A 56,659-nucleotide genomic window follows, 5' to 3' on the forward strand; every position below is an offset into this window, starting at 1 on the left:
GGCCGCCCGCAGAACCGCACAGTTCAACCCGGCCGCTTCATCTGGCAGCTGGTGGGGGTGCTGGACACGTAGGACTCGAAGGTCTGCACCGGTGCCAGCGTCATGCCGGTGTTCTCGGGGCTGTAGGGGAACTTGGCGTCGGCCTTCTGCCAGACGCTGAGGTACAGCGGCTGCTGCAGCTGGTGGTCGGCCTTGCGGATCTCCACGTCGCCGTTGAAGCTCTTGAACTTCAGACCCTCCATCGCCGCCGCCACCTTGACCGGGTCGGTGGACTTGGCCTTGGCCATGGCTGCACCCAGCGCGTTGTAGATGTGGATCACCGAGCCCGTGTAGAAGTCGTCCTTGAACTTGGTCTGGAACTCCGTCATCCACTGGCCCATCTGGCCGCCCATGTTGTAGTGGTTGTAGGCGACCTGGTAGACGCGGCCCGCGCCGCCCTGGCCCAGGGCCGTGGGCGTGCCGGTGACGCCGGCGTAGTAGGTATAGAACTTGCCGTTGTAGCCGCCCTCGTTGGCGGCCTTGATCAGCAGCGCGAGGTCGGAGCCCCAGTTGCCCGTGATCACGGTGTCGGCGCCCGAGGCCTTGATCTTGGCGATGTAGGGCGCGAAGTCGCGCACCTGGGCCAGCGGGTGCAGGTCCTCGCCCACGAACTGCACGTCGGGCCGCTTGCGCGCCATGATCTCCTTGGCGAACTTGGCGACCTGGTGGCCGTGCGAGTAGTTCTGGTTGAGCAGGTAGACCTTCTTGACGTCGGGCTGTTCCTTCATGTAGCTCGTCAGCGCCTCCAGCTTCATGGAGGTGTCGGCGTCGAAGCGGAAGTGCCAGTAGTTGCACTTGCTGTTCGTGAAGTCCGGGTCCACGGCCGAATGGTTGAGGTAGATCACCTCCTTGCCCGGGTTGCGCGCGTTGTGCTTGTCGATCGCGTCGATCAGCGCGGCGGCGACAGAGGAGCCGTTGCCCTGGGTGACATAGCGCACGCCCTGGTCGAGCGCGGCCTTCAGCGCGTTGAGGCTCTCGGCCGGGCTCAGCTTGTTGTCGAAGGGCACGACTTCGAACTTCACGCCGGCCGGGTTGTTCTGGTTGAACTTCTCGGCGAAGAACTGGAAGCTCTTGACCTGGTTGTTGCCCACCGGGCCCATCAGGCCGGACAGCGGGTCGATCCAGGCAATCTTGACCGTCTCGCCCTTCTGGGCGAAGGCGCCCACGGCACAGGCCATCAGCACGGAGGCTGCAACGAGTCGTACAACTGGCTTCATTCGGTCGTCTCCTGGTGGTCTCTAAAAAAAGTGGGGGCAGGTTACAAGTCTTCGTTTCGCGCCCCGTGAGGGATTGCCCTAGGCGCTGTCGTGCGCGGCTCACCCCGCATCACAGGCCGGGCAGGCGGTAGTCCTTGAGCTGCTCGCGCAGGCGGGTCTTGAGCATCTTGCCGGTGGCGCCGAGCGGGATCGCATCGACGAAGACCACGTCGTCCGGGATCTGCCACTTGGCCGTCTTGCCTTCGTAGAACTTGAGCAGTTCGTCGCGGCCGACCTCGGCACCGGGCTTCTTCACGACGACCACGATGGGCCGTTCGTCCCACTTGGGATGGAACACGCCGATGCAGGCCGCCATGGCCACGGCCGGGTGCGCCACCGCGATGTTCTCGATGTCGATGGAGCTGATCCACTCGCCGCCCGACTTGATCACGTCCTTGCTGCGGTCGGTGATTTGCATGAAGCCGTCGGCGTCGATGGTGGCCACGTCGCCGGTGGGAAACCAGGCCCGGCCCTGGGCGTCGCGCACGAGCGGGTCGCCGCCCTCGCCCTTGAAGTACTCGGCCACGATCCAGGGGCCGCGCACGAGCAGGTCGCCGGCGGCCTTGCCGTCGAAGGGCAGGTCCGTGCCGTCGGCGCCGACGATCTTCATGTCCACACCGTAGATGGCCCGGCCCTGCTTGAGCAGGATCTTCATCTGCTCCTCTTTGGGCAGCACCAGGTGCTTGTTCTTGAGCGTGCACAGCGTTCCGAGCGGCGACATCTCGGTCATGCCCCAGGCGTGCAACACCTCCACGCCGTAGTCTTCGCGGAAGGCGTCGATCATGGCCGGCGGGCAGGCCGAGCCACCGATGACGGTGCGCTTGAGCGTGGAGAACTTCAGGCCCGCCGGCTTCATGTGCTGCAGCAGCATCTGCCAGACCGTGGGCACGCCGGCGGCGTAGGTGACCTTCTCGGCCTCCAGCAGCTCGTAGACCGACTTGCCATCCAGTGCCGGGCCGGGGAACACGAGCTTGCAGCCGGTCAGCGCGGCCGAGTACGGAATGCCCCAGGCGTTGACGTGGAACATGGGCACGACGGGCAGCACCGAGTCGCGCGCGCTCAGGCCCATCACGTCGGGCAGCGCCGCGGCGTAGGCGTGCAGCACGGTGGAGCGGTGGCTGTACAGCGCGCCCTTGGGGTTGCCCGTGGTGCCGCTCGTGTAGCACATGCTGGAGGCGCTGTTCTCGTCGAACTGCGGCCAGATGTAGTCGGCAGACTGCGCGTCGACCCAGGCGTCGTAGCTCAACAGGCCGGGGATGCCGGTGTCGGCCGGCAGCCTGTCGGCCGCGCAGAGCATGACCCAGCGCTTGACCGTCGGGCACTTGGCGTGCACGGCCTGCACCAGTGGCAGGAAGCTGCTCTCGAAGCACAGCACCTGGTCTTCGGCGTGGTTGACGATCCAGGCGATCTGCTCGGGATGCAGGCGCGGGTTGATGGTGTGCAGCACGCGGCCCGAGCCGCTCACGCCGAAGTACAGCTCCAGATGGCGGTAGCCGTTCCAGGCCAGCGTGGCGACGCGGTCGCTGAACGCCAGGCCCCAGCCGTCCAGGCCATTGGCGACCTGGCGCGCGCGGCGTGCGACGTCGCGCCAGGTGTAGCGGTGGAGGTCACCCTCGACGCGGCGCGAGACGATCTCGCCGTCGCCATGGTGGCGCTCGGCGAAGTCGATCAGCGAGGAGATCAAGAGGGGTTGGTTTTGCATCAGACCCAGCATGGCCATGGCTCCCGGTAACGCTTGTTTTGAACGGCGAGCATCGTAATCGCACGACCGTTCGGTATTTACCCCTACGCCTTGCTGCGCGGATGGTCACTGTGCCCTGGTGTTGAGCGCGGTCGGCGTGGCGTCCAGCAGCAGCTTGGATGGCCAGGGCGACCAGGTGGCGCCGAGCGCCGCAGTGTTCGGATTGCCCGTGCGCATGAAGGCGCCCAGGCTGGCCATCATGGAGTTGGACAGCGCGAGCCGGCCCGCGCGGTTGGCGTTGCCGCCGATCACCTGGCCGACCACCGAAGGACCGAAGTTGCCGAACAGGAAGGCCAGGTCGAAGGCATGGGCGGCGCCGTAGACCTCGTTCCAGGGATAGGCCTCCTGCGCCCAGTCGAAGCGGTACTGCCACAGCTGGGGCTGCTGCGTGGCCAGCGTGGACAGCAGGTTCTGGCTGTTGGCCTCGAACAGCAGTTTGGTGATGAGGCCGGTCCGCGCGTCGTAGCCCGTCGTCGGTGTGGCCACGGGCAGGTAGGCGGCGTGGACGATGTCGGCGGTGGTGAGCGTGGTGGCGGCGTCGGGGTCGAAGCGCGCCATCATGAGGAAGCGCGTCGCGTCGTCGACGATGTAGCCCGCGGGCAGCCCGAACAGCGGCAGCAGGCCGCCGAACAGCTTGCCCTCGTCGCGCGTGTTGCCGATCAGCGCGGGCACGTTGACATGCTGGCCGGCCGCGATGGTGGCGATTGGGTCGGTCGGCACCACCGTGCCGTCGGGGATGGGGTTGCCGGTGTTCAGGCCCTTGGCCAGCGCGGTGGTCAGCACGGTCGCGCCGTCCTTGGCGCGCAGGTAGTCGGCGATCTGCGCGGCCGTGCGCGTGGCCACGTAGGCACGCGCGGCGGCCAGGTCGGCAGCCGTGCCGTCGGCCACCAGCAGGTTCAGCAGCACGGCCTCGCCCTGCGCCTGCCAGCTCGCCAGCGGGCTCAGCGCGGGCGATGTGCCGGACGGCAGATTGCCGGCCAGCGAGATGCCGCCGCTCAGCGCCACGATCTTGTGGAACAGGCCGCGGGCCATGGGCGAGGTCATGACGGCCAGCACGTTGTTGGCGCCAGCGGATTCGCCCGAGACCGTGATGTTGTCGGCGTCGCCACCGAAGGCCGCAACGTTGGTGCGCAACCAGCGCAGCGCCGCCATGTTGTCCAGCAGCGCGAAGTTGCCCGAATCGTCGCCGGCGCTGCCGCCCACATGGAGTTGCGCGAGGTTCAGGAAGCCCAACACGCCGAGCCGGTAGTTGGCCGTGACCACCACGGCGTTGGCGGCCTTGGCCAGCGCGGCGCCGTCGTAGAGCGGGTCGGCCGTGTAGCCCGAGATGTTGCTGCCGCCGTGGATGAACAGCAGCACGGGCAGCTTGCTGTCGCTGGTGGCCGGGCGCCAGATGTTCAGCGTGAGGCAGTCCTCGCTGCCCAGCGGCTGCCCCATGGTGGTGGCGATGGTCTCGTCGAAGCGGTTGTTGGCGCCGGGGCCGAACATGCGGCCGATCTGCAGGCAGGCCGGGCCGAAGCTGTCGGCCGCGCGCACGCCGGTCCAGGGCGCGGGATCGAGCGGCGCACGCCAGCGCAGCGCGCCCACGGGCGGCTGGGCGTAGCGCACGCCCTTCCAGGCCCAGGTGCCGTTGCGCGCGCTGTCGTCCACGCCCTGCAGTTTGCCGGCCGCGGTGCGGCGCACGGTGGGGGCGTCGTCGTCGGAGCCGCCGCAGCCGGCCAGCGCCGCGCAGGCGCCCAGAACCAGCACCGCGGTGGTGCGTTGCACACTCGGGAATGCCGCCAAAAAGCCTGTCCGCATGCTGGTCTCCTTGTCCCGTGCTTCGGGGTTATTCGGAATGCGCGTGCAGCGGACCCTCGTCCATACTGCGCCGCCTCGGGCCGTCGCCAGCGAAAAGTCTAGGAGGGCCCTGCTCGAACACCGCTATCGCAAGCGCGCCAAACCGATGACTTCAGGAACCACGCGGACCGCTCTCCCCTACCTGCCCGTGCGCACGAGTTCGGCCGCCTGGCTGGCCGGCGTGCTGACCATGTTCGCGTCCGAAGGGCTGGACGTGCCCGCGCTGCTGCGCGACGCCGGGTTCGACGCGGCCACGCTGCACCGGCACAACGCCCGCATCCCGGTGGACCAGGTCTCGCGGCTGTGGCAGCTGGCGGTGACGCGCTCCGGCAAGCCCACGCTGGGACTGCAGCGCAGCCTGGCCGCCACGCACAGCAACACCGGCACCGTCGGCCATGTGATGAGCTGCAGCCCGGACCTGGGCCGGGCGCTGGGGCATCTGGCCCGCTACATGGCCGTGATCTCGGACGCCACGGCCTTCGCACTGCAGCCCGACGCGCGGGGCTGCTGGCTGACGACCGCCCACACGGGCGGCACGCTGCCGATCCCGCGCCAGCGCGTGGAATACGCCATGCTGGCCACGCTGATGCTGTGCCAGTGGCTCACGCGCAAGGAGTTCGATCCGCTGAGCGTGGAATTGGCCGATCCGGCGCCCGCGGACGACCGGCCGCAGCGTGCCGCCTTCGGTTGCGCGCCCCGTTTCGGTGCGCCCGCCAACCGCATGCTGATCGCGCACAGCGATCTGGCCCGGCCGATCCCGACCTACGACGCCGAGCTGGCCGGCATGCTGGAAGGCTTGCTCGACAAACAGCTGGCCCAACTCGGCCAGACGAGCACGGCCAGCCGCGTGCGTGCCGAGATCGCGCGTCTGCTGAACCAGGGCGAGCCCCGGCGTGAGGTGGTGGCCAAGGGCCTGGGCCTGGCCGAGCGCACGCTGCAGCGCCGGCTGCAGGAAGAACAGGTCTCCTACCAGGCCCTGCTGGACAGCACGCGCCACGAGCTGGCGCAGCAGTATCTGGCCGAGCAGCGCCACAGCCTGGCCGATGTGTCCGACCTGCTGGGCTATGGCGACAGCAGCAATTTCCACCGCGCCTGCAAGCGGTGGTTCGGCGTGCCACCGGCCCAGTACCGCGCGCAGATCGGCTGTTGAGCGGCTGTGGAGGCTGGCGCGGTAGCCCCTGGCATCCGGGGTTACCCGGCGTCACCGACAATCGGCCCATGCGCTCTCCTTCCGACGCCGCCCTGGCCGACCCCGCGCCCATCGCCTGGCGCGAAGGCTTTGCCGCCCTGGGCCCGGCCTTCCTCACGCGCCTGCAGCCCACGCCATTGCCCGCGCCCTACTGGGTCGGCCGCAATCCCGAGCTGGCCGCACAGCTGGGCCTGGATGCCGACTGGTTCGCCTCGGACGCCGCACTGCAGGCCTTCACGGGCAACGCGCTGCTGCCCGACAGCGCCCCCTATGCCACGGTCTACAGCGGCCACCAGTTCGGCGTCTGGGCCGGCCAGCTCGGCGATGGACGCGCCATCGTGCTCGGCGAGACCGCCGCAGGCCAGGAGCTGCAGCTCAAGGGCGCCGGACGCACGCCCTACTCGCGCATGGGCGACGGCCGCGCCGTGCTGCGCTCGTCGATCCGCGAATTCCTCTGCAGCGAGGCCATGGCCGGCCTCGGCATCGCGACCACGCGCGCGCTGTGCGTGACCGGCTCGGACGCGCCGGTGCGCCGCGAGACGCTGGAGACCGCGGCCGTGGTCACGCGCGTGGCGCCCAGTTTCATCCGCTTCGGCCATTTCGAGCATTTCGCGGCCAGCGGCGACCATGCGTCGCTGCGCGCGCTGGCCGACCATGTGATCGACCGCCACTACCCGGCGTGCCGTGACCAGGCGGCGGACTTCGACGGCAACGCCTATGCCGCGCTGCTGCGCACCGTGACGCAGCGCACCGCGGCCCTGCTCGCGCAATGGCAGGCCGTGGGTTTCTGCCACGGGGTCATGAACACCGACAACATGAGCATCCTGGGCCTGACCATCGACTACGGGCCATTCCAGTTCCTCGACGCCTTCGACCCCGGCCACATCTGCAACCACAGCGACAGCCAGGGCCGCTACGCCTACAACCGCCAGCCCAACGTGGCCTACTGGAACCTGTTCTGCCTGGGCCAGGCGCTGCTGCCCTTGATCGAAGACCAGGACCGGGCCCTGGCCGCGCTGGAGACCTACAAGACCGATTTCCCGCAGGCTCTCGAAGCGGCCATGCGCGCCAAGCTGGGGCTGGCACGGGCGTTGGACGAGGACCGCGCGCTGGTCGAATCCACATTGCAGCTGCTGGCCCGCCAGCGCGTGGACCACGCCATCTTCTGGCGCCGCCTGTCGGACGCCGTGGCCGCCGGCATGGTGCTGACACCCGTGCGCGACCTGTTCCTGGACGGCGCGGCCTTCGACGACTGGGCCGTGCTGTACCAGCGCCGCATGGCCGGCCAGGATCTGGCGCAGGCCGGCGCGCGCATGCGGGGCGTCAACCCCAAGTTCGTGCTGCGCAACCACCTGGCCGAACAGGCCATCCGGCGTGCGCAGCAGAAAGACTTCTCCGAGGTCGAACGCTTGCATCGCCTGCTGCGGACCCCATTTGACGAGCATCCCGGCTTCGATGCCGATGCCGACTTCCCGCCCGACTGGGCTTCTTCCATCGAGATCAGCTGCTCCTCATGACCCGACCCGTTGAAAAGACCGACGCCGAATGGCGTGCATTGCTGGCCGAGAAGGGCGCCGAACCGGCGGCCTACCAGGTGACCCGCCACGCGGCGACCGAGCGGCCCTACACCGGCAAGTACGAGCAGCACTGGGCCGACGGCAGCTACCACTGCGTCTGCTGCGGCGCCAAGCTGTTCGATTCCGGCACCAAGTTCGACGCCGGCTGCGGCTGGCCCAGCTTCTCGCAGGCGGTGCCCGGAGCGATCGAGGAGATCGTGGACCGCAGCCACGGCATGGTGCGCACCGAGACGGTCTGCACCAACTGCGGCGCGCATCTGGGCCATGTGTTCCCGGACGGCCCCGCCCCCACCGGCCTGCGCTACTGCATGAATTCGGCCTCGCTGCAGTTCGAGGACAAATGAGCCCATGAAGATCCTGCTCGATTTCCTGCCGATCCTGCTGTTCTTCGGCGCCTACAAGCTTTACGGCATCTACGTGGGCACGGCGGTGCTGATGGCCGCCACCGTGGTGCAGATGGGCGTCACCTACGCGCTGGAACGCAAGCTGCAGACCCTGCAGAAGGCCACGCTGGCGCTGGTGCTGGTGTTCGGCACCCTGACCTTGGTGCTGCAGGACGAACGCTTCATCAAGTGGAAGCCCACCGTGCTGTATGCGGCCATGGCGATCGCGCTGGCGGTCACGGTCTGGGCGTTCAAGAAGAACTTCCTCAAGATGGTGCTGGGCAGCCAGCTGGAACTGCCCGACGCGGTCTGGATGCGGCTGAACTGGGCCTGGGTGAGCTATTGCCTCTTCATGTCGGTCATCAACGGCTACGTGGCCTATGCCTTCAGCACCGACGCCTGGGTCGATTTCAAGCTCTGGGGCTATGTGTTCCCGCTGGCCTTCATCGTGGGCCAGGGCCTGTACGTCTCGCGCTACCTCAAGTCGGACAGCGAGGTCGTCGAGGTCCAATCCAAGGAGCGCGGCCGATGACGGTCACGGCCGCGGAGATGGCACAGGCGCTGCGCGCGGCGCTGGCGCCCACGCAGCTCGAGGTGCTGGACGAGAGCGCAGCCCATGCCGGCCATGCAGGGGCAGGCCCGCAGCCCTGGGGCACGCATTTCCGGGTGCGCATCGCCTCGCCGAAGTTCGCCGGACTGTCGCGCGTGGCGCAGCACCGCCTTGTGTATGATCCGCTGCGCCAAATGATCACCCAGGGCGTGCACGCCATAGCCATCGACATCCTCCCTTCCGTGCACCCGGCCGCGACCCCGTCGCCATCCCAGGCCCTGCCCTCGCAAAACCCTTAAGGAAGCAACATGAAGAAGTCCCTGTATTCCGCAGTTGCGGCTGCGCTCGTGCTGGGTGCCGCAAGCCTGCCCGCGCTGGCGCAGAACGTGGCCATCGTCAACGGCAAGGCCGTGCCCAAGGCGCGCGTGGACGCGCTGGCCGAGCAGATGGCCCGCGCCGGCCGCCCGGTCACGCCCGACCAGGAAGGCCAGCTGCGCGAAGAGATCATCATGCGCGAGATCTTCATGCAGGAAGCCCAGAAGCGCGGCCTGGACGCCACGCCCGACTTCCAGGCCCAGATGGAGTTCGCGCGCCAGTCGCTGCTGGTGCGTGAGCTGCTCGTGGACTACCAGAAGACCCATCCGGTGACCGATGCCGAGATCCAGGCCGAGTACGACAAGGTCAAGGCCGCCAACGCCAGCGACGGCAAGGAGTACAAGGCTCAGCACATCCTGGTCGAGAAGGAAGCCGACGCCAAGGCCATCATCGCCAGCCTCAAGAAGGGCGCGAAGTTCGAAGACATCGCCAAGAAGCAGTCCAAGGACCCCGGATCCGGCGCCAACGGCGGCGACCTGGGTTGGGCCAATCCGGCCGGCTACGTGAAGGAGTTCGGCGACGCGCTCGTGGCGCTCAAGAAGGGCCAGACCACCGAGGTGCCGGTCAAGACCCAGTTCGGCTACCACATCATCCGCCTGAACGACGAGCGCCAGCAGGAGTTCCCGCCGCTCGAGCAGGTCAAGCCGCAGATCGCCCAGCAACTGCAGCAGCAGAAGATGGCCCAGTTCCAGCAGGAGCTGCGGTCCAAGGCCAAGGTCGAGTAAACGCCCTGCCCCGCCAACGCAAACGGCCTCCCGCGGGAGGCCGTTTTGTTGGGGACTCTGCGCTCAGCCCTGGGCGGCCACGCGCTCGGCCTTGCTGTGCAGCTTGTTCAGCGCCGACAGGTAGGCCTTGGCCGAGGCCACCACGATGTCCGGGTCGGCCCCCACGCCGTTGACCACGCGGCCACTGTTCTGCAGCCGCACCGTGACCTCACCCTGGCTCTCGGTCGAGCCGCTGATCGCGTTGACCGAGTACAGCACCATCTCGGCGCCGCTCTTCACGTGCGACTCGATGGCCTTGAGGGAGGCATCGACCGGGCCGTTGCCGTCGGAGCTGCCGCGCACCTCCTTGCCCTGGGCTGTGAACACGACCTCGGCCTGCGGCCGCTCGCCGGTTTCGCTGTGCTGCTTGAGCGACACGAAGACGTATTGCTCCTGCTCGTGCGCCACGCTCTCCTCGCTGACCAGGGCCAGGATGTCCTCGTCGAAGATCTCGCTCTTGCGGTCGGCCAGGTCCTTGAAGCGCGCGAAGGCGGCGTTGATGTCGGCTTCGCTTTCCATCTGCACGCCCAGGTCCTGCAGGCGTTGCTTGAAGGCGTTGCGGCCCGACAGCTTGCCCAGCACGATCTTGTTGGCGCTCCAGCCCACGTCTTCGGCGCGCATGATTTCGTAGGTGTCGCGCGCCTTGAGCACACCGTCCTGGTGGATGCCCGAAGCATGGGCGAAGGCGTTGGCGCCGACCACGGCCTTGTTGGGCTGCACCACGAAGCCCGTGGTCTGGCTGACCATGCGGCTGGCCGGCACGATGTGCTCGGTGGCGATGTTGACGTCCAGGCCGAAGTAGTCGCGGCGCGTCTTCACGGCCATCACGATCTCTTCGAGCGAGCAGTTGCCGGCGCGCTCGCCCAGGCCGTTGATCGTGCACTCGACCTGGCGCGCGCCGCCGATCTTCACGCCAGCCAGCGAGTTGGCAACCGCCATGCCCAGGTCGTTGTGGCAGTGCACGGACCAGATGGCCTTGTCGCTGTTGGGAATGCGCTCGCGCAGGTTCTTGATGAAATTGCCGTAGAGCTCGGGAATCGCGTAGCCCACGGTGTCGGGCACGTTGATCGTGGTCGCGCCCTCCTTGATGACCTCCTCGATCACGCGGCACAGGAAGTCGGGCTCGCTGCGGTAGCCGTCCTCGGGGCTGAACTCGATGTCGCCGACCAGGTTGCGCGCGAAACGCACCGACTGGCGCGCCTGCTCGAACACCTGGTCGGGCGTCATGCGCAGCTTCTTTTCCATGTGCAGCGGCGAGGTCGCGATGAACACATGGATGCGCGCGCGGGCCGCGTCCTTGAGCGCCTCGGCCGAGCGCGCGATGTCGCGGTCGTTGGCGCGCGAGAGCGAGCAGATGGTCGACTCGCGCACCGTGCGCGCGATCGCCTGCACGCACTCGAAGTCCCCGTTGGAACTGGCCGCGAAACCGGCCTCGATCACGTCGACCTTGAGCCGCTCGAGCTGGCGCGCAATGCGCAGTTTCTCGTCGCGCGTCATCGAGGCGCCCGGCGATTGCTCGCCGTCGCGCAAGGTGGTGTCGAAAATGATCAGTTGCTCGCTCATCGTGGTCTCCTTGTCGTGCAGGCCCGGGCTCAGCGCGCCGTTGCGGCTTCGGGCTCCGCGGCCACATTGTCCGCGCCGCGCGTGCCACGCTGCAGTCCGGACAAGATGGCCTTGAGCGAGGCCGACACGATGTTCGCATCGATGCCCACGCCGAACAGGGTGCGGCCATCGTCCACGCGCAGTTCGAGGTAGGCCACGGCCTTGGCGTTGGCGCCGGCACCGATGGCGTGCTCGTGGTAGTCCATCACGCGCACGCTGCGGCCCGTGGCCTGCTGCAAGCCGTCGACGAAGGCGTCGATCGGGCCGGTGCCGCGGCCCTGGACCCGCACCGCTTTGCCGCCGTAGACCAGGTCGGCCGAGAGCTCGACCTCGGTCGCGCCGTTGGCACCGCGCTGCTCGTGGAGACGATGCTGGGGTGCGGCCACGTCGTGCAGGCCGTACTCCTTCTCGAACAGCGTCCAGAGGTCGTGCGCCGTGAGCTCCTTGCCCTCGGCGTCCATGACGCCCTGCACCACCTGGCTGAACTCGATCTGCAGGCGGCGCGGCAACTCCAGGCCGAACTCGCTCTCGAGCAGGTAGGAGATGCCGCCCTTGCCCGACTGGCTGTTCACGCGGATCACGGCCTCGTAGGTGCGGCCGAGGTCCTTGGGGTCGATCGGCAGGTAGGGCACGTTCCAGACGTCGCCTTCCTTGCGTGCGGAGAAGACCTTCTTGATCGCGTCCTGGTGCGAGCCCGAGAACGAGGTGTAGACCAGGTCACCCACATAGGGATGGCGCGGGTGCACGGGCAGCTGGTTGCAGTGCTCGACCACGCGGCGGATCTCATCGATTTCCGAGAAGTCCAGGCCCGGCGACACGCCTTGCGTGTAGAGGTTCAGCGCGACGTTGACCACGTCGAGGTTGCCGGTGCGCTCGCCATTGCCGAACAGGCAGCCTTCCAGGCGGTCGGCACCGGCCATCACGGCGAATTCGGCGGCCGCCGTGCCGGTGCCGCGGTCGTTGTGCGGGTGCACGGACAGCACGATGGCATCGCGGCGCGCGAGGTTGCGGTGCATCCACTCGATCATGTCCGCGAAGATGTTGGGCGTGGAGTGCTCCACGGTGGACGGCAGGTTGATGATGCACTTGCGCTCGGGCGTGGGCTGCCAGACTTCCGTCACGGCATCGACGACGCGCTTGGAGAACGCGAGCTCGGTGCCGGAGAACATCTCGGGCGAGTACTGGAAGGTCCACTGCGTTTCGGGCTGGCGCGCCGCCAGTTCCTGGAACAAGCGGGCCTGCGACGTGGCGAGCTCAACGATGCCGTCCTCGTCCGTGCCCAGCACCACGCGGCGCATGATGGGTGCGCAGGCGTTGTACAGGTGAACGATGGCGCGCTTGGCGCCTTTCAGTGATTCGAAGGTGCGCTCGATGAGGTGCTCGCGCGCCTGGGTCAGCACCTGGATCGTGACGTCCTCGGGGATCAGGTCTTCCTCGATGAGCTTGCGCACGAAGTCGAACTCGGTCTGCGAGGCCGAGGGGAAGCCGACCTCGATCTCCTTGAAGCCGATCTTCACGAGCGCCTGGAACATCTGCAGCTTGCGCGCACCGTCCATGGGCTCGATCAGCGCCTGGTTGCCATCGCGCAGGTCGGTGGACAGCCAGATCGGCGCCTGGGTGATGACGGCATCGGGCCAGGTGCGGTCCGTCAGACGCACCGGTTGAAAGGCGGCGTACTTGCTGGCGGGGTTCTTCAACATCATGCGGATCCTCGAGAGTGGTCAAAAGGCACCAGCAAACCCAAAAAGAAAAACGGCCCGATGCTGGTGCAAACGGGCCGTTTCGACAAAAGGTGCGCGCGCGCTACCGTCTCCGCCCGTGGGGGATGATTAGTAGGGCTAGCGCGAGCTTTTGCATGGCGCGCACTCTAGCACAGATGCGCGCGGCGCTGCGCGAGCGGCTGTCTCATTTGTGCAGGCCGCGCTCGTCGGGCTCGTCGGTCGAGGTGCTGATCACACTGGTCGGCCGGCCCTTGGCCTTGCGCCAGGCGTAAACGGCATAGCCGCTGAGCCCGTACAGCACGAACAGGCCGAACATCACGATGGGCGGGTGGATGTTGACGATGGCGATGCCCAGCGCGATCAGCACGATCACGACGAAGGGCACGCTCTTTTTCATCTGCACGTCCTTGAAGCTGTAGAACGGCACATTGGTCACCATGGTCAGGCCCGCATACAGCGCGAGCACGAACATGATCCAGGTCACGTCGGCGCGCGGGATCTCAAGTTCGGTCATGAGCCAGATGAAGCCTGTGACGAGGGCCGCCGCTGCCGGCGACGGCAGGCCCTGGAACCAGCGCTTGTCGACCACGCCGGTGTTGACGTTGAAGCGCGCCAGGCGCAGCGCGGCGCAGGCACAGTAGACGAAGGCCGCGATCCAGCCCCAGCGCCCGGCCTCGCGCAGCGTCCATTCGTAGGCGATCAGGGCCGGTGCGGCGCCGAAGGACACCATGTCGGACAGCGAGTCCATCTGCTCGCCAAAGGCGCTTTGGGTGTTGGTCATGCGCGCCACGCGGCCGTCCAGGCTGTCCAGCACCATGGCGCAGAACACGCCGACCGCTGCCAGGTCGAAGCGATTGTTCATGGCCATCACGACGGCATAGAAACCACCGAACAGGGCCGCCAGCGTGAACAGGTTCGGCAGGACGTAGATGCCCTTGCGCCGCTTGCGCGGCATGGGCTCGTCCTGAACCACCAGCGCGGATTCATTGCCATCATGCATAGGGCCGCAAGTGTAGTGGACGGCCACGCATGAAAAAGGCCACCGAAGTGGCCTTGCGAGACGCGTGCAATCGCGCTCAGTTGCGGGTCTGGTCGACCAGCTTGTTCTTCTTGATCCAGGGCATCATGGCGCGCAGTTGCTCGCCCACCACTTCGATCTGGTGCTCGGCGTTCAGGCGGCGGCGGCTGATCAGCGCGGGCTGGCCGGCAGCGGCTTCGAGCACGAAGCTCTTGGCGTATTCGCCGGTCTGGATGTCCTTCAAGACCTGCTTCATGACTTTCTTGGTCTCGTCGGTCACGATGCGCGGGCCCGTGACGTACTCGCCGTACTCGGCGTTGTTCGAGATCGAGTAGTTCATGTTGGCGATGCCGCCTTCGTAGATCAGGTCCACGATGAGCTTGAGCTCGTGCAGGCACTCGAAGTAGGCCATCTCGGGCGCGTAGCCGGCTTCCACCAGCGTTTCGAAGCCGGCCTTGATCAGCTCGACGGTGCCACCGCACAGAACGGCCTGCTCGCCGAACAGGTCGGTCTCGGTTTCTTCGCGGAAGTTGGTCTCGATGATGCCGGCGCGGCCGCCGCCGTTGGCCATGGCGTAGGACAGGGCCAGGTCACGTGCCTTGCCCGACTTGTCCTGGTGCACCGCCACGAGGTGGGGCACGCCGCCACCCTGGGTGTACGTACCGCGCACGGTGTGGCCGGGGGCCTTGGGCGCGACCATCCAGACGTCCAGGTCGGCGCGCGGCTGCACGAAGCCGTAGTGCACGTTGAAGCCGTGGGCGAACACCAGCGAGGCGCCCTGCTTGATGTGGGGGGCCACGTCGTTCTTGTAGACCTGGGCGATCTGCTCGTCGGGCAGCAGGATCATGACGACGTCGGCGGCCTTGACGGCTTCGGCGACTTCGGCGACCTGCAGGCCGGCCTTCTCGACCTTGCTCCAGGAAGCACCGCCCTTGCGCAGGCCGACCAGCACCTTGACGCCGCTGTCGTTCAGGTTCTGCGCGTGCGCATGGCCTTGGCTGCCGTAGCCGATGATGGTGACGGTCTTGCCCTTGATCAGGGAGAGGTCACAGTCCTTGTCGTAGAAAACCTTCATTGTCTTGCTCCAAATGGTTCAGGCGAATTGCCGACGGCAGCCTCGCAATGTCGCGATCCGCCCACGCCGAGCCTGCCAGCAGGCGCGCGCGGATGCGTGATGTCAGACGCGCAGGATGCGCTCGCCGCGGCCGATGCCGCTGGCGCCGGTGCGCACGGTCTCCAGGATGGCGCTGCGCTCGATGGCTTCGAGGAAGGCGTCGTTCTTGCCCTGGTCGCCGGTGAGCTCGATGGTGTAGCTCTTTTCGGTCACGTCGATGATGCGGCCGCGGAAGATGTCGGCCATGCGCTTCATCTCCTCGCGCTCCTTGCCGACCGCGCGCACCTTGACCATCATGAGCTCGCGCTCGGTGTAGGCGCCCTCGGTCAGGTCGACGACCTTGACGACCTCGATGAGCCGGTTCAGGTGTTTGGTGATCTGCTCGATCACGTCGTCCGAACCCGTGGTCTGGATGGTCATGCGCGACAGGCTGGCGTCCTCGGTCGGCGCCACGGTCAGCGATTCGATGTTGTAGCCGCGGGCCGAAAACAGGCCGACGACGCGGGAAAGTGCGCCGGCTTCGTTCTCCAGCAGCACTGCGATGATGTGTTTCATGGATGCAGATTCCTCTTTTCGCCGCCCTCCCCCGCGCACGGTAATGCGCGGGCTCGGCGGGCAATAGATTCGTCGTTTGAAAAAGTGGTCGCGCCTGCGCAGCAGGCCGACTTATCGCCTGGTCAAAGGTCTTCCGAGCCCAGCAGCATCTCGGTGATGCCCTTACCGGCCTGGACCATGGGGAACACGTTCTCCGTCGGGTCGGTCCGGAAGTCCATGAACACCGTGCGGTCCTTGAGCTTGCGCGCCTCGCGCAGCGCCGGTTCCACGTCCTGCGCGCGCTCGATCAGCATGCCCACGTGGCCGTAGGCCTCGGCCAGCTTCACGAAGTTGGGCAGCGCATCCATGTAGCTGCTGCTGTAGCGGCTGGAGTACTCGATCTCCTGCCACTGGCGCACCATGCCCAGGTAGCGGTTGTTGAGCGAGAGGATCTTGATCGGCGTGTTGTACTGCAGGCAGGTCGAGAGTTCCTGGATGCACATCTGCACCGAGCCTTCGCCCGTGACGCAGAACACCTCGGCCTCGGGCTTGGCGAGCTTGATGCCCATGGCATAGGGAATGCCCACGCCCATGGTTCCGAGCCCCCCCGAATTGATCCAGCGGCGCGGCTCGTCGAAACGGTAGTACTGCGCGGCCCACATCTGGTGTTGGCCGACGTCGGAGGTGACGTAGGTTTCCACGTCCTTGGTCATGTTCCACAGCGTCTCGATGACGAACTGCGGCTTGATGACGTCGGTGGCGCCACGGTTGTACTTGAGGCAGTCGCGCTTGCGCCAGACCTCGATCTGTTCCCACCAGCTGGCCAGCGCGCCGCTGTCGGGCTTGGTCTCGGACTCGCGGATCATGGCGATCAGCTCGGTCAGCACGTCCTTGACATCGCCCACGATGGGAATGTCCACGCGCACGCGCTTGGAGATGCTCGACGGGTCGATGTCGATGTGGATGATCTTGCGTTCGTTCTGCGCGAAGTGCTTGGGGTTGCCGATCACGCGGTCGTCGAAGCGCGCGCCCACGGCCAGCAGCACGTCGCAGTTCTGCATCGCGTTGTTGGCTTCCAGCGTGCCGTGCATGCCCAGCATGCCCAGGAACTTGCGGTCCGATGCCGGGTAGGCGCCCAGGCCCATCAGCGTGTTCGTGACGGGGTAGCCCAGCATGTCGACCAGCGTGCGCAGTTCGTTGGTCGCGTTGGACAGCAGCACGCCGCCGCCGGTGTAGATGTAAGGACGCTTGGCCGTCAGCAGCAGCTGCAAGGCCTTGCGGATCTGGCCGCCGTGGCCCTTGCGCACGGGGTTGTACGAGCGCATCTCCACGGTTTCGGGATAGCCGCTGTACAGCGCCTTCTTGAACGAGACGTCCTTGGGGATGTCGACCACGACCGGGCCGGGCCGCCCGGTGCGCGCGATGTGGAAGGCCTTCTTGACCGTCGCGGCTAGATCGCGCACGTCCTTGACCAGGAAGTTGTGCTTGACGATGGGGCGCGTGATGCCGACCGTGTCGCACTCCTGGAAGGCATCGAGGCCGATCGCCGGCGTCGGTACCTGGCCCGTGATGATCACCATCGGGATGCTGTCCATGTAGGCCGTGGCGATGCCGGTCACGGCATTGGTCACGCCAGGGCCCGAGGTCACGAGGGCGACGCCCACGTCGCCCGTGGCGCGTGCATAGCCGTCGGCCGCATGCACGGCGGCCTGCTCATGGCGCACCAGGATGTGCTGGATGCTGTCCTGTTTGTAGAAGGCGTCGTAGATGTAGAGCACCGCGCCACCGGGGTAGCCCCAGACGTGCTTGACGTTCTCGGCCTGCAGGGCCTTGACGAGGATTTCGGCGCCCATGAGTTCCTGGGGGCCGGATTGCGCGAGCGGGGAGGATGCGGCGGCGGCCGACTTCATTTCGGCTTTGGAGATTTCCATGATCAACCTTTGCGAATTTCTCTGACGAAATACCTTGGGTGCCCCTTCGCGCCCTCTTGTGAAGAGCCGTCGGGACTTAAGGCCAGGACCATGGGCGAGATGCTTGCAACGCCGGATCGTGGCCCGTTTGCTTTTTTGACGAGCGCGGGGATTATCAACGATTTTTCGGGCCATCCTGCGTCGATGCCATAATCTTTGGCTTTCCTCGCGGCCCCTCCGCGATTGCGCAGCCTCACCACAGTCGTCTTGGCCACCGACAAAGAACTGTCCGACTTCCTCAAAGAGGTGGAGAAACGCGCTTTCAAGCGTTGCCTCTACCACGTGCGCAACGAGGAAGCTGCGCTCGACATCGTGCAGGACAGCATGATGAAGCTTGCCGAGCACTACGGCGACAAGCCGCCGGGCGAACTGCCCCTCTTGTTCCAGCGCATCCTGTCGAACTGCACACTGGACTGGTTCCGGCGCCAGAAGACGCGCAACGCCCTGTTTTCCAACCTCAGCGACTTCGAGTCGGCCGGCGAAGACGGCGATTTCGACCTGCTGGAAGCCTTGACGCCGCAGGACGGCAGGGAAGGTCACGAGAGCGCGGAGGACAGCACGCGCCGGGCACAGATCCTGCGGGAGATCGAAAGCGAGATCCAGAGACTGCCGGGACGTCAACGCGAGGCATTTTTGCTGCGTTACTGGGAAGAAATGGACGTCGCGGAGACGGCCGCTGCCATGGGCTGCTCCGAAGGGAGTGTCAAAACCCATTGCTCGCGTGCCGTCGCCAGCCTGAGTCGCGCCCTGACGGCCAAAGGAATCCACCTATGAAGCAAGCACCTTCCATCACCATGTCGACCGACCGCCTCGGCAGCTTGATTGCGGGCCGTCTGTCGGAATCCTGCACCAATCTGGACCACGACATCGCGGAGCGTCTGCGCGTGGCCCGGCAGCAAGCCGTGGCGCGTCGCAAGGTGGCGGCGTTCGCGCCGGCGGTGAGCACGGTGAGCAGCGTGCGGTCGGGGCGCGCAGGCGCGCTCCAATTGGGTGGACAGGATGAGCCCGGGCTGTGGGCCCGGCTGGGTGCCATGCTGCCGTTGCTGGCTCTGGTGGCCGGGCTGCTGGCCATTTACGTCGTGCAGAACGACAACCGCGCCAGCGAACTGGCTGAAGTCGACGCCGCATTGCTCACCGACACCTTGCCGACCGACGCCTACACGGACCCCGGCTTCCTGCAGTTCCTCAAGACTGGTGACAACGCACCGCAAAACTGACACGGGGCGTCCCGCTTTGCTCCCATCCCGCCCCATCCGCTGGTCCCGTGTCGCTGCAAGCGCAAGTCTGTGTTGCGCGGCGGCGCTGGCCTTTGCGCAGCCTGCCACCAAGGCCGCCAGCGGCCCGTCCACGGAGAAAGCCGAAGCGCCCAGTCCGCGCTGGGGGGGGCTGAGCAGCGCGCAGCGCCAGGCCCTCAAACCGCTGGGGCCGAGCTGGAACAGCCTTGGCGAAGGCCAGCGCCGCAAGTGGATTGCGCTGTCGCGTAACTTCGACAAGCTTCCGCCCGAAGAGCAGCAGAAGCTGCACCAGCGCATGCTTGAATGGGTCAAGCTCAGTGCCGCGGAGCGCAGCCGCGCGCGGCTGAACTTCGCGGAAACCGAACGCCTTGCCAGCGACGACAAGCAGGCCAAGTGGGAGGCCTACCAGGCGCTCAGCGAAGAGGAGCGTCGCAAACTGGCAGAACAGGCGCCGCGCCGCGCCCTGCCTGGCGCAGCCACAGCGGTCCGCCCGATTCCGCGTCAACGCCTGGCCACCATGCCCGTTGCACCCGAGAATCAGCGCACCATGCCGCGCATCAGCACCGCCCCCCACCTGATCAATCCGCAGACCTTGCTGCCCCAGGTCGACGCCCACGCCACCGAGCCGGACACGGCCCCACACCAATGAACGCCGCGGGACCCGAGCCGGCCGCCCCCCTGCAGGCGCCCGGCCTGTGGCGCCGCATGGCCTGCTGGCTCTACGAAGGCATGCTGATGTTCGGCGTGGTCTTCATCGCCGGCTACCTGTTCGGCACGCTGAGCCAGACCCGCAACGCGCTGGACAACCGCACGGGCCTGCAGGCCTTCCTGTTCGTGGTGTTCGGCATCTACTTCACCTGGTTCTGGTCCAAGGGCCAGACCTTGGCGATGAAGACCTGGCACATCCGCCTGGTCGACCGCGCGGGCCGCCCCGCCAGCCAGGCCAGGGCCTTCGTGCGCTACCTGCTGAGCTGGCTCTGGTTCCTGCCGCCGCTCGTGCTGATCGCACCGTTCCGGCTGCCGGCCGGCGAATCCTTCGTGCTGCTGCTGGGCTGGGTCGCGGTGTGGGCCATCGCCAGCCGCTTCCATCCCCAATCCCAGTTCTGGCATGACGCGCTGGCGGGCACCCGCCTGGTCACGGCCTTGCCCCGTACCCGATGAAGCCTGCTTTCTCGCTCTGTGTTTATTGCGGCTCCCGTCCTGGAGCGCACCCGGGCTATGCCGCTGTGGCGCAGCAGGTCGGCCGCTGGATCGGCGAACATGGCGGCCAGCTCGTGTACGGCGGCGGCCACAACGGCCTCATGGGCATGGTCGCCGACGCCACGCTGGCCGCAGGCGGCCGGGTCATCGGCGTGATTCCGCAGGCGCTCGTCGAGAAGGAATGGGCCCACCGCGGCTGCACCGAGCTGCACGTGGTCGACACCATGCACGACCGCAAGCGCATGATGGCCGAACGCGCCGACGCCTTCCTGGCCCTGCCGGGCGGCATCGGCACCTTCGAGGAGTTCTTCGAAGTCTGGACCTGGCGCCAGCTCGGCTACCACGACAAGCCCGTGGGACTGCTCAACGTCGAGGGCCTGTACGACGGGCTCCAGAGCTTTCTGCAGGCCACCGTGCGGGCAGGTTTCGTCAACGATTGGCAGATGGACCTGATCCGCATCGGCCGCGATGCGGAGGAGTTGCTCAAGAGCCTGGTCAACGATGCGGGCCTGGCGCCCGCGCCGCAGCTGGACCAGATCTGAGGGCGCGGCCTTGAACGGCCCTCAGACGGCCGATTCGTCCTCTTCGCCGGTGCGGATGCGCACCACGCGTTGCACATCCGTCACGAAGATCTTGCCGTCGCCGATCTTGCCGGTGCGTGCCGCCCGCACGATGGCGTCGACGCAGCGGTCCACGTCGTCGTCCTTGACCACGATCTCGACCTTCACCTTGGGCAGGAAGTCGACCACGTACTCTGCGCCGCGGTACAGCTCGGTGTGGCCCTTCTGGCGGCCGAAGCCCTTCACCTCGGTGACGGTCAGCCCGGTCACGCCGCATTCCGCCAGCGCTTCGCGCACTTCTTCGAGCTTGAAGGGTTTGAGGATGGCGGTGATCTGCTTCATCTGAGTCTTTCTGGAGGCTGGCCAATACGGAGACGTACCGGCAATAGGATAGCGTCATTCACCCGCGATCACGCGGGATGTCACCCGAATTCGCCTGGCGCACCGGGGCCAAGCCAGCAAGCGCAACGGCAAGCCGCCGCTCCGTGCATCATTCGAACACCACATGGCAGACGACGACACCACCTTCCGCATCGTGGCGGACATTTCCGAGATCGACGCTGCCGCCTGGGATGGCCTGCTCGCAACGCAGGCGGACGCCAGCCCGTTCATGCGCCATGCCTACCTGCGCGCCATGCAGACGAGCGGCAGCGCAGTGACCGGCACCGGCTGGACGGCCCGCATCCTCAGCCTGTGGCAGCAGGACGCACTCCTGGCCGCCTGTGCGCTGTACCTCAAGACGCACTCGTACGGCGAGTACGTGTTCGACTGGGCCTGGGCCGATGCCTACCAGCGCCACGGTCTGCCCTACTACCCCAAAGCCGTCATCGCCCCGCCCTTCACGCCCGTGCCGGGTGCGCGGCTGCTGGCGCGCGATGCGAGCAGCCGGGCCATGCTGCTGAGCGCGACCGTGGCCTGGTGCGAGGCGCAGGAGTTGTCTTCACTTCACCTGCTGTTCGGCAACGAGGCCGACATGGCCGCCTGTGCCGACGCCGGGCTGATGCTGCGGCATCAAGTGCAGTTCCATTGGCAAAACGCCCGCGCCGATGGACGGCCGTTCGCGGACTTCGACGATTTTCTGGCCAGCCTGGCCCAGGACAAGCGCAAGAAGATCCGCCAGGAGCGGCGCAAGGTGGCGGAGGCCGGCGTGCGCTTTCGCTGGGCGCAAGGCCGCGACATCGCCGCGGCGGACTGGGGCTTCTTCTACCGCTGCTACGAGCGCACCTACCTGGAACACGGCAACGCGCCCTACTTGTCGCGCAGCTTCTTCGCGTCGATGGCGCAGGACATGCCCGAGCACTGGTTGTTGTTCATCGCCGAACGGGATGGCCAGGCCATCGCCTGCAGCCTCGTGGCGTTGCAGCCCGACCAGGGTGTGGCCTATGGCCGCTACTGGGGTGCTCTGGCACGTGTGGACTGCCTGCATTTCGAGGCCTGCTACTACCAGCCCTTGGCGTGGTGCATCCAGCACGGCTATCGGCGCTTCGAGGGCGGCGCCCAGGGCGAGCACAAGATGGCGCGCGCGCTGATGCCGGTGCGCACCAGCAGCGCGCACTGGCTTGCGCATCCGGCCTTCGCCGAGGCGGTGGAGCGTTTCCTGGAGCGCGAAGGCCAGGGCGTGGAGCACTACCTGGAGGAACTGGCGCAGCGCACGCCGTTCCGCCAGACTGTTTCTTAACGCAAGGCCTGTTCGAAGTCGGCGAGCAGATCGGCGCTGTCTTCCAGACCGACCGAGAGCCGGATCAGACCATCGGCGATGCCCATGGCGGCGCGCACCTGCGGGCCCGCTTCCCAGAAGATCGTCGGCGCGACCGGGATCACGAGCGTGCGCGTGTCGCCCAGACCGGTGGCCTTGACAGCCAGTTGCAGCCGGTTGATGAACGCCATGCAGGCGGCCGTGTCGGCCAGCTCGAACGACAGCAGCCACGAGCCCGCGCTGAACAGTTGTTTGGACAGCGCGTGCTGCGGGTGGGATTCCAGCATCGGGTAGCGCACCGACACCACCGAAGGATGCGACTCCAGATAGCGCGCCAGCGCCAGCGCCGTGGCGCTGGTGTGCGCCACGCGCAGCGCCAGCGTCTCGGCGCCCACGCTGATGTGGTGCGCGTGCTCGGACGACAGCGTCGCACCCATGTCGCGCAGCCCCTTCTTGCGCACCTGCGCCAGGCCCCATTGCCTGGGGTCGCCCTTGCGGTAGGCCGCGAAGATGTTGGGATGGTTCTGCCAGTCGAAGCGGCCCGTGTCCGTGACCGCACCGCCCAGTGCATGGCCGTGGCCCGAGATGGTTTTGGTCAGCGACTGCACGACCAGGCCCGCGCCCACGTCCGTGGGACGGAACAACGCCGGCGAGGTGATGGTGTTGTCGACCACGAACAGCAGGCCGCGCTCGGCGCAGAGCTGGCCGATGGCCGGCATGTCGGCCACCTGCGTGCCGGGATTGGCGATGGTTTCGACGAAGACCATGCGCGTGTTCGGCCGCAGCGCCGCCGCGACCTGGGCCGCGTCGGTGGCGTCCACCGTCGTGATCTCGATGCCGAAATCGCGCAGCGTGCCGAACAGGCTGTTGGTGTTGCCGAACACGAACTGGCTGGCCACCAGGTGGTCGCCCGCGCGCAGCAGCGTGAAGAACACCGCGCTGATGGCACCCATGCCCGTGGCGAAGCAGACCGTGCCCACGCCCCGCTCCAGCCGCGTGATCTGCGCCTCCAGGGCGGCCGTGGTCGGTGTGCCCTGGCGGGCGTAGCTGAAGCCCCCCTTGGTCGTGCCCTGGAACACCCCGATCAGGTCCTCGACCTTGTCGAAGCCGTACTGCACCGAGGTATGGATCGGCTTGTGCACCCCACCGTGCTCGATGCCGAGCCGGCGGTCGGAGTGCACGATGCCCGTGCTGATGCCTTCAGAGCCCATGGGCAGATCAGGCCCCGGTCTTGTTCTTGTAGTTGGCGACGCCGTCCAGCACTTCCTTCTTGGCCGCGTCGATGCCTTCCCAACCCAGCACCTTGACCCATTTGCCCTTCTCGAGATCCTTGTAGTGCTCGAAGAAGTGCGTGATGGCCTTCAGGCGCATGGGGTTGACATCGTCCACGCTCTTCCAGTGGCTGTAGATGGGCAGCACCTTGTCGGTCGGCACGGCCAGCACCTTGCCGTCCACGCCGGCTTCGTCTTCCATCATCAGGATGCCCAGGGGGCGGCAGGGCACGACCACGCCCGGAAACAGGGGATACGGAGTGATGACCAGCACGTCGACCGGGTCGCCGTCGCCCGACAGCGTCTGCGGCACATAGCCGTAGTTGCTCGGGTAGTGCATGGCGGTGGTCATGAAGCGGTCCACGAAGATCGCGCCGGAGTCCTTGTCCACCTCGTACTTGATCGGGTCGGCGTTCATCGGAATCTCGATGACCACGTTGAACGCATCGGGAATGTTCTTGCCGGGGGAGACTTTGTCGAGGGACATGGTGCTTTCGGAGCAGTTGAGAAAAGGGAACGCCTGGGACAAACCCGGATTTTAGGGGGCACGCCCACAGCCGAGGCTGCGATGCAACAGTCATTGCGAGATTTGCTTATATATTGCCCCGGTTGGCCAATCGTCATTCGCACGAGTTCTGAGCACGACGAGGAAGCAACGCAGCGGGGCACCGCGTGCGTTGTGCCCTTTCGAGCAACGAGAACGAGCGTGAGGAGAGACGTTTTATGAATGGCAACTCGGCGCTGATATTGGCGCTTGTCTGCGGCTTCATCGCTGTGGCTTACGGCTTCTGGGCCCGCAGTTGGATCCTGTCCAAGGACGCGGGCAATGCCCGCATGCAGGAGATCGCCGCGGCGATCCAGACCGGCGCGGCCGCCTACCTCGCACGGCAGTACAAGACCATCGCCATCGTGGGCGTGGTGCTGGCGGTGCTGATCGGGCTGTTCCTCGATGCCAAGACGGCCGTGGGCTTCGTGGTCGGTGCCGTGCTCTCGGGCGCCTGTGGTTTCATCGGCATGAACGTCTCGGTGCGCGCCAATGTGCGCACGGCACAGGCCGCCACGCAAGGCATCGGGCCGGCGCTGGACGTGGCCTTCCGCGGCGGCGCCATCACGGGCATGCTGGTGGTGGGCCTGGGCCTGTTGGGCGTCACGGCCTTCTACTGGTACCTGGCGGCCAACGGCGCGCCGGGCGTCAAGCCCAGCGAACTGCTCAACCCGCTGATCGGCTTCGCCTTCGGCTCCTCGCTGATCTCCATCTTCGCCCGGCTGGGTGGCGGCATCTTCACCAAGGGCGCCGACGTGGGCGCCGACCTGGTAGGCAAGGTCGAGGCCGGCATCCCCGAGGACGACCCGCGCAACCCGGCCGTGATCGCCGACAACGTGGGCGACAACGTGGGCGACTGCGCCGGCATGGCGGCCGACCTGTTCGAGACCTATGCCGTGACGCTGATCGCCACCATGGTGCTGGGGGCCCTGGTCGTGGCCGGCGGCGGCGCCAGCACCGTGGTCTACCCGCTCGCGCTGGGCGCGGTGTCCATCGTGGCCTCCATCATCGGCTGCTTCTTCGTCAAGGCCTCGCCGGGCATGAAGAACGTGATGCCGGCGCTGTACAAGGGCCTGGCGGTGTCGGGCGTGCTGTCGCTGGTGGCGTTTTACTTCGTGACGGCGTGGCTGATCCCCGACAACGCGATCGCCGCCGCCGGCAGCCAGATGAAGCTGTTCGGCGCGTGCACGGTGGGCCTGGTGCTGACGGCCGCGCTGGTCTGGATCACGGAGTACTACACCGGCACGCAGTACAAGCCCGTGCAGCACATCGCCCAGGCTTCCACCACGGGGCACGGCACCAACATCATCGCCGGCCTGGGCGTGTCCATGCGCTCCACGGCCTGGCCCGTGATCTTCGTCTGCATCGCGATCTGGGTCGCCTATGCGCTGGCCGGCCTGTACGGCGTGGCGGTGGCCGCCACCTCCATGCTGAGCATGGCCGGCATCGTGGTGGCGCTGGATGCCTACGGTCCCATCACCGACAACGCCGGTGGCATCGCCGAGATGTCCGAGCTGCCCTCCAGCGTGCGCGACATCACCGACCCGCTGGACGCCGTGGGCAACACCACCAAGGCCGTGACCAAGGGCTACGCCATCGGCTCAGCCGGCCTGGCCGCGCTGGTGCTGTTCGCCGACTACACGCACAAGCTGGAAGCCTACGGCAAGGTCGTCACCTTCGACCTGTCCAACCCCATGGTCATCATTGGCCTGTTCATCGGCGGGCTGATCCCCTACCTGTTCGGCGCCATGGCCATGGAGGCCGTGGGCCGCGCGGCGGGCTCGGTGGTGGTCGAGGTGCGGCGCCAGTTCCGCGAGATCCGGGGCATCATGGAAGGCACGGCCAAGCCGGAGTACGGCAAGGCGGTGGACATGCTGACCTCGGCCGCGATCAAGGAAATGATGATCCCCTCGCTGCTGCCGGTCATCGTGCCCATCCTGGTCGGCCTGCTGCTGGGCCCGGCCGCGCTGGGCGGCCTCTTGATGGGCACCATCGTGACCGGCCTGTTCGTGGCGATCTCGATGTGCACGGGCGGTGGCGCCTGGGACAACGCCAAGAAGTACATCGAGGACGGCCACCACGGCGGCAAGGGCTCGGAGACGCACAAGGCCGCCGTGACCGGCGACACCGTCGGCGATCCCTACAAGGACACGGCCGGCCCGGCTGTGAACCCGCTCATCAAGATCATCAACATCGTGGCGCTGCTGATCGTGCCGCTGGTCATGAAATTCCACGGCGGCTGATGCATGGCGTAAGATTCTTACTTGCAAAAGTAAGAATCGAGGTCGCCATGAAAATCACCAGCAAGGGGCAGGTCACGATCCCGCAGGCCGTGCGCGAACAGGCCGGCCTGCATCCCCACCACGAGGTCGAGTTCGAAGTCCGTCCCAACGGCGACGTGCTGCTGCGCCGCGTGCAGCCGCGCATGTCGCCGGTGCGCGCGGCATTCCAGGCCGTGCGGGGCAGCGCCACCGCGGCGCAGTTCAAGGGCATGGGCACCGACGAATTCATGCGTTGGCTGCGTGGCTGAACACACGCCGCGCGTCGCCGAGCCCGACGCGCGTTACCTCGCCCCACCCGCCACCCTGATCGACAGCAATGTGCTGATCGACGTTCTGGCCGACGACCCGCAATGGGCCGACTGGTCGCTCGAGCAGTTGGCCCGGCTCGGCGACGAGGCCGCCCTCGTCATCAATCCGCTGGTGCTGGCCGAGCTGAGCCCGCGCTTCGAGCGCGCCGCCGAACTGGAGGCCGCGCTGGCCGGCCTGCCGCTACGGCGCGATGCCCTGCCCTGGGATGCGGCTTTCCTGGCCGGCCAGGCCTTTCGCGCCTACCGTGCTGTGCCGGGTGCCGCCGATGGCCGCGCGCGTTCGCCGCTGCCCGACTTCTACATCGGCGCCCACGCCACGGTCGCCGGTTTGCGTCTGCTCACACGCGATGCCAGGCGTTACCGCCACTACTTCCCTCGGCTCGACATCATCTGCCCCTGATCCGTTTCTCGCTCCAGACGCCATGCCCCTGAACTACATCGCCAACGCCTTCGTCCCCTCCTCGTCCGGCCGCACCATCCCGATGATCGACCCGTCCGACGGCCAGCCCTTCGACGAGATCCAGCGCAGCAATGCGCAGGACATCGATGCCGCCGTCCGCGCGGCCCGCCAGTGCTACGACGGGGTCTGGTCCAAGCTGGCGGCGGCCGAACGCAGCCGGCTGCTGATGCGGCTGGCCGAGAAGATCGCCGAGCATGGCGAGGAACTCGCGGCGCTCGAGCAGCGCGATTGCGGCAAGCCGACCAAGCAGGCGCGCGCCGACGCCATCGCGCTGGTGCGCTATTTCGAGTTCTATGCCGGTGCCTGCGACAAGCTGCACGGCGAGACGATTCCCTACCAGAACGGCTACAGCGTCTTCACCTGGCGCGAGCCGCACGGCGTGACCGGGCACATCGTGCCCTGGAACTACCCCATGCAGATCTTCGGCCGCTGCGTCGGCGGCGCGCTGGCGGCGGGCAACGTCTGCGTGGTCAAACCCTCGGAGGACGCCTGTTTGTCGCTGCTGCGCGTGGCCGAACTGGCGGCCGAGGCCGGCTTTCCGGCCGGCGCCATCAACATCGTGACCGGCTACGGCCACGAGGTCGGCGACGCACTGGCGCGCCATCCCGGCATCGACCACCTCAGCTTCACAGGCAGCCCCAAGGTCGGCACGCTGATCCAGCAAGCGGCCGCCGAGCGGCACTGCCCGGTCACGCTGGAACTGGGCGGCAAGAGCCCGCAGATCGTGTTCGCCGATGCCGATCTGGACCAGGCGATCCCGGCCATCGTCAACGCCATCGTGCAGAACGCGGGGCAGACCTGCTCGGCCGGCTCGCGCCTGCTGGTCGAGCAGTCGATCTACGAGCCGCTGCTCGAGCGCCTGGCGACCGTGTTCGAAGACCTGCGCGTGGGCCCTGCGTCGATGGACCTGGACCTGGGCCCGCTGATCCGCGCCACGCAGCAGCAGCGCGTGTGGGACTTCCTGTCCGACGCCCATTCGGCCGACATTCCCATCGTGGCCCAGGGCCGCGTGGTCGAGGAAGCGCCCGAGACCGGCTATTACCAGGCGCCCACGCTGCTGCGCGACGTGCCCGTGCAGCACCGGCTGGCGCAGGAAGAGGTCTTCGGCCCGGTGCTGGCCTCCATGGCATTCCGCGACGAGGAACACGCCGTCGAACTGGCCAATGCCACCCAGTTCGGCCTCGTGGCCGGCGTCTGGACGCGCGACGGCGCACGCCAGTTCCGCATGGCGCGCAACGTGCGCAGCGGCCAGGTGTTCATCAACAACTACGGTGCCGGCGGCGGCGTGGAATTGCCTTTCGGTGGCGTCAAGAGCTCCGGCCATGGCCGCGAAAAGGGTTTCGAGGCGCTGTACGGCTTCACCGTGCTGAAGACCGTGGCCGTGCGCCACGGCTGAAGCGGCTCAACCCAGGGCCGTGTCCAGCAGCATCATGAGCACGAAGCCCAGCATCAGCCCGCCCGTGGCCCAGGCCTCGTGGCCCTTGCGGTGCGACTCGGGAATGATCTCGTGGCTGATGACGAACAGCATGGCGCCGGCCGCGAAGCCCAGGCCCCATGGCAGCAGCGCGGCCGAGTAGCTGATGACGGCCGCGCCCAGCACGGCACCGACGGGCTCGATCAATCCGGACGCCATGCCCAGGCCGACGGCCACGCTGCGCCGGTAGCCCGCCGCCAGCAGCGCCACGGCGACCACCAGGCCCTCGGGCACGTCCTGGATCGCGATGCCGGTGGCCAGCGCGCCGGCCCGCATCGGGTCGGTGCCGGCAAAGCCGACGCCGATCGCCAATCCCTCGGGCAGGTTGTGCAAGGCGATCGCGAAGACGAACAGCCAGGTGCGCTTGAGCGTGCGGGCTTCAGGCCCCTCCTTGCCCTTGATGAAGTGCTCGTGCGGCAACCAGCGCTCCAGCGCGAGCAGCACGATGCCGCCGAGCAGGATGGCAGCGCCCACCGTCATGCCCGCACGCCAGGGCCCGGCGCCGCCCGCGTTGGCGGCGGCCACGCCGGGAATGACCAAGGAGAACGCGCAGGCCGCCAGCATGACGCCTGCGCCGAAGCCGAACAGCGTGTCCTGCGCCCGGTCCGAGAGGCGCTGCGACAACAGCACCGGCACCGTGCCCAGGGCCGTGGCCAGCGCCGCCAGCGCTCCGGCCTGCAGGGCCGCGGTCAGCACCGGGTCGGCCAGGATGCGCTGGAACAAGTGCACGCCGGGCAAGGCCACGCCGGCCAGCAGGATGGCCCACCCTAGCAACCTGCGCCAGAGCACACGGCTTTGGCGGGGCGCGGCTGCGCCGCGCGACATGGCGGACCGCCAGGGCGACAGCGGGTCGCCACCGGTCGTTCGAGAAGTGAGGGGTTCGACGTCCACGCGCATGCCTCCAACTGGGGTGCGCCCTTTGCGTGGACCATGCGTACTCGGGCACCCAGATGATAATGACTCGCAATACCCTTGTCCACACGCGGGCCGACTCCCACGCAGGCTGCTGCACAATCCCGGGATGGTCCGCCGCGTCATCCCCCTCGTTGCCCAGACCGCGCCCCTGCCGGTGCCGATGCATGCCGTGGGCGAGGCGCCCGGCCCGCTGCACGACCAGCTGCAGCGCCCGCTGCGCGACCTGCGTATCAGCGTGACCGACCGCTGCAACTTCCGCTGCAGCTACTGCATGCCCAAGGAAGTCTTCAACAAGGACTACCCCTACCTGCCCCACAGTGCGCTGCTGAGCTTCGAGGAGATCGCCCGGCTGGCCCGGCTGTTCGTGGCCCAGGGTGTGCGCAAGATCCGCCTGACCGGCGGCGAGCCGCTGCTGCGCAAGAACATCGAGGTGCTGGTGGCGCAACTCGCCGCGCTGCGCACGCCCGACGGTGCGCCGCTGGACCTGACGCTCACGACCAACGGCTCATTGCTGGCGCGCAAGGCCGCCAGCCTCAAGGCGGCCGGGCTGAACCGCGTGACCGTGAGCCTGGACGGGCTGGACGACACCGTGTTCCGGCGCATGAACGACGTGGACTTCCCGGTCGCCGACGTGCTGCACGGCATCGACGCCGCTCAGCGGGCCGGGCTGGGCCCGATCAAGGTCAACATGGTCGTCAAGCGCGGCACGAACGAGCAGGAGATCGTGCCCATGGCCCGGCACTTCCGCGGCACGGGCGTGGTGCTGCGCTTCATCGAGTACATGGACGTGGGCGCCACCAACGGCTGGCGCATGGACGAGGTGCTGCCCTCGGCCGAGGTCGTGCAGCGCCTGTCGGCCGAGTTGCCGCTGGTGGCGCTTGACCCTTCTGCGCCCGGCGAGACGGCCGAGCGCTGGGGCTATGCCGACGGCTCGGGCGAGATCGGCGTGATCAGCAGCGTCACCCAGGCCTTTTGCCACGACTGCAACCGGGCCCGCCTGTCGACCGAAGGCCAGGTCTACCTGTGCCTGTTCGCGAGCCGCGGCCACGACCTGCGCGGCCTGCTGCGCGGCGGGGCGTCGGACGCGGACATCACGCAGGCCATCGCCGGCATCTGGCAGCAGCGCAGCGACCGCTATTCGCAGCTGCGCGGTGCCGGCATGCTGGCACCGCGCGAGAAGCGCATCGAGATGAGCTACATCGGCGGCTGAACCGCCGTCGCTGCGCTCAACCCACCCAGCGCCGCGCGTTGTGCCACAGCTCCATCCAGGGGCTCATGGCGCTCTTGTCGCCCGACGTCCAGCTCATCTGGATGTTGCGGAACACGCGCTCGGGGTGCGGCATCATGGCCGTGAAGCGGCCGTCCGCCGTGGTCACGGCCGTGAGGCCTCCCGGGCTGCCGTTGGGGTTGAACGGATAGGCCTCGGTCGGCTGGCCATGGTGGTCGGTGAAGCGCATGGCCGCGATGGCCCTGGCTGCATTGCCGCGCCGCGAAAAGTTCGCGAAACCCTCGCCGTGCGCCACCGCGATCGGCAGCCGGCTGCCGGCCATGCCCTTGAAGAACAGGCTGGGGGACTCCAGCACCTCCACCTGCGACAGGCGCGCCTCGAAGCGCTCGCTGCGGTTGGCCGTGAAGCGCGGCCAGTCCTGCGCGCCCGGGATGATGTCGGCCAGCTCGGCGAACATCTGGCAGCCATTGCACACGCCCAGGCCGAAGGTGTCGCCGCGGCCGAAGAAGGCCTGGAACTGGGCCGACAGGCGCTCGTGGAAGGTGATGGAACGCGCCCAGCCGATGCCGGCGCCCAGCGTGTCGCCATAGCTGAAGCCGCCGCAGGCCACCACGCCCTGGAAGTCGGCCAGATCGAAACGGCCGGCCTGCAGGTCGGTCATGTGCACGTCGAAGGCTTCGAAGCCCGCCTGCGTGAAGGCATAGGCCATCTCCACATGGGAGTTGACGCCCTGCTCGCGCAGCACGGCGACCCTGGGCCGGCGCTGCAGCAATGCCGGCGCCACGGCCTGCGTCGGCGTGAAGCGCAGGGCGACCTGCAGGCCCGGATCCTCGGCCGCGCCAGCGGCCGTATGCTCGGCATCGGCGCCGGCCGGGTTGTCGCGCTGCTGGCAGATCTTCCAGCTCACGCTGTCCCAGACCTGGTGCAGGTCCGACAGCTTGGCAGAGAACACCGACTTGGTGTCGCGCCAGACCTGGACCTCGCCCACGCCCACCTCGATCGCGCCGCCCGCGGGCCGCGTCTTGCCGATGAAGTGGCTCCACTTGGACAGGCCGTGTGCGCGCAGCACCTGCATGACCTCGTTGCGCTCGGCCGTGCGCACCTGCAGCACCACGCCCAGCTCCTCGCTGAACAAGGCCTTGAGCGTCAGCTCTTCGCGGCGTGCCGAGACCTGGGTCGCCCAGTTCTTGGCGTCGCCGTATTCGGCGCGGCTGTCGCTGATGCCGTCGCCTTCGGTCACCAGCAGGTCGACATTGAGCGCCACGCCCACATGGCCTGCAAAGGCCATCTCGCAGACCGTTGCCAGCAGCCCGCCGTCGCTGCGGTCGTGGTAGGCCAGGATGCGGCCCTGGGCGCGCAGTTCATTGACCGCGTTGACCAGGTTCACGAGGTCCTGCGCTTCGTCCAGGTCCGGTGCGGCATCGCCCACCTGGCCCAGCGTCTGCGCCAGGATGCTGCCACCCATGCGGTGCTTTCCGCGGCCCAGGTCGATCAGCACCAGCGTGCTGTCGGCCTCCGTGGCGTCGAGTTGCGGCGTCAGCGTGCCGCGCACGTCGGCCAGCGTCGCGAAGGCCGAGACGATCAGGCTCACGGGTGCGCTGACCTGCTTCTTCTCGCCGCCGTCCTGCCACTGCGTGCGCATGGACAGCGAATCCTTGCCGACCGGGATGGAAATGCCCAGGGCCGGGCACAGCGCCATGCCGACGGCTTTGACCGTCTCGTACAGCGCGGCGTCTTCGCCCGGCTGCCCACAGGCCGCCATCCAGTTGGCCGACAGCTTCACGCGCGGCAACTCGATGGGTGCAGCGAGCAGGTTGGTGATGGCTTCGGCCACGGCCATGCGGCCCGACGCCGGCGCGTCGATGACCGCCAGCGGCGTGCGCTCGCCCATGGACATGGCCTCGCCCGCGAAGCCGGCATAGTCGGCCAGCGTCACGGCGCAGTCGGCCACCGGTACCTGCCAGGGGCCGACCATCTGGTCGCGGTGCGACAGGCCACCCACGGTGCGGTCACCGATCGTGATCAGGAAGCGCTTGGAGGCCACGGTCGGGTGCGCCAGCACGTCGATCACGGCCTTCTGCAGCTCCACACCGTTCAGGTCCAGCGGCGCGAACCGGCGCGCCACCGTCTCGACGACGCGGTGCATCTTGGGCGGCTTGCCCAGCAGCACTTCCATGGGCATGTCGACCGGGTTGTCCTCGGCCGCCAGCACCAACTGGCGCTCCTCGGTGGCCCGTCCGACCACGGCGAACGGGCAGCGCTCACGTGCGCAGAAGGCCGCGAAGCGGTCCAGCGACTCGGGTGCAATGGCCAGCACATAGCGCTCCTGGCTCTCGTTGCACCAGATCTCCTTGGGCGCCATGCCCGACTCCTCGAGCGGCACGGCCGACAGCTCGAAGCGCGCGCCGCGGCCCGCGTCGTTGGTCAGCTCGGGGAAGGCATTGGACAGACCGCCCGCGCCCACATCGTGGATGGCCAGGATGGGGTTGTCTGAGCCCTGCTCCCAGCAACGGTTGATGACCTCCTGCGCCCGGCGCTCGATTTCGGGGTTGCCGCGCTGTACCGAGTCGAAGTCGAGCTCGGCCGCATTGGCGCCCGTGGCCATGGAACTGGCGGCGCTGCCGCCCATGCCGATGCGCATGCCCGGGCCGCCCAGCTGGATCAGCAGCGCGCCGGCCGGGAACGCGATCTTTTTCGTCTGCTCGGCCGCGATGGAACCCAGGCCGCCCGCGATCATGATGGGCTTGTGGTAACCGCGGCGCTGGCTGTCCACGTCGGAGGCCGCGGTCTGCTCGTACTCGCGGAAGTAGCCCAGCAGGTTGGGCCGGCCGAACTCGTTGTTGAAGGCCGCGCCGCCCAGCGGGCCCTCGGTCATGATCTGCAAGGCGCTCGCGATGTGGGCCGGCTTGCCGTAGGCCGCGTCGGCAGCGTCGGGCCAGAGCTTGGAAACCGTGAAGCCGGTCAGGCCGGCCTTGGGTCGGGAGCCACGGCCCGTGGCGCCCTCGTCGCGGATCTCGCCGCCCGCGCCCGTGGACGCGCCCGGGAACGGCGAGATGGCGGTCGGGTGGTTGTGCGTCTCCACCTTCATGAGCACATGGTGCAGTGCCTGCTGGCCCGCGTAGCCGCCGCCCTCGCCCGCTACGAAGCGCTCGACCTGGCCGCCCTCCATGACCGAGGCGTTGTCGGCATAGGCGGTCACGGTGTGCTGCGGCGCCAGCTGGTGGGTGTTGCGGATCATGCCGAACAGGCTCAGCGCCTGGTCCTGGCCGTCGATCGTGAACTTGGCGTTGAAGATCTTGTGGCGGCAGTGCTCGCTGTTGGCCTGCGCGAACATCATGAGTTCCACGTCGGTCGGGTTGCGGCCGAGCCGGGTGAAGGCGTCCAGCAGGTAGTCGATCTCGTCGCTGGCCAGGGCCAGGCCGAATTCGCGGTTGGCCGTCTCCAGCGCCGTGCGGCCGCCGCCCAGCACGTCGACGCGGGCCATGGGCGCGGCCTGCAGCGTGGCGAACAGGCCTTCGGCCTGCTGCCGGTCGGCCAGCAGGCTTTCGGTCATGCGGTCGTGCAACAGGTCGCCGACGGCCAGCAACTGCTCTGCGCTCAACTGCGGTTTGCCGCCCAGCAGACCGGCCTTGAGCACCAGCCGGTACTCGGTGATGCGCTCCACGCGGCGCACGGGCAGGCCGCAGTTGTGGGCGATGTCGGTGGCCTTGGACGCCCAGGGCGAAACCGTGCCCAGGCGCGGCGTGACCACCAGCACCGGGCCGTCCGTGGGGCCCTGGTACGGATCGCCATAGTCCAGCAGCGCGGCCAGACGCTCGGCGGCGGCCGGCTCCAAGGGTGCGTCGGCCAGCACCAGGTGCACATGGCGCGCCGCCAGGCCCGTGATCTTGTCGTGGACCGCCTGCAGGCGGGGGAGCAGTTGCTGGACGCGGAAGTCGCTCAGGGCGTTGCCGCCTTCGAGCTGGATCGGGTGCGAGGTCACGTTGTGGCGGCCTGTGGGTGGTGGGCGGGCGGGCCGGGCAAGCGCTGACTGGGCTTGGTGGCCCGCCTGGGGCGGGGAAAGCCCGCAATTTTAGCGGCGCCGGACAATGGAAAACCCGAGTGGGATAATTCGGCCCCATGAGCATCACCATCAAAGACGCCGCCGGGATCGCGGGCATGCGCGAAGCCTGCCGTCTGGCGTCCGAAGTCCTCGACTACCTGACGCCGCACATCGCGGCCGGCGTCACCACCAAGGAAATCGACCGGCTCGCCCATGACTACATGGTCAACGTGCAGGGCACGCGTTCGGCCACCGTGGGCTACCAGCCGCCCGGCTATCCGCCCTACCCGGCCGCGCTGTGCACCTCGCTGAACCACGTGGTCTGCCACGGCATCCCGAACGAGAAGCCGCTCAAAAAGGGCGACATCATGAACGTCGATGTCACCGTGATCACCAAGGACGGCTGGTACGGCGACAACAGCCGCATGTACATCATCGGCGAAGGCTCGATCGCTGCGCGCCGGCTGGTGCAGGTCACGTACGAGGCCATGTGGCACGGCATCGTCAAGGTCAGGCCCGGCGCGCGCCTGGGCGACATCGGCCACGCCATCCAGAAGTTCGCCGAGGGCCAGGGCTACTCGGTGGTGCGCGAGTTCTGCGGCCACGGCATCGGCCAGCGCTTCCACGAAGAGCCGCAGGTGCTGCACTACGGCCGCCCCGGCACCATGGAGGTGCTGGAGCCCGGCATGACCTTCACGATCGAGCCCATGATCAACGCCGGCCGGCGCGAGATCAAGGACGGCCCCGAGAAGGACGGCTGGACCATCGTGACCAAGGACCATTCGCTGTCGGCCCAGTGGGAGCACACCGTGCTCGTGACCGAAACCGGCTACGAGGTGCTGACCCTGTCGGCCGGCAGCCTGGCGCCGCCGGCCTTCGTGCAGCCCCAATCGAGCACCGCCGCCGCTTGAGCAGCCTGCCCGCCCCCTGCGGTGTCGCACCGGCGGTTGATCTGCCGACCCTGCGCGCCCACTACCAGCAGCGCAAGAACGCGCTGCTGCAGACGCTGCGCGACTGCGGCGCCAGCACGCGCAATCTGCACGGGGTGCTGCTGCAGCTGGGGCGGCTGGCCGACGAGACCCTGTGCCAGCTCTGGCAGCGTGCCGACATGCCGGCCTCCTGTGCGCTGCTGGCCGTGGGCGGCTTCGGTCGCGGCGAGCTGTTCCCGCATTCCGATGTCGACGTGCTGATGCTGCTGCCCGAGGCCGAGTCGCCCGAACAGGACGCCGGCCTCAAGGCGCGCATCGAGGGGTTCATCGGCAGTTGCTGGGACGCGGGCCTGGAGATCGGCTCCTCGGTGCGCAACATCCGCGAATGCCTGGCCGAGGCCGAGAAGGACGTGACGGTGCAGACCTCGCTGCTGGAAGCGCGGCTGATCGCCGGCCATGCGGCCCTGTTCACGCTGTTCAGCAACCAGTTCCGCAAGGCCCTCGATCCGCAGGCCTTCCTGGTCGCCAAGACGCTGGAGATGCGCCAGCGCCACAACAAGTTCGACAACACGCCCTATGCGCTGGAGCCCAATTGCAAGGAGTCGCCAGGCGGACTGCGCGACCTGCAGCTGATCCTGTGGATCACCAAGGCCGCCGGCCTGGGCAACAGCTGGGACGAGCTGGCCCGCACCGGCCTGGCCACGCCGCACGAGGCGCGCCAGATCAAGCGCAACGAGGCGCTGCTGAGCCTGATCCGAGCGCGGCTGCACCTGATCGCCGGCCGACGTGAAGACCGCCTGGTGTTCGACCTGCAGACCGCCGTGGCCGAATCCTTCGGCTGGCGCAACGACAGCGCGGTGCGTGCCAGCGAGCAGCTGATGCGCCACTACTACTGGGCCGCTAAGGCGGTCACCCAGCTCAACCAGGTCCTCTTGCTCAACATCGAGGAGCGGCTGAACCCCACGACGCACGCGCTGCGACCGATCAACGAACGCTTCTTCGAGAAGGCCGGCATGATCGAGGTCGCCAGCGACGACCTGTACCACCGCAACCCGCACGCCATCCTCGAGACCTTTCTGCTGTACGAGAGCACGGTCGGCATCCGCGGCCTGTCGGCGCGCACGCTGCGCGCGCTGTACAACGCACGCTCGCTGATGACGGCGCGCTTTCGCAACGACCCCGTCAACCGCGAAACCTTCCGCCGCATCCTGATGCAGCCGGCCGGCATCACGCACGCCATCCGGCTCATGAACCAGACCTCGGTGCTGGGCCGCTACCTGTGGGTGTTCCGCAAGATCGTGGGCCAGATGCAGCACGACCTGTTCCACGTCTACACGGTGGACCAGCACATCCTGATGGTGCTGCGCAACGTGCGGCGCTTCTTCATGGCCGAGCATGCACACGAGTACCCGTTCTGCTCGCAGCTGGCGGCCGGCTGGGACAAGCCCTGGATCCTGTACATCGCCGCGCTGTTCCACGACATCGCCAAGGGCCGCGGCGGCGACCATTCCGAACTCGGCGCGCGCGACGTGCGGCGCTTCTGCCTGCAGCACGGCATCGGCCGGCAGGACAGCAAGCTCATCGAGTTCCTGGTGGAGGAACACCTCACGCTGTCGCGCGTGGCGCAGAAGGCCGACCTGTCCGACCCCGACGTGATCGCCAGCTTTGCCAAGCGCGTGGGCAACGAGCGCTACCTCACGGCCCTGTACCTCTTGACCGTGGCCGACATCCGCGGCACCTCGCCCAAGGTCTGGAACGCCTGGAAGGGCAAGCTGCTCGAAGACCTGTATCGCTACACGCTGCGCGTGCTGGGCGGCCGCGCGCCCGACCCGGATGCCGAGATCGAGGCGCGCAAGCGCGAGGCCCTGACGCAGCTGGCCCTGCATGCCGAGCCCTTCGAATCGCACAAGCAGCTGTGGTCCACGCTGGACGTGAGCTACTTCATGCGCCACGAGGCCGGCGACATCGCCTGGCATGCGCGCCAGATCGCGCGCCATTTGGGCCCCGAGGGCCTGGACCCGGACCAGCCGGCGCTGGTGCGCGCACGCCGCTCGCCGGTCGGCGAAGGGCTGCAGGTGATGGTCTACACGGCCGATCGGGCCGACTTGTTCGCGCGCATCTGCGGCTACTTCGACCACGCGGGCTTTTCCATCGTCGACGCCAAGGTGCACACGGCCAAGAACGGCTATGCGCTGGACACCTTCCAGGTCGTCACCTCCATGCTGCCCGAGCACTACCAGGAGCTCATGCACATGGTGGAGGCCGACCTGGCCCTGGCCCTGGCCGCGGCGGGGCCGCTGCCCACGCCGGGCCGCGGCCGCGTGTCGCGCCGCGTCAAGAGCTTCCCGATCGCCCCGCGCGTGGATCTGCAGCCCGACGAAAAGGCCCAGCGCTGGCTGCTGTCGATCTCGGCCAGCGACCGGCCCGGCCTGCTGTACCTCGTGGCCCGCGTGCTGGCACGCAACGAGATCAGCGTGCAACTGGCCAAGATCTCCACGCTGGGCGAGCGCGTGGAAGACACCTTCCTGGTCCAGGGCCCGGCGCTGCAGCAGAACCGGCTGCAGATCGCCGTCGAGACAGAGCTGCTGGAAGCGCTGGCCTGAAGGCCGAGATCCAGGATGCCGCCATCAGCTTCCTGGATCGGTCCTTCGGCACTGGCGCTGCTGCTCGGCGGCTGCGCCGCACCGCCTCCGACCGGTGGAGCCAGGCCGGTCAACACGCTGGGCATGGTATTCGTGCGCATCCCGGCCGGCAGCTTTCGCATGGGCACGGCGGCGTCGGTCGAGGAACTCCAGGCGCTCTATCCCCAGGCCGACGCGGGCCGCCTGCGTGGCCTGGACGATGAACGGCCAGCGCACACCGTGCGCATCACACGGCCGTTCTACCTGGGGCAGCACGAGGTCACGGTCGGCCAGTTCCGGGCGTTCCTCGCGCGCTCGGGCTACGTGCCTGAATCCATCGCCGACGGCACGGGCGGCTACGGCTGGAACCCGGCCTACGATCCTGCCACCACGGTGCGCGGCGACGCCTTCGAGGGCCGCGCACCGCGCTACTCCTGGCGCGACCCGGGTTTCGCGCAGGGCGACGACCATCCCGTCGTCAACGTGACCTGGAACGATGCCCAGGCGCTCGCCCAGTGGCTCTCGCGCACCGAGGGGCAGCGCTACCGGCTGCCGACCGAGGCCGAATGGGAATACGCCTGCCGCGCCGGCCAGCAGGGCGCCGAGCCGCCCCCCGCCGCGCTGCAGGGCCATGCCAACGTGTTCGACCGCGACGCGGCCGTGCATTGGCCGCGCTGGGCCGAGCAGGCCTTCCCGTTCCGTGACGGCTTTGCCTTCACCGCCCCCGTGGGCAGCTTCGCGCCCAATGCCTTCGGCGTGCACGACATGCTGGGCAACGTCTGGGAATGGACTGCCGACTGGCATGCAGACGACTACTATGCCCACGCGCCCGCGGACGATCCGCAGGGACCCGCCAATGGCGAGGTCAAGGTGCGCCGCGGTGGCTCCTGGCACACCTGGCCGCTCTATGCGCGCTGCGGTTTCCGCAACTGGAACACGCCCCAGACACGCTACACGCTGGTCGGCATCCGGCTGGTGCGCGAGGCACCGTGATCAGTTGTCGATCACGCGCCGCGTGAAGGCCTCCAGGTAGTCCATCAGCGCATCGGCGCCCTGCACGGCCTGCGCCTCGCTGCCCTTGGCGATGCCGCTGGCCAGCAGTGCATGGCAACGCGCGCCCTCGGCGATCTCGCCCGCATGCTGGTAGGCATACCAGAAGCGCCGGCACTGCGTGACCAATGGCACCACGGCCGTGACGGCCGAGGCGTTGCGGCTGGCGGCATGGTTGGCGGCGTCCAGATCGTGGTCGGCGCGCATGTAGGCCTTGAGGTCGTCGCGCGCAGCGGCAGCCACCATGCGCTCGGCGCAGTCGGCGATCTGCTGGCGCTCGGCCGCGTTGGCGCGGCGCGCCGAACAGGAGGCGATCACGCGTTCGAGCACGCGCCGCGTCAGGATGGCGTCCAGGTGGTTGGCCAGGTCGATCGGCGAGACCAGCAGGCCGCGCCGCGGCTGCTGCACGATCAGCCCGATCGACATCAGCCGCATCAGCGCCTCGCGCACGGGCGTGCGGCCCAGGCCGATGCGCTCGGAGATCTCGGCCTCCACGATGGGGCCACCCGGCGGCAGGCCCAGGGTGGAGATCATGGCCTCGATGGCTTCGTAGGCGATGTCGGCATCGCGCCGCTTGGGCGCCGCGCCCTTCTTCAGCATCACGTCAGATCCTCAGGGTAAGCACGGACGATAACCCGTGGCACCAAGCTTGCTTTGCACTCTAGCATACGGCTAATATATTTTAAATATTCCAAAGGAGTACCCAAGATGCAGCAGCCCGCCCCACCCCGGCGCAACGCATGGTCCAGTCTGGTGCTCGATGCCTCCGGCGCGGTGCTGCGCCTGGAGCGTTGGTTGATCCTGGTCCTGATGGCCTTGCTCATGCTGCTGATCCTCGTCAACGTGGCCACGCGCTACACGGGCATGCCGATCTACTGGATCGACGAGGCGGCGGTCTACTCCGTGGTCTGGCTGACCTTCGTGGGCGGCTCGGCCATGACGCGGCTGCGCATGGATTTCGCCGTCACACTGCTGACCGACAAGCTCGGCGCCGGCGCGGCCCGCGTCTTCAAGCTCGCGGCCGGTGCCGGCGTGCTGGTGTTCGGCATCGCCATGCTCTGGATGTGCTGGATCTGGATGGACCCGGTGGGCATCGCGCGGGCCGGTTTCGACGCCAAGGCGTTCGCCGCCAGCTCGTTCAATTTCCTCTACACCGAGCGCACGCAGACGCTGAACTGGCCGACCTGGGCCCTGCAGACCATCCTGCCGCTGTTCGCGTTGACGCTGAGCCTGCACGCCGCAGCCAACCTGGTCGAGGACCTGGGCTGGCAGCCCAAACGCCGCCATGCCGGCTTCCCCGTCTCCGACGCCGAAGCCGTGGTGAACTGAACATGCTCACCAGCCTGTTCTTCCTGGCCATCCTGTTCGTGGGCGTGCCCATCGGCATCTGCCTGTGCCTGGCCGGCATGTTCTACATCTGGGACAGCGGCAACCCGCTGCTGTTCCAGTCCTTCCCGATGCAGATGTTCGGCGGTGTCGACAGCTACGGCCTGATCGCGATCCCGCTGTTCATCCTGATCGGCGAGATCATGAACGGCGGCGGCATCACGCGCCGGCTCGTGGAGCTGTCCATGGCCTTCGTCGGCGCCGTCAAGGGCGGCCTGGCCTACGTCAACACCCTGGCCAACGCGCTGGTCTCGTCCATCATCGGCTCGGCCACGGCCCAGGTGGCCATCATGTCGCAGATCATGGTGCCGGAGATGGAGAAGCAAGGCTACGACCGGACCTTCGCGGCCGGCGTCACGGTCTACGGCGGCATGCTGGGCCCCATCATCCCGCCTTCGGTCATGTTCGTGGTCTACAGCGTGCTGGCCCAGGTGGCCGTGGGCGACATGCTGATCGCGGGCATCCTGCCCGGCATCCTGCTCACGGTGATGTTCTTCGTCGTGATCGCGCTGATGGGCCTCATTTACGAGTACCCGCGCAGCGAGCGCCGCACACTGCGCCAGCGTGCTCGATCGGTGCTGGTGTGCAGCCCCACGCTGCTGATTCCCGTCGTGATCGTGGGCTCCATCCTCTCGGGCCTGGCCAATCCGACCGAGGCTGCGGCCGTGGGCGCCGTCGCGTCCGCACTGGTCGGCCGCTACATCACCAAGGAATTTCGCTTCAGCCAGATCCCCGAGATGCTGGTGCGCGCAGGCATCTACTCGGCCATCGTGCTGTTCCTGGTGGCGGCCGCCGCGGTGTTCTCGTGGATCCTGATCTTCGGCAAGGTGCCGCAGGCCACGGCGGCCTGGGTGCAGACCGTGGCCAGGGACCCGGTCACCTTCCTGCTGTTGTCCAACGTGATCCTGCTGGTCATCGGCACCGTGATCGATGGCATTCCCGGCCTGATCATGACCGTGCCCATCCTGCTGCCGATCGCCACCGAGGTCTACGGCATCGACCCGCGCCACTTCGGCGTGGTGGTGGTCGTCAACCTCGTGCTGGGCCTGATGTCCCCGCCCGTGGGGCTGAGCTTCTTCGTCGCCGCCGCCGTGACCGGGGCCAAGCCCGGAAAGATGTTCGTCGTGACGCTGCCGTTCTTCCTGGTCTGCTGCGTGGCGCTGGTGCTGTTGTCGATCTTCCCCTGGCTGTCGCTGGGGCTCATCAAGTAGCTTTTCTCAACCTGGAGCCTTCCATGAACGTTTCCCGCCGCTCGTTCGTCGCCGGCAGCGCCGCTGCCGCCTCGCTCGCCTTCAGTCCCGTGCTGCGCGCCCAGAACAAGGAGTTCCGCATCGGCCTCATCACGCCGGCCGGCCATTCCTGGAACCGCGCCGCCGTGGCTTTCGGCGAGACGCTCAAGAAGGAGACCGGCGGGCGCCTGTCGGCCACGGTGTTCCACTCGGGCCAGCTCGGCAACGAGTCGGCCATGATGCAGCAGCTGCAGTCCGGCGCGCTGGACATGGGCTGGATCCAGGCCGCCGAACTCGGCTCGCGCGTGGCCACGGTGGCCGCCATCAACGCGCCCTACCTGGTGCGCTCCACGGCGGCCGTCGCCAAGCTGGTCAAGACACCGGCCGCGCTCAAGCTGCTGGAGGTGCTGCCGCGCGAGACGGGCTGCATCGGCCTGGGCTGGGGCATCACGGGCATGCGCTCGGTGTTCTCGACCAAGGACCTCGCCAGCTCGGCCGACCTCAAGGGCCTGAAGCTGCGCATCAACCCGACCCCGGTCTACCGCGACTTCTACCAGTCGATGGGTGCTGCGCCCACGCCGATTCCCACACCCCAGGTCTTCGACGCCATGGCCAACGGCCAGGTCGATGCTCTGGAGGCCGACATCGAGTTCTCGTGGAATGCGCGCTTCGACAAGGTCTCCAAGGTGATCCTGCAGATGAACGCGCTGTTCATGCCGTTCGCGCCGCTGGTCTCGGGCCGGGTCTGGGCCTCCTTGCCCGACAAGGACAAGGAATTGATCCGCGAGCAGGTGGCCAGGTCGCTCGATGCGCAGATCGCCGAGATCGCGGGCACCGAGCCCGGCCTGCTGGCCAAGTTCAAGGAGACCGGCATCGCCATGAAGGCCGAGCCGGCCGCGAACGTGGAAGCGTCCATCAAGGCCTTCGACGCCATTTGGCTGCCCAAGGCACCGGCGATCGCCGAGCTGCGCGCCACCGGCGCCAAGCTCTAACCCATCTCAACCACAGGAGGCAAACCATGAGCCCCAAAGTCAGCTGGCAGGGCGTGTTCCCGGCCGTCACCACCCAGTTCCGCGAAGACATGTCGGTCGACGTGGACGCCACGGCCAAGGTCATGGACGCCTTGATCGCCGACGGCGTGTCCGGCCTGATCGTCTGCGGCACCGTGGGCGAGAACTGCTCGCTCAGCACCCGCGAGAAGGTCGCCATCATGGAGGCCGGCCGTGCCGTGGCCAAGGGCCGTGTGCCCGTGATCTGCGGCATCGCCGAGTTCACGACCGCCTTCGCCTGCGAAACGGCCAGGGAGGCCGCCCGCATCGGCGTGGACGGCATCATGGTCATGCCGGCCCTGCTCTACTCGTCCAAGCCGCACGAGACGGCGGCGCACTTTCGCACCGTGTCCAAGGCGACCGACCTGCCGGTCATGGTCTACAACAACCCGCCGATCTACAAGAACGACGTGACGCCGGACATCCTGGCCTCGCTGGCCGATTGCGAGACCATCGTCTGCTTCAAGGACAGCTCGGGCGACACGCGCCGCTTCATCGACACGCGCAACATGGTCGGCGACCGCTTCGTGCTGTTCGCGGGTCTGGACGACGTGGTGGTCGAAAGCGTGGCCATGGGCGCCGTGGGCTGGGTCTCGGGCATGTCCAACGCGTTTCCCAAGGAGGGCGAGACGCTGTTCCGCCTGGCGAAGGCCCGCCGCTTCGACGAGCTCATGCCGCTCTACGAGTGGTTCATGCCGCTGCTGCACCTCGATGCGCGGCCCGACCTGGTGCAGTGCATCAAGCTGTGCGAGCACATCATGGGCCGCGGCACCTTCCGCACGCGCCCGCCGCGGCTGGAGCTGCCAGCGGCGGACAAGGCGCATGTGGAGGCCATCATGAAGAAGGCCCTGGACAACCGGCCGGTGCTGCCGGACGTGGGGATCGCCAGGGGCTGAGCGTTCCCCCGTTTCCGCGGTCAGCCGCGGCGGCGGCGTCGTGCTGCGCCGGCCAAGCCCAGGCCGGCCAGCACCAGGGCCAGCGTGGCCGGCTCGGGCACTTCGCGCGCGTCCTGGAAGCTGAAGTCGTCCATCACGTAGAACGCGTGCAGGTTGCTCGACACCACCACTGCGTCGATGGTGCCGGTCCAGCCGCTGGCCAGGAAGGCCGGCGTGTCCGACATCCCCAGCGTCTCGGAGCTGCCGACCAGCGCGCCGGCCAGGTACAGGTCGAAACGCACCGTGGCCTCGCCGTAGCCGGCGAACCAGGCACCGTCGAACACCGTGGGCGCCAGGAAGCGGATGGTGCTGGTGGCGTCCGTGCCGTCCCAGCCCATGACGATGCGGCCATCGCCCGAATGCGCCGTGAACGGCGCTTCCGGTGCGGTGATGACCGACCAACTGCTGCCCGACCAGTCCAGGCCGCCGTAGCCGGCGGGCACGGCGGCGTAGCCGTTCGGGCCCACGATGTCGTCGAAGCGCAGCACGGTGGCCGAGGCGAAGGAGGTGCACAGCGCCAAGGCCGTGCCGGCGATCACGCCGCGAAGAATGGAATGCATGTCGGTTCTCGTGAAGGGGGTTAGCGCAGGCCCAGCGCGGGGTCGCTGACGGTGTGGCGGCCCGTCTCGACGCGGCCGGCAAAGCGCCGCAGGTAGTCGGGCTGGCCCGACACCGTGGCGCTGAAGTCGTACCAGTAGCCGTTGCCGGCCGTGGGCAGGCGCAGCGCGAACTCGCTGCGCGGCGCCAGCGTGTGGCTCTGGCTCAAGGCGGCATAGGCGTTCGCGGCGATGTTGAAGGTGCACGGCGCGGTGCCGGTGTTGACCAGGCGCAGCACGAGCTCGCCGGTGGCGGCGTCGCAACGCACCTGCACGTCGGGCCGCGGCTGGCCGGCAGCGATCGCGCGCAGCGCGCTGCCGGTGAAGTGGCGGTGGTAGCCGTTGGGGCCCAGCACCCAGAGATCGTAGGCACCGCCCACGGCCGGCGTCCACAGGTCCGACAGCGTCTTGCCGGGCTCCACCATGTAGCGGCGCGGCACGGCGGCCAGGTCCTTGCGGTCGTAGACATGGAACACGGCGGCCTGGCGGCCCGTGTTGGCGAACTCCAGCGCCACGCGCACGGCCGCCATGGTGGCGCCTGGCTGCACCGCGCAGGTGGTCGCCAGCTCATAAGGCAGCGCGCGCGAGGGGCGCGTGCCTTCGGCCTGCACCGGGACCTGCTGCGACGACGGCGGCGCGATCTGTGCCAGCCGCTGCTGGGCAGCGCGCAGCGCATCGGCCTCGCCGCGGCTCTTGCGGCCTTGCAGCTGGGGCAGCGTCTCGCTGTTGGGCGTGGCGAAGTTGAAGGCGCTGGTCAGGTCGCCGCAGACGGCGCGGCGGAACGGGCTGATGTTGGGCTCGGCCACGCCGAAGCGGGCCTCCAGGAAGCGGATCACAGAGGTGTGGTCGAACACCTGCGAGTTGACCCAGCCACCGCGGCTCCAGGGCGAGATCAGGTACATGGGCACGCGCGGGCCGGGGCCGTAGACCCGGCCGTCGGCGGCCGGCTGGCTCGTGCTGCCCAGCGGCCTGCCGTGCGTGTAGTACTCCGGCGTGAGGTCGGCCGGGGCCAGCGTGGTCTTGCCGGCGTAGCCGCCCTTGCCGTCCGGCGAGGGGGCCGATGGCGAGGGCACATGGTCGAAGTAGCCGTCGTTCTCGTCGAAGTTGACGATCAGCACGGTCTTGCTCCACACCTCGGGCACGGCGGTCAGCGCGTCCAGCACCTCCTGCAGGAACCAGGCGCCCTGGACCGGGCTCGAGGGCCCCGGGTGTTCGCAGTAGGCCGAGGGTGCGTTCATCCAGGACACCGCGGGCAACTTGCCTTCGCGGATGTCGCGTCTGAACGCGTCCAGGTAGTTCTCGGGCGAGGTGCCGGGCAGCGTATTGGCGATGCCCTTGTAGAGCGGGTTGTTGACGTTGTCGGTGGCGGCGTCGTAAGCCTTGTACGGCAGGGCCTGGCCCGAGTTGCTGTAAGCGCTGTTCGGTGCGCCGCCGCTGGAGACGGGGTAACCCGAGGCCAGGTTGGCGCGGCGGAACTGGCGGAATGCGCCCAGCATGTTGTCGCCCCACTCGTCCGGCATGTTCTGGTAGCTGATCCAGCTGATGCCGGCCGCTTCCAGGCGCTCGGCGTAGGTGGTCCAGGTGTAGCCCGTGTTGACGGCGCTGGCGCGGCCGTCCAGCCAGTCCCACTCGTTGGAGACGAAGGCCGTGCCGGTGGGCACGGCGCCGTTGGTGCCGGTCAGGAAGAAGGAGCGGTTGGCATCCGTGCCCGTGTGCATCGCGCAGTGGTAGGCGTCGCACAGCGTGAAGGCGTTGGCCAGCGCGAACGGGAACGGGATCTCGGCTTCCTTGAAGTAGCCCATGGAGATAGGGTTCTTGTAGCGCGGCCACTGGTCCATGCGGCCGTTGTCCCAGGCCAGCTGGCTGTCGTTCCAGTCGTGCGGCGTGCCGTTGGCGCGCTGGGCGTTGCCACGGCTGCCGTCCAGGTGGAAAGGCATGAGCACGTTGCCATTGGCCAGGCGCTGCTGCCAGACGTTGCGGCCTTCGGGCAGTGGAATGGGGAAGCGGTCGCCGAAGCCGCGCACGCCGTGCAGCGTGCCGAAGTAGTGGTCGAAGGCGCGGTTCTCCTGCATCAGGATCACCACGTGTTCGACGTCGCGGATGGTGCCGGTGGCGTTGTGGGCCGGGATGGCCAGCGCCCGCTGGATGGCGGGTGGGAAGGCTGCGTAGGTCGCGGCGGCGATGCCCGCGTGGGCACTGCCGCGCAGGAAGCTGCGTCGTGAGGTCATGGCTGTCGGCTGAGGTATTGGATGAGGCGCGCGTGCAGCGGACCGCTGCGTGAGCGCACCATGCCAGCGTAGGCCGCGCGCATGACGCGGCCGTGACCTCGGACAGCGAAGCGCCGCGGCGGCGCCTAGCCGAGACCGGCGGTGCTCAGTCGTCCTCGCTGGCGGCGATGCCAGGGAACAGCACGTCGGTGAAGCCGAAGCGTGTGAAGTCGCGCACGCGCATCGGATAGAGCTTGCCGATCAGGTGGTCGCACTCGTGCTGCACCACGCGGGCGTGGAAGCCCTCGACCGTGCGGTCGATCGCATCACCGTACTGGTCGAAGCCCGTGTAGCGGATCTTCGCGAAGCGCGGCACCACGCCGCGCAGGCCGGGCACCGACAGGCAGCCTTCCCAGTCTTCTTCCTCGTCGGCCGACAGCGGCGTGATGACGGGGTTGCACAGCACCGTGACGGGCACGAGTGGGCGGTCCGGATAGCGTGGGTTGCGGTCCTTGCTGCCGAAGATCACGAGCTGCAAGTCCACGCCGATCTGCGGCGCGGCCAGGCCCGCACCGTTGACGGCATGCATGGTATCGAACAGATCGGACACGAGCAGGTGCAGCGCGTCGGAGTCGAAGGACGTGGCGGGCACGGGCTGGGCCACGCGCAGCAGGCGCGGATCGCCCATCTTGAGGATGTCGCGTACGGTCATGGGGAATCGGGCTCGTTGCGCAGCGCGCGCAGTTGGTGGGCAAGCCTGGGCACTTCGACCTGGATCAGGCTCCACAGGATGTCGTTGTCGATGCCCAGGTAGCCGTGGATGAGCCGGTTGCGCGTCGCCGCGATGAGACGCCACGGCACCTCGGCGTGGGCGGTGCGCACGGGCTCGGGGATGCGCATGGCGGCTTCGCCCAGCAGTTCGAGATTGCGCACCGTGGCGTCGTAACGCATGGCGTCGGCCACGAATGCCGCCTGTCCGATGCCGGCCGTATAGCTCTGCACCTTCCTGCAGAACTGCAGCATGTCGTCGACGTAGAAGCGCCACTCGCGCGCCGCGGCGGGCTCAGACATGGATGGCGTCGCGCTCCACGTGGGGGCGCAACTCCGGCCGCAAGGCCTTGTCGGTCACGAGGTCCACGGGCCGCCCCAGCAGGTCCTCCAGGTAGAACATGAGGCCGAAGTAGCGCTCCGATGTGGCGGGGCCGTCGAAGCGCACAAGCAGATCGACGTCGCTGCGCTCCGAAGCCTGGCCGCGCGCGACCGAGCCGAACAGGGCCAGGTCGAGCACGCCGAAGCGCTCGGCCATGGCACGCTTGTGCAGCGCCAGCAATTGGAGAACGGCCGCCGGGTCCATGGCGGCAATTATGTCTGCGCCTGCTCCAGCAAGGCCAGCATGCCCGCCTCGTCCAGCACCGTGATGCCCAAGGCCTGCGCCTTCTCGAGCTTGCTGCCGGCCTCTTCGCCCGCCACCACGTAGTCGGTCTTCTTGGACACCGAACCCGCCACCTTGGCGCCGGCCGCTTCCAGCATCTCCTTGGCCGCATCGCGCGTGAGCGTGGGCAGCGTGCCCGTCAGCACGAAGGTCTTGCCGGCCAGCGGCAGCGGCACGCGCTGGGCGGCCAGGCCTTCGGATTCGGGCCAGTGCACGCCGGCCGCCCGCAGCTGCTCCACCACCTCGCGGTTGTGCGGCTGGTCGAAGAAGGTGCGCAGGCTCTGGGCCACGATGGGGCCGACGTCGTTGACCTCCAGCAATTGCGCGACGCTGGCGTCCATGATGGCGTCCAGGCGGCCGAAATGCTTGGCCAGGTCCTTGGCCGTGGACTCGCCGACATGGCGGATGCCGAGGGCATAGAGGAAGCGGCCCAGCGTGGTGGTCTTGCTCGCCTCCAGCGCCTGCACGAGGTTCATGGCGCTCTTGTCGGCCATGCGCTCGAGCATGGAGAGCTTGCCCACACCGAGCTTGTAGAGCTCGGGCAGCGTGCGGATCAGGCCGCCGTCGACGAGCTGGTCCACGAGCTTGTCGCCCAGGCCCTCGATGTCCATGGCGCGCCGGCCCGCGAAGTGCAGCAGTGCCTGCTTGCGCTGGGCCGGGCAGAACAGCCCGCCCGAGCAGCGGTGGTTCACGCCGTCGGGCTCGCGCACCACGGCGCTGCCGCAGACCGGACACTGGCGCGGCATGCGGAAGTTGGGCACGTAGCCTGCGCGCGGGCCTGGCACCACGCCCACGACCTCGGGGATCACATCGCCCGCACGGCGCACGATCACGCGGTCGCCCACACGCACGCGCTTGCGCCGGATCTCGAACAGGTTGTGCAGCGTGGCATTGCTGACCGTGGTGCCGCCCACGAACACGGGCTCGAGCTTGGCCACGGGGGTAAGCTTGCCGGTGCGGCCGACCTGGATCTCGATGCCGTTGAGCCGCGTGATCTGCTCCTGCGCGGGGTACTTGTGGGCCACGGCCCAGCGCGGCTCGCGCGACTTGAAGCCCAGCTGCTGCTGCAGCCCGCGGTCGTCGACCTTGTAGACGACGCCGTCGATGTCGAACGGCAGGCTGTCGCGCGCGGCGGCGATCAGCGCGTGAAAGTCCGCCAGGCCCTGCGCGCCCTGCACCACCTGGCGGTCCTGGTTGACCGGCACACCCATGGCGGCGAGCGCGTCCAGCGTGGCCGAATGCGTGGCCGGTACGTCCCAGCCCTGCACCTCGCCCAGGCCGTAGGCGAAGAAACTCAAGGGCCGCTGCTGGGCGATCCCCGCGTCGAGCTGGCGCACCACGCCGGCGGCCGCGTTGCGCGGGTTCACGAAGGTCTTGCCACCGCTCTCGCGCTGGCGTTCGTTCAAGGCCTCGAAGTCGTCGCGCCGCATGAAGACTTCGCCACGCACCTCCAGCACCGGCACGTTGCCGTGCTTGAGGTAGTTGGGGATGGACTTGATCGTGCGGATGGTGTGCGTGACGTCCTCGCCCGTCTCGCCGTCGCCGCGGGTGGCGGCCTGCACGAGCTCGCCCTGTTCGTAGCGCAGGTTGATCGCCAGGCCGTCGAACTTGAGTTCGGCCGCATAAGCCAGCGGTGGCGCATCGTCGGCCAGCTTGAGCGCGTTGCGCACGCTGGTGTCGAACTTGAGCGCCCCGGCCGGCGTGGTGTCGGTCTCGGTCTTGATCGACAGCATGGGCACGGCATGGCGCACGGGCGCGAGGCCTTCCAGCACGGCGCCGATCACGCGCTGCGTCGGCGAGTCGGGCGTCACGAGCTCGGGCCAGGCCGCTTCCAGTGCTTCGAGCTGCTGGTAGATGCGGTCGTACTCGGCGTCCGGCACCTCCGGGTCGTCGAGCACGTAGTAGCGGTGCGCGTAGCGGCGCAGCAGCGTCTTGAGCTGCTGGGCCTGGGCGATCTGCTCGGCGGGCGCCATCAGCTGAACAGGCGGCGCGCCAGCGCCGAGCCGGCCGACAGTTCGCGGGCGTCCAGCGTGTCGTAGAGCTGCTCCAGTTCGGAGCCGATCACGTCCATGGCCTCGCGTGTGAGCGGGCGCGCGGCGTCGTCGGTGACCACGCCATCCATGGCCTGGGCCAGCGCCGTGGCGGCTTCGCGCATGCGCACGAAGGGCTGCTCGGCACGTTCGACCTGGGGCACGTCCAGCGTCAGCGTCACGCTGCGGATCGCGGCCTGGTCCGGGTCTTCGGCCAGCGCGGCCTGCGAATCGAAGGCCAGGCCCAGCAAGGGCGGCAGGCCTGGCGTGCCCGAGGGCAGCACCATGCGGCCGGGAATCAGCCCGGCGACGAAGCCCAGCCGCGCGGCGTTCTGGTGCAGGTAGCCGGGGCTCCAGGCCGCGTGCAGCGCGCGCAGCGTGAAGCTGAGCTGGGCGTCGTGGCTGCTCGCGAACTGGTCGAGTTCGCGTGCGCGCGCGACCTCCTCGCGCATTTCGGGGAACTCGGGCGCGCCGTTCATGGCGTCGGCAAAGGCCTGGGCCTTCATGACGAACTCGGAGAACTCGATCTCGTTGAGCGCGCCGGTGCGGTTGGCGAGCTGCACGCCGGCCTGCAAGGCGTCGTAGCGCTGGCCGAGCTGCGCGGCCTCCCACTGGCCGCCGCTGACGTTGCGGCCTTCGACCGCAAAGGGCTTGCTGCCGACGCGGCGCGTGGCCGGCAGCGCGGCCAGCACGGCGTCGCCGGAGACCGGGCCTTCGAGCGCGATCGGCGCGATCACGTCGATCAACGGGTCCAGCGAGGCGCGGCGCTCGGGCGCGGCCGGCAGCGGCAGGCTGGCATCGTCGAAGCCAGGTTCGCGGCGCTCGTCCTGGCCCATGTCTTCGGTGGCCGCCGGTTCGGTGACGACGGGATCGGGTTTGCGCGGCGCGTTGCGGCGCGACGACCAGGCGCTGTGCGCCACGATGCCGGCCAGCACCGCGCCGCCGGCCACGGCCAATCCGATCTGCAGCGTGCTGCTCATCGGTTTCCTCTTGTTCTGGATTGAAGGGGATCAGGAGTCGGCCATGGACAGGGCCGACTCCATGTCGACCGCCACGATGCGCGAGACGCCCTGCTCCTGCATGGTCACGCCGATCAACTGCTGCGCCATCTCCATGGCGATCTTGTTGTGGCTGATGAACAGGAACTGGGTCTCGCGGCTCATGGCGCTCACGAGTTTGGCATAGCGCTCGGTGTTGGCATCGTCCAGCGGCGCATCCACCTCGTCGAGCAGGCAGAACGGCGCGGGGTTGAGCTGGAAGATGGCGAACACGAGCGCGATGGCCGTCAACGCCTTCTCGCCGCCGGACAGCAGGTGGATGGTCTGGTTCTTCTTGCCGGGGGGCTGGGCGATGACCTGCACGCCAGAGTCCAGGATCTCGTCGCCCGTGATGACGAGCCGCGCATTGCCGCCGCCGAACAACTCGGGGAACATGCGGCCGAAGTGGCCGTTGACGGTGTCGAAGGTGCCCGACAGCAGCTCGCGCGTTTCGTTGTCGATCTTGCGGATCGCGTCTTCCAGCGTGGTCATGGCCTCGGTGAGGTCGGCCATCTGCGCATCGAGGAACTGCTTGCGCTCGCGTGCGGCGCTGAGCTCGTCCAACGCCGCGAGGTTGACGGCGCCCAGCGCGACGATCTCGCGGTGCAGACGGTCGATCTCGGTCTGCAGGCCCGACAGGCGCACATTGCCCTCGGTGATGGACTGGGCCAGCTGGGCCATGTCCACGCCGGCGTCCGTCAGGTGCTGGCTGTACTGCTCCAGCCCCAGGCGCGCGGCCTGCTCCTTGAGCTGGAATTCGGTGATGCGCTGGCGCAGCGGGTCGAGCTCGCGCTCGAACTTGAGCCGCCGTTCGTCGCTCGCGCGCAGGCGCTGCGTGAGGTCGTCGTATTCGCTGCGCTGCGCGCCCAGCGCCGCCTCGCGCTCGAGCTTGAGCGCCAGCGCGTTCTGCAGCCCGGCCTGGGCCGCGGCGTCCGACAGGCGCGAAAGTTCCTCGCGTGCACGCTCCTCCTCGCCCACGAGCGCGCCGGCCTGCTGCTCGGCCATCGCGATGGCGCGCGCGAGTTCGTCGCGCCGCGCGCCCAGGCTGCGGTGGGCGAACTGCGCCTCCTGGGCCTGGCGCTCCAGGCTGCGCTGTTGCTCGCGCGATTCGGCCAGGCGGCGCTGGGCCTCGATCACGCGCTCGTCCAGCTGGGCATGGCGCTCCTGGCTGTCGGCCAGCTGCATGTCCAGCTCCTCGAAGCGGGCCTCGGCCGTGATGCGGCGTTCCTGCAGATCCTCGAGCTGGGCATCGACCTCGGCCAGGTCACCGGACAGCTGCTCGTTGCGGGCTCGGGCCTGCTCGGCCAGTTGCTGCAGCCGCAGCGTCTCGACCTGCAGCTGGTGCGCGCTGCTCTGGGTTTCGGCGGCTTCGCGGCGCGCGCCGACCAGGCGCTGCGCGGCGTCGGCGTAGGCGGCTTCGGCCCGCACCAGCGCGCTGCGCGATTCCTCGCAGATCAGGGCCTGGGCGCGCAACTGCTTGTCCAGGTTCTCGATCTCCTGTGCGCGGGCCAGCAGACCGGCCTGCTCGGAGTCCTGCGCGTAGAAGCTCACGCTGTGGGCGCCCACCGCGTGGCCCGCGCGTACGTAGATGGTCTCGCCAGGCTGCAGCTGGCCGCGCTGAGCCAGGGCTTCCTCGAAGCTCTGTGCCGTATAGCAACCGTGCAGCCACTCGGCGAACAGCGCGCGCTGCGACGCATCGCCCAGGCGCAGCAGGTCGGCCAGGCGCGGCAGCGCGACAGCCTCCTGCGCGGCCGGTGCCGTCGGCGGGCTGTAGAAGGCCAGCTTGGCCGGCGGCCCATCGGCGCCCTGCTGACCCAGGAAGCCCTTGACGCTGTCCAGCCGCGAGATCTCCAGCGCACCGAGGCGTTCGCGCAGCGCTGCTTCCAGCGCGTTTTCCCAGCCCTGCTCGATGTGGATGCGGCTCCAGATGCCCTGCAGGCCGTCCAGGCCGTGGCGCGCCAGCCAGGGTGTGAGCTTGCCGTCGGTGCGCACCTTTTCCTGCAGCGCCTTGAGCGCCTCGGCGCGGGCCGAGAGGTCGGCCTCGCGCGCCGATTCGGCATTGACGGTCTGCTGACGCGTGCGCCGCTCCTCGTCGAGTTGGGGCACGCTGTCCTGCAGTTCCTGCAGCCGTGCATCGGCGATGCTGGCCGCCTCCTGGGCGGCTTCGAGCTGCTCCTGCAGCTGGGCCAGCCGCGCCTCGTCGGGCATGGCCAGCGCGCGCTGGTCGGTCACGAGGCGATCACGGCGTTGGTTGAGCTGGCGCGACTGCTCTTCGATGTTGCGCTGCTCGGCCGCCAGCACCTGGATCTGCTGCTGCACCTGGGCCACGCGCGTGCGCTGTTCGTTGGCATGGGCCTGCGCCTGGTTCAGCGCGTCTTCCAGTTCGGGCAGGCGCGCGGCTTGCTCCTCGACCTGGGCGGCCAGCAGTTCGGCGGCCTCCTCGGCCTGCTCGCCCTGGCCCGACAGCGTCTCGATCTCGGCCTCGGCGTCCTCGCGCCGCATCCCCCATTGGCCGATCTGCTCCTTCAGCGTGGCCAGGCGCTGCTCCACACGCTGGCGGCCTTCGATGACGAAGCGGATCTCGCTTTCCAGCTTGCCGACCTCGGCACTGGCCTCGTAGAGCTTGCCCTGGGCCTGGTTGACGAGGTCGCCGGCCGCGTAGTGGGCCTGGCGCACGGTTTCGAGCTCGGCCTCGATGTGGCGCAGGTCGGCCACGCGGGCCTCCAGTGCGGTCTGCGCGTTCGCCACCTCGGCCAGGATGCGGGCCTGCTCGGACTCGCTGTCGGCACGTTTGAGGAACCACAGCTGGTGCTGCTTGAGCGTGGCGCTGGCCTGCAGCGCGTGGTAGCGCTGCGCCACCTCGGCCTGTTTCTCGAGCTTTTCGAGGTTGGCGTTGAGCTCGCGCAGGATGTCCTCGACGCGGGTCAGGTTCTCGCGCGTGTCGGCCAGACGGTTTTCGGTCTCGCGCCGGCGTTCCTTGTACTTGGAGACGCCGGCCGCCTCCTCCAGGAACAGCCGCAGCTCCTCGGGCTTGGATTCGATGATGCGGCTGATCGTGCCCTGTCCGATGATGGCGTAGGCGCGCGGGCCCAGCCCGGTGCCCAGGAACACGTCCTGCACGTCGCGCCGGCGCACGGGCTGGTTGTTGATGTAGTAGCTGCTGGTGCCGTCGCGCGTGAGCACGCGCTTGACGGCGATCTCGGTGAATTGGGACCACTGGCCGCCGGCGCGGTGGTCGGCGTTGTCGAACACCAGTTCCACGCTGGCGCGGCTGGCTGGCTTGCGCGAGGTCGTGCCGTTGAAGATCACGTCCTGCATGGACTCGCCGCGCAACTCGCTGGCCTTGCTCTCGCCCAGCACCCAACGCACCGCGTCCATGATGTTGGACTTGCCGCAACCGTTCGGCCCGACCACGCCGACGAGTTGCCCCGGCAGCAGGAAGTTCGTGGGCTCGACGAAGGACTTGAAGCCGGCCAGCTTGATGGAGTTGAGGCGCAAGGGAGTTCTTGGGTTGAAGCCGCAGCGGTGGATGCGCTGCCGGAATGCGCCGCGCGAGCTGGCGTTCACCCTGCCGCATCGGCTGGCGCTCGAAAATTTTATCTGAGCCGTCAGCCCGCTTTTTCCACGGCGCGCCAGGCCGGAAAAAGCAATGCCCGGCAGGGCGACCTGCCGGGCATTGCGACTGCGGAACTGCGTGTGCTGGACCGCTTGGGGAGAGGCCTTTACTTGGCCTGCTTGCGGCGGCTCGCAGCGAGGCCGATCAGGCCCAGGCCTGCCAGAGCCAGCGATGCAGGCTCGGGCACTTCGGTCACGCGGGTCTTGCTCGTGAAGGTGCCGGAACCGAAGGCGTCCCTGGCGCTGAGGATCGTCGTGAACACGGTGCCGAAGGTGAAGTCCGCACCGTCGGTCATGGTGTTGGTGTCGAAGTAGCTGGCGGCCAAACCGCCGACCACGTCGAGCTGACCGCCGCCGAACATCGAGCGGACGGTGCCGTTGCGGGTCACGATGGTGCCGTCGAGCGAGCTGCCGTCCACTTCATGGCCGACCATCCCGAGCCACAGCACGGAAGGCGCATTGGCGTAGTTCACCATCACGTTGACCCACCCACCGGAGTAGCTCGGCAGGAAGGTGCCCGTGACGTTGCCGGACGGCAGGCTGCCACTGGCCAGCTGGAAACCGCCGAAGCTGAAGGTCAGCGTGCAGCCGGTGCAGAAGTTCGTGTTGTCGTTGATGCCCGAGATCGTACCGGTGCCGCTCAACACGCCTTGCGCGTTGATCGTCTGGTGGACGGAGGCGGTGTTGCCGGAAAAGTCGAGAGAAAAGCCATTGGCATCCACGGCGGCGGTGTCCCACGTGACACCACCGACGTTGACGATGGCGGCTTGGGACACGGCTGCTGCGGCGGCGAGCGCGGCGCCTGCGAGGGTCTTCTTGAGCACGTTCATATGTAGTCCTTGCTGTTGTTGAGGGCGGCGTCTGCCGCTCCTCCACACCGAGGAAGCACATTCGGTGCCAGCAATTTGAAACTTTTTAACTTATTGATTTAATTCAACAAATCCATATTACAAATGCAACGCGTAAGGATGTGTAAATTTTGATGACAGTGGAGTGTGAATTTGTTCACGGCTGCGCAGTCATCCGCCTTCATGCGCCTGACTAGCGGTAACGCCCGGGCGAGAGGATGCCGTTGGGATCCAGGCAGTCGTGCAACCGGGCGTGAAAGGCCTTGGCCGTGTTCTGCAGGCCGACAACGGTCTGCATGCCGCCGATGCCAACGCGGTAAGGAAAGTAACCGGCCGCGCGCCCCGTCTGCACGAGCTCGTCATAGCAGGCCTTGGCGGCGGCCACGGCCTTGGGATCGTCCCGCTTGAACACGATGGGCACGGTGCTGTCCACGAGCTTGTCGCTGAGCGTCGTGAAGGTGATGAGCGGCTCGATGCCATGGCGTGCCGTGACCTCGTGCACCATCTTCACGTAGGCGCGCATGGTGGCCGGCCGCATCGGCACCAGTGGCGCATACCAGATCAGACCGCTGCCGTCGCGTGCCGGATCGCGGAACTTGCCCTTCGGGGGGTTCGGATTGCGCCAGTAGGCCAGCGGCAGCGCCGTTTCGTTGGGTCGGCCGGCCACGAGCTCCAGCGACAGCGCGAGGGTCTGCGCCGTGCTGCCGATGCGCTCACCGAGCCCGCCCGGCAACCGGGCCGCGGCCCTGGCGAGGGTCTTGGCCGTGGCCGGCGTCAGGAAGATGAGCCGGCTGGCGATGCCCGACAG

Annotated in this window: 49 protein-coding genes (1 of these 49 cut by a window edge); 24 read left to right on the plus strand and 25 right to left on the minus strand. The window is 68.1% G+C overall.

Annotated features, from left to right (window positions below; all coding sequences use genetic code 11):
• Positions 1–23: 23 nt before the first annotated feature.
• The 3 genes from IE209_RS26670 to IE209_RS26680 form a co-directional block, all read right to left on the minus strand.
• Positions 24–1,256: a branched-chain amino acid ABC transporter substrate-binding protein gene (locus IE209_RS26670; RefSeq protein ID WP_189689913.1), complete on the minus strand. Its 1,233-nt coding sequence runs from the start codon at positions 1,254–1,256 to the stop codon at positions 24–26.
• 109 nt (positions 1,257–1,365) lie between these two features.
• The gene (locus IE209_RS26675) at positions 1,366–3,009 is read right to left on the minus strand and encodes a 3-(methylthio)propionyl-CoA ligase (RefSeq protein WP_189689965.1); all 1,644 of its coding nucleotides are present in this window, start codon (positions 3,007–3,009) and stop codon (positions 1,366–1,368) included.
• Positions 3,010–3,102: 93 nt separating this feature from the next.
• Positions 3,103–4,836, minus strand: coding sequence for a carboxylesterase/lipase family protein (locus tag IE209_RS26680; RefSeq protein ID WP_189689914.1), 1,734 nt, complete (start codon positions 4,834–4,836; stop codon positions 3,103–3,105).
• 145 nt (positions 4,837–4,981) lie between these two features.
• Between IE209_RS26680 and IE209_RS26685 the strand changes: the two genes are divergently transcribed.
• The 6 genes from IE209_RS26685 to IE209_RS26710 all read left to right on the plus strand — a co-directional run bounded on the left by IE209_RS26685 (position 4,982) and on the right by IE209_RS26710 (position 9,674).
• Positions 4,982–6,025 (plus strand): AraC family transcriptional regulator, encoded by a 1,044-nt coding sequence (locus tag IE209_RS26685; RefSeq protein ID WP_229883063.1) that lies wholly within the window; start codon positions 4,982–4,984, stop codon positions 6,023–6,025.
• 68 nt (positions 6,026–6,093) lie between these two features.
• Positions 6,094–7,581 (plus strand): protein adenylyltransferase SelO, encoded by a 1,488-nt coding sequence (locus IE209_RS26690; protein ID WP_189689915.1) that lies wholly within the window; start codon positions 6,094–6,096, stop codon positions 7,579–7,581.
• Entirely contained in the window at positions 7,578–7,985 is a 408-nt protein-coding gene (gene msrB, locus IE209_RS26695) for a peptide-methionine (R)-S-oxide reductase MsrB (RefSeq protein WP_189689916.1), read from the plus strand. The genes IE209_RS26690 and msrB overlap by 4 nt, the downstream gene beginning before the upstream one ends.
• A gap of 4 nt (positions 7,986–7,989) precedes the next feature.
• Positions 7,990–8,556 (plus strand): septation protein A, encoded by a 567-nt coding sequence (locus tag IE209_RS26700; RefSeq protein WP_189689917.1) that lies wholly within the window; start codon positions 7,990–7,992, stop codon positions 8,554–8,556.
• The gene (locus IE209_RS26705) at positions 8,553–8,873 is read left to right on the plus strand and encodes a BolA family protein (RefSeq protein WP_189689918.1); all 321 of its coding nucleotides are present in this window, start codon (positions 8,553–8,555) and stop codon (positions 8,871–8,873) included. Before IE209_RS26700 ends, IE209_RS26705 begins: the two co-directional genes overlap by 4 nt.
• 9 nt (positions 8,874–8,882) lie before the next feature.
• The gene (locus IE209_RS26710) at positions 8,883–9,674 is read left to right on the plus strand and encodes a peptidylprolyl isomerase (protein ID WP_189689919.1); all 792 of its coding nucleotides are present in this window, start codon (positions 8,883–8,885) and stop codon (positions 9,672–9,674) included.
• A gap of 63 nt (positions 9,675–9,737) precedes the next feature.
• Here IE209_RS26710 and IE209_RS26715 read toward each other — a convergent pair whose 3' ends face one another.
• From IE209_RS26715 to IE209_RS26740, 6 genes are all read right to left on the minus strand, one after another.
• Positions 9,738–11,276 carry a 2-isopropylmalate synthase gene (locus IE209_RS26715; protein ID WP_189689920.1) on the minus strand — a complete coding sequence of 513 codons (1,539 nt, stop codon included), beginning with the start codon at positions 11,274–11,276 and terminating at the stop codon, positions 9,738–9,740.
• 29 nt (positions 11,277–11,305) lie between these two features.
• Positions 11,306–13,015 (minus strand): 2-isopropylmalate synthase, encoded by a 1,710-nt coding sequence (gene leuA / locus IE209_RS26720; RefSeq protein WP_189689921.1) that lies wholly within the window; start codon positions 13,013–13,015, stop codon positions 11,306–11,308.
• A gap of 205 nt (positions 13,016–13,220) precedes the next feature.
• Positions 13,221–14,036, minus strand: a complete 816-nt coding sequence (pssA, locus tag IE209_RS26725; protein WP_189689922.1) for a CDP-diacylglycerol--serine O-phosphatidyltransferase — start codon at positions 14,034–14,036, stop codon at positions 13,221–13,223.
• A 76-nt stretch (positions 14,037–14,112) separates the two neighbouring features.
• Positions 14,113–15,129, minus strand: coding sequence for a ketol-acid reductoisomerase (gene ilvC / locus IE209_RS26730; RefSeq protein WP_056660222.1), 1,017 nt, complete (start codon positions 15,127–15,129; stop codon positions 14,113–14,115).
• A 102-nt stretch (positions 15,130–15,231) separates the two neighbouring features.
• Positions 15,232–15,723, minus strand: coding sequence for an acetolactate synthase small subunit (gene ilvN / locus IE209_RS26735; protein WP_056900936.1), 492 nt, complete (start codon positions 15,721–15,723; stop codon positions 15,232–15,234).
• Between the two features lie 122 nt (positions 15,724–15,845).
• Positions 15,846–17,633 carry an acetolactate synthase 3 catalytic subunit gene (locus IE209_RS26740; protein WP_189689923.1) on the minus strand — a complete coding sequence of 596 codons (1,788 nt, stop codon included), beginning with the start codon at positions 17,631–17,633 and terminating at the stop codon, positions 15,846–15,848.
• A gap of 246 nt (positions 17,634–17,879) precedes the next feature.
• On the opposite strand from IE209_RS26740, the gene IE209_RS26745 reads away from it, so the two are divergent.
• Genes IE209_RS26745 through IE209_RS26765 form a run of 5 tightly spaced genes read left to right on the plus strand, consistent with a single transcriptional unit; the run spans position 17,880 to position 20,649 of the window.
• On the plus strand, positions 17,880–18,446 hold the full coding sequence (locus tag IE209_RS26745; RefSeq protein ID WP_189689924.1) for an RNA polymerase sigma factor: 567 nt from the start codon (positions 17,880–17,882) through the stop codon (positions 18,444–18,446).
• Positions 18,443–18,889: a DUF3619 family protein gene (locus IE209_RS26750; RefSeq protein WP_189689925.1), complete on the plus strand. Its 447-nt coding sequence runs from the start codon at positions 18,443–18,445 to the stop codon at positions 18,887–18,889. The genes IE209_RS26745 and IE209_RS26750 overlap by 4 nt, the downstream gene beginning before the upstream one ends.
• 16 nt (positions 18,890–18,905) lie before the next feature.
• On the plus strand, positions 18,906–19,556 hold the full coding sequence (locus IE209_RS26755) for a DUF3106 domain-containing protein (RefSeq protein ID WP_189689926.1): 651 nt from the start codon (positions 18,906–18,908) through the stop codon (positions 19,554–19,556).
• Positions 19,553–20,068 carry an RDD family protein gene (locus IE209_RS26760; RefSeq protein ID WP_189689927.1) on the plus strand — a complete coding sequence of 172 codons (516 nt, stop codon included), beginning with the start codon at positions 19,553–19,555 and terminating at the stop codon, positions 20,066–20,068. Before IE209_RS26755 ends, IE209_RS26760 begins: the two co-directional genes overlap by 4 nt.
• The gene (locus IE209_RS26765; protein ID WP_189689928.1) at positions 20,065–20,649 is read left to right on the plus strand and encodes an LOG family protein; all 585 of its coding nucleotides are present in this window, start codon (positions 20,065–20,067) and stop codon (positions 20,647–20,649) included. Before IE209_RS26760 ends, IE209_RS26765 begins: the two co-directional genes overlap by 4 nt.
• 21 nt (positions 20,650–20,670) lie before the next feature.
• On the opposite strand, the gene glnB is transcribed toward IE209_RS26765, so the two are convergent.
• The gene (gene glnB, locus IE209_RS26770) at positions 20,671–21,009 is read right to left on the minus strand and encodes a nitrogen regulatory protein P-II (protein WP_114468109.1); all 339 of its coding nucleotides are present in this window, start codon (positions 21,007–21,009) and stop codon (positions 20,671–20,673) included.
• A gap of 163 nt (positions 21,010–21,172) precedes the next feature.
• Between glnB and IE209_RS26775 the strand changes: the two genes are divergently transcribed.
• Positions 21,173–22,345, plus strand: coding sequence for a GNAT family N-acetyltransferase (locus tag IE209_RS26775; protein ID WP_189689929.1), 1,173 nt, complete (start codon positions 21,173–21,175; stop codon positions 22,343–22,345).
• Here IE209_RS26775 and IE209_RS26780 read toward each other — a convergent pair.
• The gene (locus tag IE209_RS26780; protein WP_189689930.1) at positions 22,342–23,574 is read right to left on the minus strand and encodes a cystathionine gamma-synthase family protein; all 1,233 of its coding nucleotides are present in this window, start codon (positions 23,572–23,574) and stop codon (positions 22,342–22,344) included. The two genes, IE209_RS26775 and IE209_RS26780, sit on opposite strands and share 4 nt — an antisense overlap.
• Positions 23,575–23,581: 7 nt before the next feature.
• On the minus strand, positions 23,582–24,121 hold the full coding sequence (gene ppa / locus IE209_RS26785; RefSeq protein ID WP_189689931.1) for an inorganic diphosphatase: 540 nt from the start codon (positions 24,119–24,121) through the stop codon (positions 23,582–23,584).
• A 236-nt stretch (positions 24,122–24,357) separates the two neighbouring features.
• Here ppa and IE209_RS26790 point away from each other — a divergent pair, with 236 nt between their 5' ends.
• The 4 genes from IE209_RS26790 to IE209_RS26805 are packed head-to-tail and all read left to right on the plus strand — an operon-like array spanning position 24,358 to position 28,624.
• Entirely contained in the window at positions 24,358–26,421 is a 2,064-nt protein-coding gene (locus IE209_RS26790) for a sodium-translocating pyrophosphatase (RefSeq protein WP_189689932.1), read from the plus strand.
• Positions 26,422–26,468: 47 nt separating this feature from the next.
• On the plus strand, positions 26,469–26,708 hold the full coding sequence (locus tag IE209_RS26795) for an AbrB/MazE/SpoVT family DNA-binding domain-containing protein (RefSeq protein WP_189689933.1): 240 nt from the start codon (positions 26,469–26,471) through the stop codon (positions 26,706–26,708).
• A complete protein-coding gene (locus IE209_RS26800; RefSeq protein WP_189689934.1) occupies positions 26,701–27,168 on the plus strand; it encodes a type II toxin-antitoxin system VapC family toxin in 468 nt (155 codons plus the stop codon). The genes IE209_RS26795 and IE209_RS26800 overlap by 8 nt, the downstream gene beginning before the upstream one ends.
• A 22-nt stretch (positions 27,169–27,190) precedes the next feature.
• Positions 27,191–28,624: an aldehyde dehydrogenase family protein gene (locus IE209_RS26805; protein ID WP_189689935.1), complete on the plus strand. Its 1,434-nt coding sequence runs from the start codon at positions 27,191–27,193 to the stop codon at positions 28,622–28,624.
• Positions 28,625–28,630: 6 nt separating this feature from the next.
• Here IE209_RS26805 and IE209_RS26810 read toward each other — a convergent pair whose 3' ends face one another.
• Positions 28,631–29,527, minus strand: a complete 897-nt coding sequence (locus IE209_RS26810; protein ID WP_189689967.1) for a ZIP family metal transporter — start codon at positions 29,525–29,527, stop codon at positions 28,631–28,633.
• Positions 29,528–29,723: 196 nt separating this feature from the next.
• Here IE209_RS26810 and moaA point away from each other — a divergent pair, with 196 nt between their 5' ends.
• Positions 29,724–30,827 (plus strand): GTP 3',8-cyclase MoaA, encoded by a 1,104-nt coding sequence (gene moaA / locus IE209_RS26815; RefSeq protein WP_189689936.1) that lies wholly within the window; start codon positions 29,724–29,726, stop codon positions 30,825–30,827.
• 16 nt (positions 30,828–30,843) lie between these two features.
• Here the strand turns inward: moaA and purL are convergent, their stop codons facing one another.
• On the minus strand, positions 30,844–34,827 hold the full coding sequence (gene purL, locus IE209_RS26820; protein ID WP_189689937.1) for a phosphoribosylformylglycinamidine synthase: 3,984 nt from the start codon (positions 34,825–34,827) through the stop codon (positions 30,844–30,846).
• Positions 34,828–34,964: 137 nt separating this feature from the next.
• Here purL and map point away from each other — a divergent pair, with 137 nt between their 5' ends.
• The 3 genes from map to IE209_RS26835 are packed head-to-tail and all read left to right on the plus strand — an operon-like array spanning position 34,965 to position 39,430.
• A complete protein-coding gene (gene map, locus IE209_RS26825; RefSeq protein ID WP_189689938.1) occupies positions 34,965–35,798 on the plus strand; it encodes a type I methionyl aminopeptidase in 834 nt (277 codons plus the stop codon).
• The gene (locus IE209_RS26830; protein WP_229883064.1) at positions 35,795–38,419 is read left to right on the plus strand and encodes a [protein-PII] uridylyltransferase; all 2,625 of its coding nucleotides are present in this window, start codon (positions 35,795–35,797) and stop codon (positions 38,417–38,419) included. Before map ends, IE209_RS26830 begins: the two co-directional genes overlap by 4 nt.
• A 15-nt stretch (positions 38,420–38,434) precedes the next feature.
• Positions 38,435–39,430 carry a formylglycine-generating enzyme family protein gene (locus tag IE209_RS26835; RefSeq protein ID WP_189689939.1) on the plus strand — a complete coding sequence of 332 codons (996 nt, stop codon included), beginning with the start codon at positions 38,435–38,437 and terminating at the stop codon, positions 39,428–39,430.
• Here the strand turns inward: IE209_RS26835 and IE209_RS26840 are convergent, their stop codons facing one another.
• Positions 39,431–40,087: a GntR family transcriptional regulator gene (locus IE209_RS26840; protein ID WP_189689940.1), complete on the minus strand. Its 657-nt coding sequence runs from the start codon at positions 40,085–40,087 to the stop codon at positions 39,431–39,433. It abuts the gene before it with no gap.
• 108 nt (positions 40,088–40,195) lie between these two features.
• Here IE209_RS26840 and IE209_RS26845 point away from each other — a divergent pair, with 108 nt between their 5' ends.
• The 4 genes from IE209_RS26845 to IE209_RS26860 are packed head-to-tail and all read left to right on the plus strand — an operon-like array spanning position 40,196 to position 44,047.
• Complete coding sequence (locus IE209_RS26845; RefSeq protein WP_189689941.1) at positions 40,196–40,816, plus strand: TRAP transporter small permease; 621 nt, start codon at positions 40,196–40,198, stop codon at positions 40,814–40,816.
• A 2-nt stretch (positions 40,817–40,818) separates the two neighbouring features.
• Positions 40,819–42,084: a TRAP transporter large permease gene (locus IE209_RS26850; RefSeq protein ID WP_189689942.1), complete on the plus strand. Its 1,266-nt coding sequence runs from the start codon at positions 40,819–40,821 to the stop codon at positions 42,082–42,084.
• 23 nt (positions 42,085–42,107) lie between these two features.
• On the plus strand, positions 42,108–43,094 hold the full coding sequence (locus IE209_RS26855) for a TRAP transporter substrate-binding protein (protein WP_189689943.1): 987 nt from the start codon (positions 42,108–42,110) through the stop codon (positions 43,092–43,094).
• 26 nt (positions 43,095–43,120) lie between these two features.
• On the plus strand, positions 43,121–44,047 hold the full coding sequence (locus IE209_RS26860; RefSeq protein WP_189689944.1) for a dihydrodipicolinate synthase family protein: 927 nt from the start codon (positions 43,121–43,123) through the stop codon (positions 44,045–44,047).
• A gap of 20 nt (positions 44,048–44,067) precedes the next feature.
• Here the strand turns inward: IE209_RS26860 and IE209_RS26865 are convergent, their stop codons facing one another.
• From IE209_RS26865 to IE209_RS26910, 10 genes are all read right to left on the minus strand, one after another.
• Positions 44,068–44,646 carry a PEP-CTERM sorting domain-containing protein gene (locus IE209_RS26865; protein ID WP_189689945.1) on the minus strand — a complete coding sequence of 193 codons (579 nt, stop codon included), beginning with the start codon at positions 44,644–44,646 and terminating at the stop codon, positions 44,068–44,070.
• A gap of 20 nt (positions 44,647–44,666) precedes the next feature.
• Positions 44,667–46,910 (minus strand): phosphocholine-specific phospholipase C, encoded by a 2,244-nt coding sequence (locus IE209_RS26870; protein ID WP_189689946.1) that lies wholly within the window; start codon positions 46,908–46,910, stop codon positions 44,667–44,669.
• A gap of 145 nt (positions 46,911–47,055) precedes the next feature.
• Positions 47,056–47,601, minus strand: coding sequence for a peptide deformylase (def, locus tag IE209_RS26875; RefSeq protein WP_189689947.1), 546 nt, complete (start codon positions 47,599–47,601; stop codon positions 47,056–47,058).
• On the minus strand, positions 47,598–47,960 hold the full coding sequence (locus IE209_RS26880; RefSeq protein WP_189689948.1) for a HepT-like ribonuclease domain-containing protein: 363 nt from the start codon (positions 47,958–47,960) through the stop codon (positions 47,598–47,600). The genes def and IE209_RS26880 overlap by 4 nt, the downstream gene beginning before the upstream one ends.
• A complete protein-coding gene (locus tag IE209_RS26885) occupies positions 47,953–48,243 on the minus strand; it encodes a nucleotidyltransferase family protein (protein ID WP_189689949.1) in 291 nt (96 codons plus the stop codon). The genes IE209_RS26880 and IE209_RS26885 overlap by 8 nt, the downstream gene beginning before the upstream one ends.
• Before the next feature lie 8 nt (positions 48,244–48,251).
• Positions 48,252–50,294 (minus strand): NAD-dependent DNA ligase LigA, encoded by a 2,043-nt coding sequence (gene ligA / locus IE209_RS26890; protein ID WP_189689950.1) that lies wholly within the window; start codon positions 50,292–50,294, stop codon positions 48,252–48,254.
• Positions 50,294–51,331 (minus strand): cell division protein ZipA C-terminal FtsZ-binding domain-containing protein, encoded by a 1,038-nt coding sequence (locus IE209_RS26895; RefSeq protein ID WP_189689951.1) that lies wholly within the window; start codon positions 51,329–51,331, stop codon positions 50,294–50,296. The genes ligA and IE209_RS26895 overlap by 1 nt, the downstream gene beginning before the upstream one ends.
• 30 nt (positions 51,332–51,361) lie before the next feature.
• Positions 51,362–54,886 carry a chromosome segregation protein SMC gene (gene smc, locus IE209_RS26900; protein WP_189689952.1) on the minus strand — a complete coding sequence of 1,175 codons (3,525 nt, stop codon included), beginning with the start codon at positions 54,884–54,886 and terminating at the stop codon, positions 51,362–51,364.
• 224 nt (positions 54,887–55,110) lie between these two features.
• On the minus strand, positions 55,111–55,833 hold the full coding sequence (locus IE209_RS26905) for a PEP-CTERM sorting domain-containing protein (RefSeq protein ID WP_189689953.1): 723 nt from the start codon (positions 55,831–55,833) through the stop codon (positions 55,111–55,113).
• Between the two features lie 211 nt (positions 55,834–56,044).
• Positions 56,045–56,659: the final stretch of an FAD-binding oxidoreductase gene (locus tag IE209_RS26910; RefSeq protein ID WP_189689954.1), read on the minus strand. 978 nt of this gene lie beyond the right edge of the window; only the last 615 of its 1,593 coding nucleotides appear in the window; the start codon falls outside the window, past its right edge — the gene reads right to left on this strand; it ends in the stop codon at positions 56,045–56,047.

This window comes from Pseudorhodoferax aquiterrae (assembly GCF_014652235.1).
Taxonomy (GTDB): domain Bacteria; phylum Pseudomonadota; class Gammaproteobacteria; order Burkholderiales; family Burkholderiaceae_C; genus Pseudorhodoferax; species Pseudorhodoferax aquiterrae.

Excerpts from the sequence above, each read along its gene's own strand:
- map (WP_189689938.1), top strand. The coding sequence starts at position 34,965 with ATGAGCATCACCATCAAAGACGCCGCCGGGATCGCGGGCATGCGCGAA.
- IE209_RS26850 (WP_189689942.1), top strand. The coding sequence starts at position 40,819 with ATGCTCACCAGCCTGTTCTTCCTGGCCATCCTGTTCGTGGGCGTGCCC.
- ppa (WP_189689931.1), bottom strand. The coding sequence starts at position 24,121 with ATGTCCCTCGACAAAGTCTCCCCCGGCAAGAACATTCCCGATGCGTTC.
- moaA (WP_189689936.1), top strand. The coding sequence starts at position 29,724 with ATGGTCCGCCGCGTCATCCCCCTCGTTGCCCAGACCGCGCCCCTGCCG.
- IE209_RS26835 (WP_189689939.1), top strand. The coding sequence starts at position 38,435 with ATGCCGCCATCAGCTTCCTGGATCGGTCCTTCGGCACTGGCGCTGCTG.
- pssA (WP_189689922.1), bottom strand. The coding sequence starts at position 14,036 with ATGCATGATGGCAATGAATCCGCGCTGGTGGTTCAGGACGAGCCCATG.
- ilvN (WP_056900936.1), bottom strand. The coding sequence starts at position 15,723 with ATGAAACACATCATCGCAGTGCTGCTGGAGAACGAAGCCGGCGCACTT.
- IE209_RS26880 (WP_189689948.1), bottom strand. The coding sequence starts at position 47,960 with ATGTCTGAGCCCGCCGCGGCGCGCGAGTGGCGCTTCTACGTCGACGAC.
- IE209_RS26775 (WP_189689929.1), top strand. The coding sequence starts at position 21,173 with ATGGCAGACGACGACACCACCTTCCGCATCGTGGCGGACATTTCCGAG.
- IE209_RS26670 (WP_189689913.1), bottom strand. The coding sequence starts at position 1,256 with ATGAAGCCAGTTGTACGACTCGTTGCAGCCTCCGTGCTGATGGCCTGT.
- IE209_RS26690 (WP_189689915.1), top strand. The coding sequence starts at position 6,094 with ATGCGCTCTCCTTCCGACGCCGCCCTGGCCGACCCCGCGCCCATCGCC.
- IE209_RS26675 (WP_189689965.1), bottom strand. The coding sequence starts at position 3,009 with ATGCTGGGTCTGATGCAAAACCAACCCCTCTTGATCTCCTCGCTGATC.
- IE209_RS26765 (WP_189689928.1), top strand. The coding sequence starts at position 20,065 with ATGAAGCCTGCTTTCTCGCTCTGTGTTTATTGCGGCTCCCGTCCTGGA.
- IE209_RS26905 (WP_189689953.1), bottom strand. The coding sequence starts at position 55,833 with ATGAACGTGCTCAAGAAGACCCTCGCAGGCGCCGCGCTCGCCGCCGCA.
- IE209_RS26810 (WP_189689967.1), bottom strand. The coding sequence starts at position 29,527 with ATGTCGCGCGGCGCAGCCGCGCCCCGCCAAAGCCGTGTGCTCTGGCGC.
- IE209_RS26780 (WP_189689930.1), bottom strand. The coding sequence starts at position 23,574 with ATGGGCTCTGAAGGCATCAGCACGGGCATCGTGCACTCCGACCGCCGG.
- ligA (WP_189689950.1), bottom strand. The coding sequence starts at position 50,294 with ATGGCGCCCGCCGAGCAGATCGCCCAGGCCCAGCAGCTCAAGACGCTG.
- leuA (WP_189689921.1), bottom strand. The coding sequence starts at position 13,015 with ATGTTGAAGAACCCCGCCAGCAAGTACGCCGCCTTTCAACCGGTGCGT.
- IE209_RS26685 (WP_229883063.1), top strand. The coding sequence starts at position 4,982 with ATGACTTCAGGAACCACGCGGACCGCTCTCCCCTACCTGCCCGTGCGC.
- IE209_RS26865 (WP_189689945.1), bottom strand. The coding sequence starts at position 44,646 with ATGCATTCCATTCTTCGCGGCGTGATCGCCGGCACGGCCTTGGCGCTG.
- ilvC (WP_056660222.1), bottom strand. The coding sequence starts at position 15,129 with ATGAAGGTTTTCTACGACAAGGACTGTGACCTCTCCCTGATCAAGGGC.
- IE209_RS26790 (WP_189689932.1), top strand. The coding sequence starts at position 24,358 with ATGAATGGCAACTCGGCGCTGATATTGGCGCTTGTCTGCGGCTTCATC.
- IE209_RS26855 (WP_189689943.1), top strand. The coding sequence starts at position 42,108 with ATGAACGTTTCCCGCCGCTCGTTCGTCGCCGGCAGCGCCGCTGCCGCC.
- IE209_RS26845 (WP_189689941.1), top strand. The coding sequence starts at position 40,196 with ATGCAGCAGCCCGCCCCACCCCGGCGCAACGCATGGTCCAGTCTGGTG.
- IE209_RS26795 (WP_189689933.1), top strand. The coding sequence starts at position 26,469 with ATGAAAATCACCAGCAAGGGGCAGGTCACGATCCCGCAGGCCGTGCGC.
- IE209_RS26740 (WP_189689923.1), bottom strand. The coding sequence starts at position 17,633 with ATGGAAATCTCCAAAGCCGAAATGAAGTCGGCCGCCGCCGCATCCTCC.
- IE209_RS26885 (WP_189689949.1), bottom strand. The coding sequence starts at position 48,243 with ATGGACCCGGCGGCCGTTCTCCAATTGCTGGCGCTGCACAAGCGTGCC.
- IE209_RS26895 (WP_189689951.1), bottom strand. The coding sequence starts at position 51,331 with ATGAGCAGCACGCTGCAGATCGGATTGGCCGTGGCCGGCGGCGCGGTG.
- IE209_RS26710 (WP_189689919.1), top strand. The coding sequence starts at position 8,883 with ATGAAGAAGTCCCTGTATTCCGCAGTTGCGGCTGCGCTCGTGCTGGGT.
- IE209_RS26700 (WP_189689917.1), top strand. The coding sequence starts at position 7,990 with ATGAAGATCCTGCTCGATTTCCTGCCGATCCTGCTGTTCTTCGGCGCC.
- IE209_RS26840 (WP_189689940.1), bottom strand. The coding sequence starts at position 40,087 with ATGCTGAAGAAGGGCGCGGCGCCCAAGCGGCGCGATGCCGACATCGCC.
- IE209_RS26860 (WP_189689944.1), top strand. The coding sequence starts at position 43,121 with ATGAGCCCCAAAGTCAGCTGGCAGGGCGTGTTCCCGGCCGTCACCACC.
- IE209_RS26760 (WP_189689927.1), top strand. The coding sequence starts at position 19,553 with ATGAACGCCGCGGGACCCGAGCCGGCCGCCCCCCTGCAGGCGCCCGGC.
- IE209_RS26805 (WP_189689935.1), top strand. The coding sequence starts at position 27,191 with ATGCCCCTGAACTACATCGCCAACGCCTTCGTCCCCTCCTCGTCCGGC.
- IE209_RS26715 (WP_189689920.1), bottom strand. The coding sequence starts at position 11,276 with ATGAGCGAGCAACTGATCATTTTCGACACCACCTTGCGCGACGGCGAG.
- IE209_RS26750 (WP_189689925.1), top strand. The coding sequence starts at position 18,443 with ATGAAGCAAGCACCTTCCATCACCATGTCGACCGACCGCCTCGGCAGC.
- IE209_RS26680 (WP_189689914.1), bottom strand. The coding sequence starts at position 4,836 with ATGCGGACAGGCTTTTTGGCGGCATTCCCGAGTGTGCAACGCACCACC.
- def (WP_189689947.1), bottom strand. The coding sequence starts at position 47,601 with ATGACCGTACGCGACATCCTCAAGATGGGCGATCCGCGCCTGCTGCGC.
- IE209_RS26870 (WP_189689946.1), bottom strand. The coding sequence starts at position 46,910 with ATGACCTCACGACGCAGCTTCCTGCGCGGCAGTGCCCACGCGGGCATC.
- glnB (WP_114468109.1), bottom strand. The coding sequence starts at position 21,009 with ATGAAGCAGATCACCGCCATCCTCAAACCCTTCAAGCTCGAAGAAGTG.
- IE209_RS26705 (WP_189689918.1), top strand. The coding sequence starts at position 8,553 with ATGACGGTCACGGCCGCGGAGATGGCACAGGCGCTGCGCGCGGCGCTG.
- msrB (WP_189689916.1), top strand. The coding sequence starts at position 7,578 with ATGACCCGACCCGTTGAAAAGACCGACGCCGAATGGCGTGCATTGCTG.